This is a genomic window from Rugamonas sp. (assembly GCF_025354735.1).
Lineage (GTDB): Bacteria > Pseudomonadota > Gammaproteobacteria > Burkholderiales > Burkholderiaceae_D > Rugamonas.
In genome coordinates this window covers 1-55,757 of the sequence record NZ_JANXMI010000312.1, presented here as the reverse complement: position 1 = coordinate 55,757, position 55,757 = coordinate 1, and the positions used below count along the sequence as shown (strand labels likewise).

55 protein-coding genes, 1 tRNA gene, 1 pseudogene and 1 riboswitch (1 of these 58 running past the window's edge) are annotated in these 55,757 nt (G+C 65.3%); of the genes and pseudogenes, 30 read left to right on the top strand and 27 right to left on the bottom strand.

Annotation, left to right across the window (positions count from 1 at the left end):
* The 8 genes from Q0S71_RS26040 to petA all read right to left on the bottom strand — a co-directional run.
* Positions 1–598, bottom strand: the 5' portion of a protein-coding gene (locus Q0S71_RS26040; RefSeq protein ID WP_296002233.1) for a hypothetical protein. It extends 278 nt beyond the left edge of the window; only the first 598 of its 876 coding nucleotides appear in the window; the start codon lies at positions 596–598; the stop codon falls past the left edge of the window.
* Positions 595–1,824 carry an integrase arm-type DNA-binding domain-containing protein gene (locus Q0S71_RS26035; RefSeq protein ID WP_296002231.1) on the bottom strand — a complete coding sequence of 410 codons (1,230 nt, stop codon included), beginning with the start codon at positions 1,822–1,824 and terminating at the stop codon, positions 595–597. The genes Q0S71_RS26040 and Q0S71_RS26035 overlap by 4 nt, the downstream gene beginning before the upstream one ends.
* Positions 1,825–2,000: 176 nt before the next feature.
* Positions 2,001–2,076: transfer RNA gene (locus Q0S71_RS26030), tRNA-Thr, on the bottom strand.
* 26 nt (positions 2,077–2,102) lie between these two features.
* Entirely contained in the window at positions 2,103–2,585 is a 483-nt protein-coding gene (locus Q0S71_RS26025) for a ClpXP protease specificity-enhancing factor (RefSeq protein ID WP_296002227.1), read from the bottom strand.
* Positions 2,586–2,661: 76 nt separating this feature from the next.
* Positions 2,662–3,273 carry a glutathione S-transferase N-terminal domain-containing protein gene (locus tag Q0S71_RS26020; RefSeq protein ID WP_017877976.1) on the bottom strand — a complete coding sequence of 204 codons (612 nt, stop codon included), beginning with the start codon at positions 3,271–3,273 and terminating at the stop codon, positions 2,662–2,664.
* Positions 3,274–3,387: 114 nt separating this feature from the next.
* Entirely contained in the window at positions 3,388–4,146 is a 759-nt protein-coding gene (locus tag Q0S71_RS26015; RefSeq protein WP_296002216.1) for a cytochrome c1, read from the bottom strand.
* Positions 4,147–4,179: 33 nt separating this feature from the next.
* Positions 4,180–5,592, bottom strand: a complete 1,413-nt coding sequence (locus tag Q0S71_RS26010) for a cytochrome bc complex cytochrome b subunit (protein WP_296002214.1) — start codon at positions 5,590–5,592, stop codon at positions 4,180–4,182.
* Positions 5,593–5,595: 3 nt separating this feature from the next.
* A complete protein-coding gene (petA, locus tag Q0S71_RS26005) occupies positions 5,596–6,210 on the bottom strand; it encodes a ubiquinol-cytochrome c reductase iron-sulfur subunit (RefSeq protein WP_296002211.1) in 615 nt (204 codons plus the stop codon).
* Between the two features lie 337 nt (positions 6,211–6,547).
* On the opposite strand from petA, the gene mscL reads away from it, so the two are divergent.
* The 3 genes from mscL (at position 6,548) to Q0S71_RS25990 (ending at position 8,946) form a co-directional block, all read left to right on the top strand.
* Positions 6,548–6,967, top strand: a complete 420-nt coding sequence (gene mscL / locus Q0S71_RS26000) for a large conductance mechanosensitive channel protein MscL (protein WP_296002209.1) — start codon at positions 6,548–6,550, stop codon at positions 6,965–6,967.
* Positions 6,968–7,046: 79 nt separating this feature from the next.
* Positions 7,047–8,213, top strand: coding sequence for a Do family serine endopeptidase (locus tag Q0S71_RS25995; RefSeq protein WP_296002206.1), 1,167 nt, complete (start codon positions 7,047–7,049; stop codon positions 8,211–8,213).
* Positions 8,214–8,253: 40 nt separating this feature from the next.
* On the top strand, positions 8,254–8,946 hold the full coding sequence (locus Q0S71_RS25990; RefSeq protein WP_296002203.1) for a DUF2461 domain-containing protein: 693 nt from the start codon (positions 8,254–8,256) through the stop codon (positions 8,944–8,946).
* A 53-nt stretch (positions 8,947–8,999) separates the two neighbouring features.
* On the opposite strand, the gene Q0S71_RS25985 is transcribed toward Q0S71_RS25990, so the two are convergent.
* The 5 genes from Q0S71_RS25985 to Q0S71_RS25965 all read right to left on the bottom strand — a co-directional run bounded on the left by Q0S71_RS25985 (position 9,000) and on the right by Q0S71_RS25965 (position 12,013).
* Positions 9,000–10,028, bottom strand: coding sequence for an NAD(P)H-dependent glycerol-3-phosphate dehydrogenase (locus Q0S71_RS25985; protein WP_296002201.1), 1,029 nt, complete (start codon positions 10,026–10,028; stop codon positions 9,000–9,002).
* Between the two features lie 3 nt (positions 10,029–10,031).
* Positions 10,032–10,475 (bottom strand): SH3 domain-containing protein, encoded by a 444-nt coding sequence (locus Q0S71_RS25980; protein ID WP_296002199.1) that lies wholly within the window; start codon positions 10,473–10,475, stop codon positions 10,032–10,034.
* A gap of 158 nt (positions 10,476–10,633) precedes the next feature.
* Positions 10,634–11,110, bottom strand: coding sequence for a protein-export chaperone SecB (gene secB, locus Q0S71_RS25975; protein ID WP_296002196.1), 477 nt, complete (start codon positions 11,108–11,110; stop codon positions 10,634–10,636).
* 170 nt (positions 11,111–11,280) lie between these two features.
* Entirely contained in the window at positions 11,281–11,541 is a 261-nt protein-coding gene (gene grxC / locus Q0S71_RS25970) for a glutaredoxin 3 (RefSeq protein ID WP_296002195.1), read from the bottom strand.
* Positions 11,542–11,608: 67 nt separating this feature from the next.
* Positions 11,609–12,013 carry a rhodanese-like domain-containing protein gene (locus tag Q0S71_RS25965; protein WP_296002193.1) on the bottom strand — a complete coding sequence of 135 codons (405 nt, stop codon included), beginning with the start codon at positions 12,011–12,013 and terminating at the stop codon, positions 11,609–11,611.
* A 128-nt stretch (positions 12,014–12,141) separates the two neighbouring features.
* Here Q0S71_RS25965 and gpmA point away from each other — a divergent pair, with 128 nt between their 5' ends.
* The 17 genes from gpmA to Q0S71_RS25880 all read left to right on the top strand — a co-directional run bounded on the left by gpmA (position 12,142) and on the right by Q0S71_RS25880 (position 30,578).
* Positions 12,142–12,888, top strand: coding sequence for a 2,3-diphosphoglycerate-dependent phosphoglycerate mutase (gpmA, locus tag Q0S71_RS25960; protein ID WP_296002191.1), 747 nt, complete (start codon positions 12,142–12,144; stop codon positions 12,886–12,888).
* 48 nt (positions 12,889–12,936) lie between these two features.
* Complete coding sequence (locus Q0S71_RS25955) at positions 12,937–14,493, top strand: peptidoglycan DD-metalloendopeptidase family protein (RefSeq protein ID WP_296002305.1); 1,557 nt, start codon at positions 12,937–12,939, stop codon at positions 14,491–14,493.
* A 15-nt stretch (positions 14,494–14,508) separates the two neighbouring features.
* Positions 14,509–16,023, top strand: a complete 1,515-nt coding sequence (locus Q0S71_RS25950; protein ID WP_296002189.1) for a S41 family peptidase — start codon at positions 14,509–14,511, stop codon at positions 16,021–16,023.
* A gap of 151 nt (positions 16,024–16,174) precedes the next feature.
* On the top strand, positions 16,175–16,927 hold the full coding sequence (locus Q0S71_RS25945) for a molybdopterin-synthase adenylyltransferase MoeB (RefSeq protein WP_296002186.1): 753 nt from the start codon (positions 16,175–16,177) through the stop codon (positions 16,925–16,927).
* An 88-nt stretch (positions 16,928–17,015) separates the two neighbouring features.
* Complete coding sequence (locus Q0S71_RS25940; protein ID WP_296002182.1) at positions 17,016–19,148, top strand: amidohydrolase family protein; 2,133 nt, start codon at positions 17,016–17,018, stop codon at positions 19,146–19,148.
* A 207-nt stretch (positions 19,149–19,355) separates the two neighbouring features.
* Positions 19,356–19,808, top strand: coding sequence for a type II secretion system major pseudopilin GspG (gspG, locus tag Q0S71_RS25935; RefSeq protein WP_296002180.1), 453 nt, complete (start codon positions 19,356–19,358; stop codon positions 19,806–19,808).
* A gap of 15 nt (positions 19,809–19,823) precedes the next feature.
* The gene (gene gspH, locus Q0S71_RS25930; protein ID WP_296002303.1) at positions 19,824–20,282 is read left to right on the top strand and encodes a type II secretion system minor pseudopilin GspH; all 459 of its coding nucleotides are present in this window, start codon (positions 19,824–19,826) and stop codon (positions 20,280–20,282) included.
* Between the two features lie 13 nt (positions 20,283–20,295).
* Positions 20,296–20,694: a type II secretion system minor pseudopilin GspI gene (gspI, locus tag Q0S71_RS25925; RefSeq protein ID WP_296002179.1), complete on the top strand. Its 399-nt coding sequence runs from the start codon at positions 20,296–20,298 to the stop codon at positions 20,692–20,694.
* A complete protein-coding gene (locus tag Q0S71_RS25920; RefSeq protein ID WP_296002176.1) occupies positions 20,691–21,356 on the top strand; it encodes a prepilin-type N-terminal cleavage/methylation domain-containing protein in 666 nt (221 codons plus the stop codon). Before gspI ends, Q0S71_RS25920 begins: the two co-directional genes overlap by 4 nt.
* A complete protein-coding gene (gene gspK / locus Q0S71_RS25915) occupies positions 21,353–22,345 on the top strand; it encodes a type II secretion system minor pseudopilin GspK (protein ID WP_296002173.1) in 993 nt (330 codons plus the stop codon). Before Q0S71_RS25920 ends, gspK begins: the two co-directional genes overlap by 4 nt.
* 27 nt (positions 22,346–22,372) lie before the next feature.
* Positions 22,373–23,626: a type II secretion system protein GspL gene (gspL, locus tag Q0S71_RS25910; protein ID WP_296002171.1), complete on the top strand. Its 1,254-nt coding sequence runs from the start codon at positions 22,373–22,375 to the stop codon at positions 23,624–23,626.
* The gene (gene gspM / locus Q0S71_RS25905) at positions 23,623–24,138 is read left to right on the top strand and encodes a type II secretion system protein M (RefSeq protein WP_296002169.1); all 516 of its coding nucleotides are present in this window, start codon (positions 23,623–23,625) and stop codon (positions 24,136–24,138) included. The genes gspL and gspM overlap by 4 nt, the downstream gene beginning before the upstream one ends.
* Positions 24,139–24,193: 55 nt before the next feature.
* Positions 24,194–24,967 carry a type II secretion system protein N gene (locus Q0S71_RS25900; RefSeq protein ID WP_296002166.1) on the top strand — a complete coding sequence of 258 codons (774 nt, stop codon included), beginning with the start codon at positions 24,194–24,196 and terminating at the stop codon, positions 24,965–24,967.
* Complete coding sequence (gene gspD, locus Q0S71_RS25895; protein WP_296002163.1) at positions 24,967–27,246, top strand: type II secretion system secretin GspD; 2,280 nt, start codon at positions 24,967–24,969, stop codon at positions 27,244–27,246. The genes Q0S71_RS25900 and gspD overlap by 1 nt, the downstream gene beginning before the upstream one ends.
* A 21-nt stretch (positions 27,247–27,267) precedes the next feature.
* Complete coding sequence (gene gspE / locus Q0S71_RS25890; RefSeq protein ID WP_296002161.1) at positions 27,268–28,692, top strand: type II secretion system ATPase GspE; 1,425 nt, start codon at positions 27,268–27,270, stop codon at positions 28,690–28,692.
* Between the two features lie 15 nt (positions 28,693–28,707).
* Complete coding sequence (gspF, locus tag Q0S71_RS25885) at positions 28,708–29,928, top strand: type II secretion system inner membrane protein GspF (protein ID WP_296002156.1); 1,221 nt, start codon at positions 28,708–28,710, stop codon at positions 29,926–29,928.
* Positions 29,929–29,963: 35 nt separating this feature from the next.
* A complete protein-coding gene (locus Q0S71_RS25880) occupies positions 29,964–30,578 on the top strand; it encodes a type II secretion system protein N (protein WP_296002154.1) in 615 nt (204 codons plus the stop codon).
* A gap of 15 nt (positions 30,579–30,593) precedes the next feature.
* Here the strand turns inward: Q0S71_RS25880 and hslU are convergent, their stop codons facing one another.
* The 11 genes from hslU to Q0S71_RS25825 form a co-directional block, all read right to left on the bottom strand.
* Positions 30,594–31,946: an ATP-dependent protease ATPase subunit HslU gene (gene hslU, locus Q0S71_RS25875; protein WP_296002151.1), complete on the bottom strand. Its 1,353-nt coding sequence runs from the start codon at positions 31,944–31,946 to the stop codon at positions 30,594–30,596.
* 5 nt (positions 31,947–31,951) lie between these two features.
* Complete coding sequence (gene hslV, locus Q0S71_RS25870; protein WP_296002148.1) at positions 31,952–32,497, bottom strand: ATP-dependent protease subunit HslV; 546 nt, start codon at positions 32,495–32,497, stop codon at positions 31,952–31,954.
* Between the two features lie 146 nt (positions 32,498–32,643).
* Complete coding sequence (locus Q0S71_RS25865; protein WP_296002145.1) at positions 32,644–34,041, bottom strand: STAS domain-containing protein; 1,398 nt, start codon at positions 34,039–34,041, stop codon at positions 32,644–32,646.
* A 172-nt stretch (positions 34,042–34,213) separates the two neighbouring features.
* Entirely contained in the window at positions 34,214–35,011 is a 798-nt protein-coding gene (gene dksA, locus Q0S71_RS25860) for an RNA polymerase-binding protein DksA (RefSeq protein WP_296002141.1), read from the bottom strand.
* A gap of 98 nt (positions 35,012–35,109) precedes the next feature.
* Complete coding sequence (locus Q0S71_RS25855) at positions 35,110–36,165, bottom strand: GTP-binding protein (protein ID WP_296002138.1); 1,056 nt, start codon at positions 36,163–36,165, stop codon at positions 35,110–35,112.
* Between the two features lie 158 nt (positions 36,166–36,323).
* Complete coding sequence (locus Q0S71_RS25850) at positions 36,324–37,271, bottom strand: tyrosine recombinase XerC (RefSeq protein ID WP_296002135.1); 948 nt, start codon at positions 37,269–37,271, stop codon at positions 36,324–36,326.
* A 7-nt stretch (positions 37,272–37,278) separates the two neighbouring features.
* On the bottom strand, positions 37,279–37,950 hold the full coding sequence (locus Q0S71_RS25845; protein ID WP_296002132.1) for a DUF484 family protein: 672 nt from the start codon (positions 37,948–37,950) through the stop codon (positions 37,279–37,281).
* 109 nt (positions 37,951–38,059) lie between these two features.
* Complete coding sequence (locus Q0S71_RS25840; RefSeq protein ID WP_296002128.1) at positions 38,060–39,100, bottom strand: porin; 1,041 nt, start codon at positions 39,098–39,100, stop codon at positions 38,060–38,062.
* Positions 39,101–39,510: 410 nt separating this feature from the next.
* On the bottom strand, positions 39,511–40,374 hold the full coding sequence (dapF, locus tag Q0S71_RS25835; protein ID WP_296002125.1) for a diaminopimelate epimerase: 864 nt from the start codon (positions 40,372–40,374) through the stop codon (positions 39,511–39,513).
* Between the two features lie 57 nt (positions 40,375–40,431).
* Entirely contained in the window at positions 40,432–41,310 is an 879-nt protein-coding gene (locus Q0S71_RS25830) for a lipid A biosynthesis acyltransferase (RefSeq protein WP_296002122.1), read from the bottom strand.
* Positions 41,307–42,161, bottom strand: coding sequence for a lysophospholipid acyltransferase family protein (locus Q0S71_RS25825; protein ID WP_296002119.1), 855 nt, complete (start codon positions 42,159–42,161; stop codon positions 41,307–41,309). Before Q0S71_RS25825 ends, Q0S71_RS25830 begins: the two co-directional genes overlap by 4 nt.
* A gap of 199 nt (positions 42,162–42,360) precedes the next feature.
* Here Q0S71_RS25825 and metK point away from each other — a divergent pair, with 199 nt between their 5' ends.
* A complete protein-coding gene (gene metK, locus Q0S71_RS25820) occupies positions 42,361–43,530 on the top strand; it encodes a methionine adenosyltransferase (RefSeq protein ID WP_296002115.1) in 1,170 nt (389 codons plus the stop codon).
* Positions 43,531–43,723: 193 nt separating this feature from the next.
* On the opposite strand, the gene Q0S71_RS25815 is transcribed toward metK, so the two are convergent.
* Entirely contained in the window at positions 43,724–44,233 is a 510-nt protein-coding gene (locus Q0S71_RS25815; protein WP_296002113.1) for a hypothetical protein, read from the bottom strand.
* A 180-nt stretch (positions 44,234–44,413) separates the two neighbouring features.
* Positions 44,414–44,482, top strand: a riboswitch (S-adenosyl-L-homocysteine riboswitch).
* Between the two features lie 26 nt (positions 44,483–44,508).
* Between Q0S71_RS25815 and ahcY the strand changes: the two genes are divergently transcribed.
* From ahcY to metF, 3 genes are all read left to right on the top strand, one after another.
* Positions 44,509–45,936, top strand: coding sequence for an adenosylhomocysteinase (gene ahcY / locus Q0S71_RS25810; protein WP_296002110.1), 1,428 nt, complete (start codon positions 44,509–44,511; stop codon positions 45,934–45,936).
* Positions 45,937–46,062: 126 nt separating this feature from the next.
* On the top strand, positions 46,063–46,419 hold the full coding sequence (locus Q0S71_RS25805) for a phage holin family protein (protein WP_296002107.1): 357 nt from the start codon (positions 46,063–46,065) through the stop codon (positions 46,417–46,419).
* Entirely contained in the window at positions 46,406–47,233 is an 828-nt protein-coding gene (gene metF / locus Q0S71_RS25800; protein WP_296002103.1) for a methylenetetrahydrofolate reductase [NAD(P)H], read from the top strand. The genes Q0S71_RS25805 and metF overlap by 14 nt, the downstream gene beginning before the upstream one ends.
* 156 nt (positions 47,234–47,389) lie before the next feature.
* Here metF and Q0S71_RS25795 read toward each other — a convergent pair whose 3' ends face one another.
* Positions 47,390–47,953, bottom strand: coding sequence for a 5-formyltetrahydrofolate cyclo-ligase (locus Q0S71_RS25795; RefSeq protein ID WP_296002100.1), 564 nt, complete (start codon positions 47,951–47,953; stop codon positions 47,390–47,392).
* A gap of 62 nt (positions 47,954–48,015) precedes the next feature.
* On the opposite strand from Q0S71_RS25795, the gene Q0S71_RS25790 reads away from it, so the two are divergent.
* The 4 genes from Q0S71_RS25790 to Q0S71_RS25775 all read left to right on the top strand — a co-directional run bounded on the left by Q0S71_RS25790 (position 48,016) and on the right by Q0S71_RS25775 (position 52,806).
* Positions 48,016–50,004 carry a lytic transglycosylase domain-containing protein gene (locus Q0S71_RS25790; protein ID WP_296002097.1) on the top strand — a complete coding sequence of 663 codons (1,989 nt, stop codon included), beginning with the start codon at positions 48,016–48,018 and terminating at the stop codon, positions 50,002–50,004.
* A 30-nt stretch (positions 50,005–50,034) separates the two neighbouring features.
* On the top strand, positions 50,035–50,751 hold the full coding sequence (locus Q0S71_RS25785) for a glutathione S-transferase family protein (protein ID WP_296002095.1): 717 nt from the start codon (positions 50,035–50,037) through the stop codon (positions 50,749–50,751).
* 20 nt (positions 50,752–50,771) lie between these two features.
* The gene (locus tag Q0S71_RS25780) at positions 50,772–52,043 is read left to right on the top strand and encodes a multifunctional CCA addition/repair protein (protein WP_296002094.1); all 1,272 of its coding nucleotides are present in this window, start codon (positions 50,772–50,774) and stop codon (positions 52,041–52,043) included.
* Between the two features lie 79 nt (positions 52,044–52,122).
* The gene (locus tag Q0S71_RS25775) at positions 52,123–52,806 is read left to right on the top strand and encodes a GNAT family N-acetyltransferase (RefSeq protein WP_296002091.1); all 684 of its coding nucleotides are present in this window, start codon (positions 52,123–52,125) and stop codon (positions 52,804–52,806) included.
* Between the two features lie 19 nt (positions 52,807–52,825).
* On the opposite strand, the gene Q0S71_RS25770 is transcribed toward Q0S71_RS25775, so the two are convergent.
* On the bottom strand, positions 52,826–53,347 hold the full coding sequence (locus tag Q0S71_RS25770) for an Lrp/AsnC family transcriptional regulator (protein ID WP_296002089.1): 522 nt from the start codon (positions 53,345–53,347) through the stop codon (positions 52,826–52,828).
* A gap of 127 nt (positions 53,348–53,474) precedes the next feature.
* On the opposite strand from Q0S71_RS25770, the gene hppD reads away from it, so the two are divergent.
* Both hppD and Q0S71_RS25760 read left to right on the top strand, forming a co-directional pair.
* Complete coding sequence (gene hppD, locus Q0S71_RS25765) at positions 53,475–54,608, top strand: 4-hydroxyphenylpyruvate dioxygenase (RefSeq protein ID WP_296002088.1); 1,134 nt, start codon at positions 53,475–53,477, stop codon at positions 54,606–54,608.
* 193 nt (positions 54,609–54,801) lie between these two features.
* A pseudogene (locus Q0S71_RS25760) lies at positions 54,802–55,757 on the top strand (indolepyruvate ferredoxin oxidoreductase family protein); the annotation flags it as partial.

Genomic DNA, 55,757 nt, shown 5'->3' with positions numbered 1-55,757 from the left:
CTGTCGTCCGCGATTTTTCGAAGCTTACTTTTTTTGCAAAATCCAGCGTATTAAATATTTGTTCTTCTTGTGAGATGTTTGATTCATATTTCAATGAATGATTGTTTTCAGAAAAGTTCGTGAATAACGGGTCGTCTACGAGGTCGTCTTGGCCGATGAATTCGGCTATTTGGGAGTAATCAATCGTCGCGCGGCCTGTCGCGATATTGTGAGAAATCTCTATACCTTCAGTGGAACAAATACGTTCGACGTCATCCAGTCTTACTAGGAAAACATCCGATTCATGTTCGGGTGTATACTCGTCCACACGCATACGTGTGTCGCGGAGGTAGACCGCGAGCCGGCCCTGATCAATTAGTGATGCAACCTTATATGTTAGTGAGTCGATAGCCGTTGGAGAAATCCGCTGGTACCGCACCCTATCTTCCGCAGTCTTTATGTTATAAATGATGGAAAACAGAAGCTCAGGTAAGTCTGCAGCTAAGATCAAGGCAGGTACGCTGTTCTCATCCTCATCAGGATTTCTGAAATGGAATACGTTCTGAGTGACTAAGGGAATATATTGCCAGATCGATCCGCGCCGGGTGTGTGGAGTCATTGTTCACCCCATGCTCGCAACCGGATTATTTCGCCACCAATACGTAATTTGTCCAAGTAATCGGCCCAGCGTTGCATCATCTCGCGCCGTGCGGGAAGGTGTGCCGTACGATTGTATGCGCGGCCATTCACATCTTTAACGGCATGTGCAAGCTGGTGTTCAATCAGGTCGATACGCTCTTCCAGCACTTCATCCATGATAGTGCGAGCCATTGCTCGGAAGCCGTGGCCGGTCATTACACCTTTGGCGTAACCCATGCCTCGTAATGCTGCGTTGATCGTGTTTTCGCTCATACACGTCTTGCTGCGCAGGCTAGGGAAGACATACTTGCCATGTCCGGTTACGGGGTATAGCGTACGCAGTATCTCGACCGCTTGCACTGACAACGGTACCATGTGTTCAACCTTCATTTTCATCTTGCTGGCAGGTATGCGCCACTCTGCCGCATCAAGATCGATTTCGCTCCATTCGGCAGTGCGGAGTTCACCCGGGCGCACGAACACCAGCGGGGCCATTTTGAGCGCGGCGACCGCCGCCGGGAAACCGTTGTAGTCAAAGATGGCGCGCATCAGTTCGCCGGCTTGCTTGGGTTCCGTGATTGCGGCAAAATGTGATCTGGGGACTGCTGACAGTGCCCCTTTGAGATCTGTTGTCACATCGCGCTCAGCCAATCCAGCGGCTACTGCATACCGGAATACCTGCCCACATATTTGTTTGACCCGGTGAGCTGTGTCGATAGCACCTCGTGCCTCCATTTTTTGAACTGTTGCCAGTACGTCTAATGGCTTGATTGTGGATATGGCGGTCTTGCCCAAGAAAGGGAACACATTGTTTTCCAAAGCAGAGGTAACTTTTTCTTGGGTATTGGCGCCTCTGTCTGCCGCTGTCTTGGCAAGCCACTGACGCGCCACCACTTCAAAGGTTTGTTCCGCTGCAGTGGTCCTGGCCAGTTTTTCTTCGCGTTTGGCTTGGCTTGGGTCGATAGGGGGGATCGACGCTAGCAGCTTGCGGGCTTCCTCGCGACGGGCTCTTGCTTGGGCTAGCGATACGGCAGGGTATATTCCCAGCGCTAGAGTCTTCTGCTTGCCGTTAAATCTGTAATTCATACGCCAGCATTTTGCTGTCGGCGTTACTAGCAAATACATCCCGCCGCCGTCGCTAAGCTTGTCGCCGGCAGGCGCACCGCTGTGCTTTACCTGTCTTATGCCTGTGTCTGTCAGTGCCATTGCCTCGCCCCCTGTTGGTATCCGGTTTTTTGCGATCTGTTGATACCAACAAAAAAACCATATTTTTGGTGGTATCCCATGCTATTGCATAACTTGGCGTGAGACAACAAAAAACCCGCTTCACCTATGAGGCGAGCGGGCTTTGATACTGCGTAATACAGGGTGATGCATGTTGCTGGTGCCGACTGCCGGTTTCGAACTGGCCACCTGATGATTACAAATCAACTGCTCTACCAAATGAGCTAAGTCGGCGTAACTTGTACGCGGCGAATTATACGCTATTTAATTCGCGTCAGAGTGGGGCGGCCACCCTTTTTCGGCGGTTCGTTGTTGTCGTCCGACGTGCTGGCGGGGGCGGTTTTCTGCTCGCTGGCGCTGGCCGGTACGGCCGACAGCACCGGCGCCGGCGCGCTCTCGGCTATCTCGGACGGGGCCGCCGCGTTGCCGCCCGCTTGCGGCTCGAAGGCCATGCCCTGGCCGTTTTCGTTGGCGTAGATGGCCATCACGTTGTTGACCGGCACGTAGATTTCGCGCGACACGCCGCCGAAGCGGGCGTTGAATCGGATGCTGTCGTTGTCCATCTTCAGGCCCGAGGTGGCGCCGAAGCTGATGTTGAGGACGATTTCGCCCTTCTTCACATATTCCATCGGCACCGTGGTCGAGGCGTCGACCTTGACGGCGAGGTAGGGCGTGTAGCCGCTGTCGGTACACCATTCGTAGATGGCGCGCAGCATATAGGGCTTGGTAGAGATGTCAGGCATGATTTGGCAGACTGTAAAACCCGGCGCGCCCGCGGACGGACGCGCCGATACTTCAAGTGAGGCGGTCGGCGCCCGATTAACGGCGCATGACCTTTTCCGACGGGGTCAGCGCTTCGATGTAGGCCGGGCGCGAGAAGATGCGTTCGGCGTACTTCATCAGCGGCGCGGCGGTCTTCGACAGTTCGATGCCGTAGTGGTCGAGGCGCCACAGCAGCGGCGCGACGGCCACGTCGAGCATCGAGAATTCATCGCCCAGCATGTACTTGTTCTTCAGGAACAGCGGCGCGAGCGTCGTCAGGCGGTCGCGGATTTCGGCGCGGGCCTTGTCGTGGCTCTTGTCGTTGCCCTTGGCGCGTTCGCTTTCGAGCACGTGCACGTGGACGAACAGTTCTTTCTCGAAATTGAACAGCATCAAACGGGCGCGCGCGCGCATCAGCGGATCGGCCGGCATCAGCTGCGGGTGCGGGAAGCGCTCGTCGATGTATTCGTTGATGATGTTCGACTCGTACAAAATCAGTTCGCGCTCGACCAGGATGGGCACCTGGCCGTAGGGGTTCATGGTCGAGATGTCTTCCGGCTTGTTGAACAGGTCGACGTCGCGCACTTCGAAGTCCATGCCTTTTTCAAACAGGACCAGGCGGCAGCGTTGGGAAAAGGGGCAGGTCGTACCCGAATAGAGAACCATCATGTTTATAGTTCCTTAGAAACAAAGGGGGTGAAGCCGCGAACGGATCACCCCGGAACGATCACCCGCCATTGCGGGCAACAAAAAACAGGCACCGGCCAACGGCCGGCACCCTACTTATTTGACTTCTTTCCAGAACGACGCGTTCAAGCGCCACGCCAGGAAAGCGAACAGGGTCAGCACCAGCAACACCCACACGCCAAGTTGCTTGCGCGCTTGTGCGGTCGGTTCCGCCATCCATTCCATGTAGCCGACCAGGTCGGCCACCGTAGTGTCGAACTCCAGCTTCGTCATCGTGCCGGGCGTGACTTGCTCGAAGCCGACCAGTTTGCTGACCAGCTTGCCGTCCTCGCCCATCTCGTCCGCCATCTTCGCGGCCTGCACGCCCTGCAACTGCCACAACACGTGCGGCATGGCCGCGTTCTTCAGGATGGCGTTGTTCCAGCCGGTGGGCCGGGTGTCATCCTTGTAGAACGTGCGCAGATAAGTATACAGGTAGTCGGCGCCGCTGCCCGCTTCCGACGATTTGGCGCGGGCGATCACCGATAAATCCGGCGGCACCGTGCCGAACCACGCTTTCGCGTCCTTGGGATTCATGGCCGTGACCATCATGTCGCCCACTTTATCACTGGTGAACAAGAGATTGCCCTTGATCTGGTCTTCGCTCAAGCCCAGGTCGCGCAGACGGTTGTAACGCATCGAGGACGCATTATGACAGTTCAGGCAGTAATTGACGAATAGCTTGGCGCCGTTTTGCATGGCGGCCATGTTGTGCGAGCGGTCAGGCGCCTTGTCTAGCAGATAGCCTTCGTCGGCGGCCAGTGCCAGGCCCGGCAGCAGGGCCAGGATGCAGAGCAGTTTTTTATGCAAATTCATGTGGTGTCCTTTATGAGCTTATCGTGGCGGCGGTCAGTGCGCGTGGAACACGACACGGTCCGGCACCGTCTTGAAGGTGCCCATGGCGCTCCACCACGGCATCAACAGGAAGAAGCTGAAGTAGAACAGCGTGCACACTTGCGACACCAGCGTGCGGGTCTCGGTCGGCGGCAGCGTGCCCAGGTAGCCCAGCGTCACGAACGACAGGAAGAACAGCGCGTACACATATTTGTGCCAGTCGGGACGATAGCGTATCGATTTCACCTTGGAGTGATCGAGCCACGGCAGGAAGGCCAGGATCACGACCGAGCCGCCGAAGAAGACCACGCCCCAGAATTTCGCGTCCAGCACCGAGGGCAGCATGCCGATGATGGCCAGCAGCGCGATCACGGCGATGGCCGCTTTGATGGCCAGCGACAGGCGCGACTTGAGCCAGATGAAGACGACATAGGCGGCCACGCCGAACATCAGCACCCACATGAAGTCGGCCGTGGTGGCGCGCAGCACCGAGTAGAAGGCGGTGAAGTACCAGGTCGGGGCGATGTGCAACGGGGTCTTGAGCGAGTCGCCGGGCAGGAAGTTGTTGTACTCCAGGAAGAAGCCGCCCATTTCCGGCGCGAAGAACACGACGGCGCTGAAGATCACGAGGAACACCGACACGCCGAACAGATCGTGCACGGTGTAATACGGGTGGGATGGGATGGAATCGACCGGGTGGCCGTCCGGGCCCAGGTTTTCCTTCACTTCGATGCCGTCCGGATTGCTGGAGCCGACTTCATGGAGCGCGATCAAGTGGGCGGCGACCAGGCCCAGCAGCACCAGCGGGATGGCGATCACGTGGAAGGCGAAGAAGCGGTTCAGCGTGGCGTCGGAGACGACGTAGTCGCCCCGTATCCACAGCGACAGGTCGGGGCCGATGAAGGGAATGGCGCCGAACAGGTTGACGATTACCTGCGCGCCCCAGTAGGACATCTGGCCCCACGGCAGCAGGTAGCCGAAGAAGGCTTCCGCCATCAGGCACAGGAAAATCGCGAAGCCGAACAGCCAGATCAGTTCACGCGGCTTGCGGTAGGAGCCGTACAGCAGGCCGCGCGTCATGTGCAGGTAGACGATGATGAAGAAGGCCGATGCGCCGGTCGAGTGCATATAGCGCACCAGCCAGCCCCACGGCACTTCGCGCATGATGTATTCGACGGAACCGAAGGCCAGCGTGGCGTCCGGCTTGTAGTGCATGGTCAGGAAGATGCCGGTGACGATTTGCAGCACCAGCACCAGCATGGCCAGCGAACCGAAGATGTACCAGAAATTGAAGTTTTTCGGGGCGTAGTATTTGCCCCATTGATCGTTCCACAGCTTGGTCAGGGGAAAGCGGTCGTCGACCCAGCCCAGGGCTTTTTCAGCGACCGGCGCATGGTCGGGAAACTTTGTCTCTTTGAAAGCCGCCATGATTTATGCCTCGCCTTTCTCGTCTTTGCCGATGACCAGCTTGGTATTTTCCGCGTTGAGGAACATATAGCGCGGCACTTGCAGATTGTCCGGCGCCGGCTTGTTTTTGAAGACGCGGCCGGCCAGGTCGAAAGTGGAGCCGTGGCAAGGGCACAGGAAGCCGCCGACCCAGTCGTCCGGCAGCGAGGGCTGCGGGCCGGCCGTGAATTTGGACGAGGGCGAGCAGCCCAGGTGGGTGCAGATGCCGACCGCGACCAGCAGGTCGGGATGGCGCGAGCGCCATTCGTTGCGGGCGTAGGTGGGCGTGAATTCGTCGGGGTTGCGTTTGGAGTCGGCGTCGGCCACCTTGCCGTCGGTGTGCTTGAGCGACGCCACCATTTCGGGCGTGCGCTTCAGGATCCAGACCGGCTTGCCGCGCCATTCGACGGTCCTCATCTCGCCCGGAGCGAGCGTCGAGATGTCGACTTCGACCGGAGCGCCGGCCGCCTTGGCGCGTTCGGACGGCTGGAAGGTGCTGACCAGCGCGGTGGCGGTGGCCAGGCCGACGCCGCCGCCGACCACGGCGGTGGCGACCAGCAGGCCACGCCGGCCGGAATCGAGTTGCTTTTCGTTACTCATACAAACCCCAATCAGTCAATAATGCGAACAAAAACGCGAAACCTACACAGAGCCCGAATATAGCTTATAGCAACCTTAAATTATAGGTGAACCGAGTAACGAATTAAAGCAAAAACGTTGCAAGGATCATTATTGAGGCTTTTTATATCTCGCTTTTAATCTGGGATCGGCGCGGCCGCTCCTCGTCAGGGCCGCGTGCGGCCCGGTTGACGCCGCTCAAGCGCGCGGCGTGAAAGTTGTGCTTGCGCAAGCGGCAACGGTGTTTGGATTCTAATTGAAAAAATAGTATGATCGAAGGCAGTCTGTTCACAATTGACCACACAGTGAGGATATAAACATGGCAATGATGCAGGAATTTAAACAATTCGCCATGAAAGGCAATGTGGTCGACCTGGCGGTGGGCGTCATCATCGGCGGCGCCTTCGGCAAGATCGTCGATTCGCTGGTGCAGGACATCATCATGCCGCCGATCAGCAAGCTGTTCGGCGGCCTCGATTTCGCCAATTACTATTTGCCGCTGAACGGGCAAAACTCCTCGCTGAGCCTGCTCGAAGCGAAAAAACTGGGCGCCGTCTTCGCCTACGGCAATTTCGCCACGATTTTGCTCAACTTCATCATCCTGGCCTTCGTAATCTTCCAGATGGTGCGCATCATGAACAAGGCGCGCAGGGTGGAGGCGGCGCCGGAAGCGGTGGCGCCGGCGACGCCGGAAGATATCGTGCTGCTGCGTGAAATCCGCGACGCCCTGAAGAAATAAGTGTGAGAATAATTGAAAGACCGGGCGGCCGCCGGGACTGGCCGCCCGCCGCCCCCGCCGATACCCCTAGCAGGACGCTATGCGACGACTCTGGTTATTGTTCGCGCAAACGGTGACCATCGTGTTGGCGCTGTATTGCGTCTACACGGCGGTGCGGCCGGACGGCGCGCTGCGCGTGGCCAGCCGCGTCGAACAGATAGGCCGCGCCGCCTCCAGCCCCGTGCTGACCCAGGCCACCGGCGGCGCGCCGGCGCCCGGCTCTTACCGGGCCGCGGCCGGGCGCGCCATGCCGGCCGTCGTCAACATCCTGGCCAGCAAGACGCGGCTGCGCCACCACCACCGGCTGCTGCGCGATCCCTTCTTCCAGAAATTCTTCGGCGAGCGCGAGCGCGACGGCGACCAGGACGACGATGAAACCAGCCTCGGCTCCGGCGTCATCGTCAGCGCCGACGGCTACATCCTGACCAACAACCACGTCGTCGACGCCGCCGACGATATCGAAGTGGTGCTGGCCGACGGCCGCAAGGCCGCCGCCAAGGTGGTCGGCACCGATCCGGAAACCGACCTCGCCGTCATCAAGGTCGCGCTCGCGAAGCTGCCCGTGATCGTGCTGGGCCAGGCCGAGCAGGCGCGCGTCGGCGACGTCGTGCTGGCCATCGGCAATCCCTTCGGCGTGGGCCAGACCGTGACCATGGGCATCATCTCCGCCCTGGGCCGCAACAATCTGCACATCAACCACTTCGAGAACTTTATCCAGACCGACGCCGCCATCAATTTCGGCAACTCGGGCGGCGCGCTGATCGACACCAATGGCAACTTGCTGGGCATTAATTCGGCGATTTACTCGCAGAGCGGCGGCTCGGTCGGCATCGGCTTCGCCATCCCCGTGTCGACGGCCAAGGCGGTGATGGAGGAAATCATCCAGACCGGCCACGTGGTGCGCGGCTGGATCGGCGTCGAATCGCAGGAAATCACGCCGGAGCTGGCGCAAAGCTTTGGCTTGAGCAAGCAGAGCGGCGCCATCATCGCCGGCATCGTGCGCAACGGCCCGGCCGACCGCGCCGGCCTGCGGCCCGGCGACATCTTGCTGTCGGTCGAAGGCAAGCCGGTGGCCGACACCAATGCCATGCTCAACCTGATCGCCCAACTGCCGCCCGGCGGAAAAGCTAAAATGACGGTGCTGCGCAAAAACGGCGAGTCGACCTTCGACGTCACCGTCGGCAAGCGGCCGGCCTCCGCCAAATAGGGCACGGCCCGGCAGCCCGATCAACTTTTCTGGACCATCCATGCATCTGCGCGACCTGACTCAATTCCTCAAAGAACTGGCGGACAATAACAACCGCCCATGGTTCATCATGAACAAGCCGCGTTACGACATCCTGCGCGAAGAATTCCTGCAAGTGGTGACGGACGTGATCGCCGAAATCGGCAAGTTCGACCCGGCCGTCAAATTCTGCAATCCGAAAAAGGCCATGTTCCGCATCAACCGCGACGTGCGCTTCGCCAACGACAAGAGCCCGTACAAGACGCGTTTTTCGGCCGCCATCGCGCCCAACGACCTGCGCCGGCCGAGCAAGGCCGGCGGCCCGACCTATTATGTGCAGATCGACGGCCAGGGCCGTTTGCTGTTCGGCGCCGGCGAATACATGCCGCCGGCCGGCCGCCTGCGCGCGCTGCGCCAGCACATGGTCGACGACGCGGCCGGCTTCACCAAGGTGCTGAAGAATAAAAAGCTGCGCGCGACCTATGGCGATATCCAGAACGAAGGCAAGTTGCAGCGGCCGCCCAAAGGCTTCGACCCGGAAGCCGAGCACATCGAGTACATCAAGCTGAAAAGTTTTTTCATGTGGACGGAAGCGCAGCTGAAGCTGAACCAGCCGGAATTGCTGGTGCCGGAAATCGTGAGCGGCTGGAAAGATGCCTTGCCGCTGGTGACGTGGATGCGCGAGGCGCGGGAAGAGGACGTGGTCGAAGGGTAGGCGGGGAAGCGGGCGGCGCCCGGTCCGGACCCCGCCGCGCCGCCGTCCGGCCTTCAGGCCGCCACGCCGCCATTCATTTTTTCATCGCGCGGATCGCGCGCCAGCAAACGCCGCACCAGATCCTGCGGCTGGTCGCCGTCGAACAGCACGCCGGCCACCGCGTTGGTGATCGGCATCTCGATGCCCAGCCGGGCCGCCAGTTCGCGCACGGCCTTGGCGCAGGGCACGCCTTCGGCCACATGGCCCAGCTCGCTCACGATGACGTCCAGCGGCTTGCCCTGCGCCAGCCCGAGGCCGACGCGGCGGTTGCGCGACAGGTCGCCGGTGCAGGTCAGTATCAAGTCGCCCATGCCGGTCAGGCCCATGAAGGTTTCGATCTGGCCGCCCAGCGCCGTGCCCAGGCGCGTGATTTCCGACAGGCCGCGTGTGATGAGCGCGGCGCGCGCGTTGAGGCCCAGGCCGAGGCCGTCGGCCACGCCGGTCGCGATCGCCAGCACGTTCTTGACCGCGCCGCCCACTTCCACGCCGACCAGGTCGGTGCTCGAATAGACCCGGATGTTGCCGCCATGGACGGCGGCGACGACGCAGTCGCGCAGCGCGGCCGAGTCCGACGCGATGGTCAGCGCGCACGGCAGGCCGCGCGCCACTTCCTGCGCGAACGACGGCCCGGACAGCGCGCCGCCGGCCACCGCCTCGCCCAGCACCTGCTTGACGATCTGGTGCGGCAGCAAGCCGGTGCCGTATTCAAAACCCTTGCACAGCCAGACGATGTTGGGAATGGCGCGGCCCTTGAGCTGCTCCAGCAGCGGGCGCAGGCCGGCCACCGGGCAGGCCGCGATCAGCAGGCCGTGCTCGCCGGCCACATGGGCCAGCGCGGCGTCGAATTCGGTGTGGACGGTCAAGCCCTCGGGGAAGGGGAAGCCGGGCAGATAGGCGAGGTTGTCGCGGGCCTCGGCCATGTCGCGCATGACGGCGCTATTGCGGCCCCACAGCGCCACGTCGTGCCGGGTCGCCAGCGCCAGCGCGACGGCGGTGCCCCAGGCGCCGGCGCCGAGGACGGAAATCTTGCGGACTGCTTGCATGGCTCAATCGCCCCAGACGTCGCCGTTTTTCACGTAGCCGGCCAGGCCGTCCTTGTGACGCACCTTGAGCCAGCCGCTGTTGGCCGGTTCGGCCAGTTCCAGCAGCACGCCCTTGTCGGCGGTGAACACCGGCGTAGCGGCCTCGTCCGGCGTGGCGCGCACTTTCAGGCCGGGCGTGCGGACGATGACGCCGCGCTTGCCCGTCAAACCCTTGGCCTCGGTCCAGGCCAGATCGCCGCTGACGTCGCGCACTTTGACCCATTCGCCGTAGCTGAGCACCACTTCCAGCGGCGCGCCGCGCGGCACGATGAACAGCTTGCCGCCCTTGGTCGAAGGGGCGTCGTAGAGGATGACGGGATTCGGTCCCACTGTTTTATAGTCGAAGGCCAGACTGGCCGTCGTCGCCAGCATCAACATGGCGCCTGCGATCAAACGAGGGATGGTCATGGCTGGCCTTGACGAGAAGTAAATAAGAACCTGTTTCAAAATGAGCATGGCCGGGTGCTGCCACAACGCCATGGTCATTTTGAAGCGGGTACTAAGGCTCGAAGGCCGCAGGGGCCTCCGAGCATGGCAGCGCGCGACGCGCGGCGTGCCGGTGTCGCTTAGTGCGTGGCGGCGCCGTCGGCGGGCGCTGCGGCGGCGGCATCGGCCACCGCTTGCAGGCGCTGCTGATAAAACACTTCGAAGTTGATCTCGGCCAGGTGCACGGGCGGGAAGCCGGCGCGGGTGATCATGTCGGCGATGTTGGCGCGCAGGTAAGGGTAGACGATGTTCGGGCAACCGATGCCCAGCAGCGGATCCATCTGGTCGGCGGGAATGTTGCGCGCCTCGAAGATGCCGGCTTGCTTGCCTTCGGCCAGGAACGCGACCTTGTCCTTGATTTTGGCGGTGACGGTGATGGTCACGGTCGATTCGTAGATGCCTTCGGCCAGCGCCTCGGCGCCCACGTCCAGCGCCACTTCGATGGTCGGCGCTTCTTGTTCCAGGAAGATACCTGGGGAATTCGGCTGTTCCAGCGACATGTCTTTCAGGTAGACGCGTTGGATTTGGAATACGGGTTGCAGAGTTTCGTCAGACATGGAACGCTTTCGTGATAGAGGAAACGAGCGGCACGCGCCGCTCAGAGAGTGTACTTGCAACCGCTGCGCGCCGGGCGTGCTGCGCGGCTACGGTGCAACGCGGGGCCAATTGTATCAAAACCAATTTAGATTCAAACTATTTCTGCTGCCGCGTTGCTATTTGGAGTCTCTTAACCGTTTAACAAGGGGTCGAGGCCGCCGGCCTGGTCCAGCGCGTACAAATCGTCGAAACCGCCGACGTGGGTGTCGCCGATGTAAATTTGCGGCACCGTGCGGCGGCCGGTCTTTTTCATCATCAGCGCGCGCTGTTCCGGATCGAGGTCGATGCGGACTTTTTCGATCGCGGTCACGCCCTTCGCTTCCAACAGGCGCTCGGCGCGCACGCAATAAGGGCAAACGGCGGTGCTATAGAGTAATACGTGGGCAGTCATCATCATTTCCTTCACTATTTTTGCTGACTTGCTAGCTTGATGCCACCAAGAGTAAACTATTTTTCGGTTACTTGTTGACCAGTGGTAAGCCGGCGGCCTTCCATGCCGTCACGCCGCCGTCGAGGTTGACGACGTCCGTGAAGCCGGCTTTTTGCAGCAGGCCGGCCGCCGTGGCCGCGCGCGCGCCGCTCTGGCACACGACGATCACGCTTTTCGCCTTGAATTTCTCCAGCTCGCCGACGCGGCCGCCCAGCTCGGCCAGCGCGATATTTTTAGCGTCCGTCACATGTCCGGCCGCGAATTCGGCCGCGTCCCGCACGTCCAGGATCAGGGCCTTGCCGCGGTTGATGAGCTGCGTGGCCTCCAGCGGAGAGACGCGTTTGCCACGTTGCGTCAGTACCGGCCAGAGCAGGGCGCCGCCCGAAACGAGGACGATGGCGAGGATAAAAATATTGTCAATGAAGAATTTCACGGTGTCCCAATGGTTTAAGTCAATCCGCGCATTATAAAATAGAAGCTGGAAGAGTTCTGTAAGCTGCGTCTTTTATGTGCATGTCCACATATTAGGTGTGCATTTAACCTTTTTGTGAAAATGGCATTATGTATAAAATCGTATTCATGCGTCACGGCGAATCCACCTGGAATCTGTCGAACCGTTTCACCGGCTGGACCGACGTCGACCTGACCGACAAGGGCGTCAGCGAAGCGCGCGTCGCCGGCGAAGTGCTCAAGGCGGCTGGTTTCAGCTTCGACCTGGCCTACACCTCGGTGCTCAAGCGCGCGATCCGCACGCTGTGGCTGTCGCTGGACGCGATGGACATGATGTATCTGCCGATCAAGCACGACTGGCGCCTCAACGAGCGCCACTACGGCGCCCTGCAAGGCCTGGACAAGGGCGAGACCGCCGCCAAGTACGGCGACGAGCAAGTGCTGGTCTGGCGCCGCAGCTACGACACGCCGCCGCCGCCGCTGGAGCAGGACGACGAGCGCGCCTCCTTCAACGACCCGCGCTACGCCGGCCTGCCGCACGCCAGCATCCCGCTGACCGAATGCCTGAAGGACACCGTGGCCCGCGTCATGCCGGTCTGGGACGAGGACATCGCCCCGGCCATCCGCGCCGGCAAGAAGATCATCATCTCGGCCCACGGCAACAGCCTGCGCGCGCTGATCAAGATGCTCGACGGCATCAGCGACGACGACATCGTCGGCCTCAACATTCCCAACGGCCAGCCCCTGGTCTACGAGCTCGACGCCGACCTGAAGCCGATACGCCATTACTACCTGGGCGACCCGGCGGCGATCGCGGCGGCGCAGGCGGCCGTGGCCAATCAAGGTAAGGCCAAGTAAGTTTTGTCGTCTCCTTCCACCGGTTTGACGGCCCGCCGCGCGGCGGTCTTGCTGTGCCTGGCGCTGGCCTGCGGGGCCGCCCACGCCGGCGCCAAGGTCACCGAGCGCAGCAAGCAGAAAGCGGCGGCCGAGGCCGAGCGCGCCGGCTTGCAGCAAAAGCTCAGCGCCCTGAAACGCGACATCGGCCAGACCGAAAGCGCCAAGGACGACGCCGCCGACACGCTCGCCGCCTCGGAGGAGGCGATCTCGAACGCCAACCGCGCGTTGCACGACCTGGCCGCCGAGCAGGGCGTCACGAACGCCAAGCTCAAGCAGCTCGGCGAGCAGCACGACAAGCTGGCCGCGACCGTCGAGTCGCAGAAAAAGCAGCTGGCCCAGCTGGTGCGCCAGCAATACGTGGCCGGCAATGAAGACCGCATCAAGCTGCTGCTGTCGGGCGACAATCCCAACCGCATCAACCGCGACTTGCAGATGATGGTCTATGTGTCGCAGGCTCAGGCGCGGCTGCTCGACTCGCTGCGCGCCAACCTCAAGCAAGTCGAAACCATCCAGGCCGAGGCGCAGGACGCCAAGGACGACCTGGAAGAAATCGCCGAGGAACAAATCCAGCAGAAAGCCGCGCTGGAACAGGAAAAATCGCGCCACGCCGCGCTGCTGGCGACGCTGTCGCAGCGCCTCGTGGCCCAGCGCAAGGAAGCCGGCAACGTCGAGCGCGACGAAGTGCGCATGGCCGGCCTGGTCGACAAGCTCGGCAAGCTCATCGAGCAGCAGGCCGAGGCCGCCGCCGCCGAGAAGCGCCGCCTGGAACAGGTGGCCGCCGTCAAGGCCGCCAAGGCCAGGGCCGACGCCGAGGAGCGGGCCGAAGCGAAGGCGCGCGCGCTGGCCGTGGCCAAGGCCCGTGCCGAGGCCGAGCGCGAACGGCTGGCGCTGTTGAAGGCCAAGCCCGGCATCAAGCTGCCGCCGCTGCCGGCCGCGCCCGCGAAGCCCTTGCCGGCCGCCGACGACGCCGCGCTGGCGCAGCAAAAGCCGTCCGACAAGGCGGCCGCCCAGGCCGCGGACAAGGTCGCCGATAAATCAGCCGACAAGCCCGCCGATAAAGCCGCCGACAAACCGGTCGACAAATGGGCCGACCTCAAGGAGCAGCAGGCCAGACCCGCCGCGCCGGCGGCCGCGCCGTCCGACATCGCGCTGGCGCCGGCCGCGCCCGAAGGCGCTTTCGCCAGCCTGCGCGGCGAACTGCGCGCGCCGGTGGCCGGCAAGGTCGCCGCCAAATTCGGTTCCAAGCGCGGCGACGGCCCCAGCTGGAAAGGCGTGTTCATCCGTGCCAGCGAGGGCAGCGACGTCCACGCCGTCGCCGCCGGCCGCGTCGTGTTCGCCGAGTGGTTGCGCGGCTTCGGCAACCTCATCATCGTCGACCACGGCGGCCAGTACATGAGCATCTACGGCAACAATCAAGCGCTGCTCAAACGGGCCGGCGACATCGTCAAGGGCGGCGAGACCATCGCCAACGCGGGAAACAGCGGCGGCAACGAAGAATCGGGTTTATACTTTGAGCTTCGCCACCAGGGCCGGGCGTTCGATCCGGCCACGTGGGTCAAGTTCTAGGGTCGCGGATAAAACATGGGCAACAAAGTCAAGAGTTTCGGCCTGATCGGTCTGGGCATGGTGGCCGGCGTCACGGTGTCGTTGCAGTTTTCCGCCATCGCGCAAAAGGTGACCGGCTCGCCGGCCCCGCTGCCCCTGCAGGAATTGCGCGAGCTGACCGACGTTTTCGGCATCATCAAGAGCGATTACGTCGAACCGGCCGACGATAAAAAACTGCTGACCGAAGCCATTTCCGGCATGGTCGCCTCGCTCGACCCGCACTCGCTCTACCTCGATCAAAAAGCCTTCCGCGAAATGCGCGAAACCGTGTCCGGCAAATTCGTCGGCATCGGCATCGAAGTGGGCACCGAGGACGGCTACATCAAGGTCGTCTCGCCGATCGAGGATTCGCCCGCCTTCAAGGCCGGCATCAAGACCGGCGACCTCATTACGCGCATCAACGGCTCGCCCATCAAGGGCCAGTCGCTCGACGAGGCGATCAAGAAAATGCGCGGTGAGCCGCACTCCAAGGTCGAGCTGACCATCAATCGCAAGGGCGAAGACAAGCCGCTGCTGTTCCACGTGGCGCGCGAAGAAATCCGCGTCCAGAGCGTCAAGGCGAAGATGATCGAACCCGGTTACGCGTGGCTGCGCATCGCGCAGTTCCAGGAGCCGACCGTCGAAGACATGGCCAAAAAACTGGCGGCCCTGTATGCGCAAGACCCGCACATCAAAGGCCTGGTGCTCGACCTGCGCAACGATCCGGGCGGCGTGGTGCCGGGCGCCGTCGGCGTCTCCGCCGCCTTCCTGCCGAAGGACGCGGTGATCGTCACCACCAATGGCCAGCTGATGGAATCGAAGCAGACCTTCTACGGCCGTCCCGAATTCTACGCCGGCCGTGGTCCCGGCGATCCGCTGGCCAAGCTGCCGGCGGCGCTCAAGGACGTGCCGATGGTGGTGCTGGTGAACACCGGCTCGGCCTCCGCGTCCGAGATCGTCGCCGGCGCGCTGCAAGACTACAAGCGCGCCATCATCATGGGCTCGCAAACCTTCGGCAAAGGCTCGGTGCAAACCCTGCGCCAGCTGACCGCCGACACCGCCGTCAAGCTCACCACCGCGCGCTACTACACGCCGCACGGCCGCTCGATCCAGGCGCGCGGCATCGTGCCCGATCTGCTGGTCGACGAAACGGCCGACGGCGACGGCTTGAACAGCCTGCGCGTGCGCGAAGCGGATCTGCAAAAACACCTGGGCAACGAGGACGAGCAGGCCGACCCGGTCAAAGCGCCCCGGCACGACGGCCTGGAAGAGGAGCAGCGCCTGCTGGCGCTGGCCAAGAAGCAGAAGCCGGTCGAATTCGGATCGAAGGACGACTTCCAGCTGGCGCAGGCCCTGAACCATTTCAAGGGATTGCCGGTGCGGCTGGCGAAAGCCGATGTCGCCGCCGCCACCGACGCCGTGGCCGACAAGACCGAAGTCAAGTCCGACGCCAAGCCGGACCTGAAAACCGACGTCAAGCCGGACGACAAAAAAGCGCCGGCCAAAAAATAAGCGCGATGGGTTTGGCTCCGGCGGCGGAGCCGGGATCAGCGTTGCCCGTGAACGGGGTCTGACCCCGGTGTCCGCGCCGCTGACCGATCCCGATCTCGGCGCCGCTGCCAGTCCACCCGCGCGCACCTCAATATGGAACCCGTCGCACCCGATGAACGACAACCAACTGCTGCGCTACTCGCGCCACATCCTGCTCAATGAAGTCGGCATCGAGGGCCAGCAAAAGCTGCTGGCCGCGCACGCGCTGGTGATCGGCGCCGGCGGCCTCGGTTCGCCGGCCGCGCTGTACCTGGCGTCGGCCGGCGTCGGCCACATCACGCTGGTCGACGACGACGTCGTCGACCTCACCAACCTGCAGCGCCAGATCGCCCACAGCACCGCGCGCGTGGGCCAGCCGAAAGCCGAATCGGCGCGCCTCGCGCTCGAACAAATCAATCCCGACATCGCCATCACCGCGCTGACCGAACGCGCCGACGACGCTCGCCTGGCCGCGCTGGTGGCAGCGTCCGACGTGGTCCTCGATTGCAGCGACAACTTCGCCACCCGCCACGCCATCAACCGCGCCTGCGTCGCCGCGCGCAAGCCGCTGGTGTCGGGCGCCGCGATCCGTTTCGACGGCCAGGTCAGCGTGTTCGATACGCGCAGCGCGGCGGCGCCATGCTACGCCTGCCTGTTCCCACCGGACCAGCCGTTCGAGGACGTGGCCTGTTCCACCATGGGCGTGTTCGCGCCGCTGGTCGGCGTGGTCGGCGCGATGCAGGCGGCCGAGGCGCTCAAGCTGCTGATGGGCGTCGGCCAGTCGCTGGCCGGCCGCCTGCTGATGCTCGACGGCCTGCACATGGAATGGACCAGCATCCGCATCGAGCGCAACGCCGCCTGCCCGGTATGCGGCGGCGGTCATTGATACATGTGCTGATACAGCTACATGTGCTGATACACTCATAACAAATACACAACCGCAGCCCAACCAGTCCGATTCGGAGATTAAAACGATGATGCGCAGCCTACCCGCCTTGCCCCTGGTCCTCGCCCTTGCCGTCGCCGCCGCGTTCAGCGCGCCGGCGCAGGCGGCCAGCCACACCAAATATCTGATCGTGGCCGAAAACGGCAAACAGATCGGCGAGCAGGAAGTCGAGCGCGGGGACGATGGCCTGACCAAGGTCCGCTTCATCTACAAGGACAACGGCCGCGGCCCGGAACTGACGGAGCAATTCCGCATGGGCGCCGACGGCGTCATGACCGAATACACGGTGAAAGGCAATTCGACCTTCGGCGCCGTCGTCGACGAGCACTTCGAGCGCAAGGACGGCCAGGCGCTGTGGAAGTCGACCTCCGAGCACGGCGCCACCGCCGTCACCGGCCCCGCCATGTATTTACCGCTGAACAGCTCCTTCGAGATCGCGTCGGCCTCGATCACCGCGCTGGCCGCCGCGCCGGACCACAAGCTGGCGCTGCTGCCATCCGGTACGCTGGCCCAGCGCACGCTCGACACGGTGGACGTCAGCGCCAACGGCAAGACCGAGAAAGTGCAGCTGCTGGCGCAGACCGGCGTCGGCCTGTCGCCGTCGTTCTACTGGGCCACCACGGGCGAGCATCCGCGCATGTTCGGCCTCGTCATCCCCGGCTTCGCGTCGATGCTGGAGGAGGGCTGGCAGGGCGTGGCGCCGCTGCTGGCCGAACATCAGAAAGCGGCCGAAAGCAAACTGCTGTCCGACGACGCGGCCCAGCTCCAGCACCCGCTGACCGGCCTGACCGTGATCCGCAACGCGCGCGTGTTCGACAGCGAGAAGGCCACCGTCGGCGCGCTGTCCGACGTCTACGTGCTGCGCGGCCGCATCACCGAAGTGGTGCCGGCCGGCGCGCCGTCGCGCGGCGCCGTCAACGAAATCGACGCCAACGGCCGCATCATGCTGCCCGGCCTGTTCGACATGCACGCCCACGTCGACCGCTGGTCCGACGCGCTGCACGTGGCCGCCGGCGTCACCAGCGCGCGCGACATGGGCAACGACAACGCCCAGCTGCAAATGGAGCTCGACGAAACCATCGCCGGCAAGCTGCTCGCGCCGCAGGTGGTGCCGGCCGGTTTCCTCGAGGGCGAGAGCCCGTTCTCGTCGAACGGCGGCTTCGTCATCTCGACGCTGCCGCAGGCCAAGAACGCCATCGACTGGTACGCCGAACATGGTTATCCGCAGCTGAAGATTTATAACTCCTTCCCGAAAGCGATCCTGAAGGAGACCGTGGCCTATGCGCACAGCCGCGGCATGCGCGTGTCCGGCCACATCCCGGCCGGCCTGCGCGCGCAGCAGGCGCTCGACGCCGGCTACGACGAAATCCAGCACATCAACCAGGTCATGCTGAACTTCGTCATGCAGCCCGACACCGACACCCGCACGCTGCAACGCTTCATCCTGCCGGCTGAAAAAGTGGCCGACCTCGATTTCAATTCCAAGCCGGTCAAGGCCTTCGTCGCCGAACTGGCGAAGAAGCAGATCTCGATCGACTCCACGCTGGCCACCTTCGCCTTCCTCAAGCAGAAGGACGGCGACATGAACGAACCCTTCGCCGCCATCGCCGACCACATGCCGCCGGACGTCAAGCGCGGCTTCTCGGTCGGCACCATGAAGATCGACGACGACGCCACCCTCAAGCGCTATGAAAAATCCTACGCCAAGATGGTGCAGTTCGTCGGCATCATGTACCGCGCCGGCGTGCCGCTGGTGGCCGGCACCGACGAACTGGCCGGCTTCACCTTGCAGGCCGAGTTGGAAATGCTGGTCAAGGCCGGGCTGACGCCATCGCAGGCGCTGCAAGTGGCGACCCGCAATGGCGCGCGCTATACCCGCACCAGCAATGACCGCGGCAGCGTTTCGGTCGGCAAGCTGGCCGACCTGGTGCTGGTCGACGGCGACCCGACCAAACATATCGGCGACATCCGCAAGGTGGCGGCGGTCATCACGCGCGGCTACCTGATTTACCCGAGCGAGATCGACGTCGCCTACGGCATCGCGCCGTTCGTCAGCGACGTGCCGGCGCTGAAAGCGCTCGAGCCGGTGTCGACCAACCACGCCGGCAGCAACGACGGCGCCTTGTCGCGCGTGTCGGCGCTGGCCCGCAAGCGCGATTGAAATGGATGAGGGCCGTCGGCGTGGGGCCGCCGTGGGTCGCCGCCCCCGGCCTTGACCCCGATTTCAGCGCGTGGGCACCGGCCGGCTCGCTAAGCCTGGCCTAAGTCTGTTTATTTACGCTGAATTAGCGTCTTTCGGGGCGCGCCGTTTTTGCTGGGGCGCCGATTCGGCCTTATACTCTGCACTCTTATTCTTTTACGTCTTCTTATGCAAACAGCATCGCACCGTTCGATCCGCCGCCACCTGGCGCGCGGCTTCACCCTCATCGAGATCATGGTGGTGGTCGTCATCATGGGCGTGCTGGCCGCGCTGGTGGTGCCGAAACTGATAGGCCGCACGGGCGAAGCCAAAGTGGCCGCCGCCAAAGTGGACATCGCCACCGTGATGCAGTCGCTGAAACTGTACAAGCTCGATAACCAGCGCTACCCGACCACCGAGCAGGGCTTGCAGGCGCTGTTGACCCAGCCGACCACCGGCCCCGAAGCCAAGGGCTGGAAGGCCGGCGGCTACCTCGACAAGCTGCCCAAGGACCCTTGGGGCAATCCCTACCAGTATCTGTCGCCCGGCATCCACGGCGAAGTCGACGTCTTCTCGCTGGGCGCCGACAACCAGCCCGGCGGCAGCGGCGACGATGCCGACATCGGCTCCTGGGATAACTAGGCCGGCGTGACGGCCATGCGCAACGCCGGCTTCACGCTGCTCGAATTGCTGGTGGTGCTGGTCATCGTCGGCGTCGTGCTGGGCACCGTCACGCTCAACGCGCTGCCGAACCAGCAGCAATCGATGCAGCAGGAAGCGCAGCGCATCGCGCTGCTGCTGCAACTGGCGCGCGACGAGGCCATCGTGCGCAACCGGCCGATCGCGTTCGAGGCGCAGCCGGAAGGCTATCATTTCATGGTCCGCAACGAACAGCAGTGGCAACCGGTGACCGGCGACGACCTGCTGCGCGAACGGCCGTTCAAGAACGCGCCACTGACCTTGCTGCTCGATCCGCAGCCCAGCGTGCAAAACGGCGGCCTGCGCATCGTCTTCGGCCGCGAACCGGTCGACAAGCCCTTCGTGCTGACGTTGACGGGCGGCGGCGGCAGCGTCGCCGTCCATGCCGACGGCATCGGCCACTTCACGGTCGACTGAGGCTGAACCGACGATGCGCTCCTCCTCTTCCTTTCCGATGCATCGCCCGGCGCGCGCGCGCGGCTTCACGCTGCTCGAAGTGCTGGTGGCGCTGTTCATCGTGCTGATCGCGCTCGGCGCGGCGCTGCGCGCGGTCGGCAGCCTGACCCAGAACAGCGCCGGCTTGCGCAGCGCGATGATGGCGTCGTGGTCGGCCGAAAACCGGCTGGTGCAAATCCGCCTGGCCAAGGAATTCCCGGCCGTCGGCAAGCAATCGTTCGACTGTCCGCAGGGCGAGCTGCAACTGACGTGCGAACAGGAAGTCATCGCCAGCCCGAACCCGCGCCTGCGCCGGGTCGAGGTCAGCGTCTACGATCAGGCGCAACCCCAGCGCCGCATCATCAAGCTGGTGCAACTGGTGCTGAACCAATGACGCGCCGCCACGCCAAACGCCACCCCGCACCGCCACGCCGCCGGCGCGGCTTCACGCTGATCGAGCTGCTGGTGGCGATCAGCATCCTGGCCATCGTCGCGGTGCTGGGCTGGCGCGGGCTCGATGGCATCATCCGCTCGCGCGCCGCGCTGACGGCGCAGATGGAACAGACCCGCGGCCTGCAACTGGCGTTCGCGCAGATGCAGAACGATCTCGAACAGTTGGCGACGACGGCCCAGCTGCACGGCCGCGTCAACCTGCAGGCGCTGGACGGCCGCATCACGCTGGTGCGCACCTCGCTGGCGGAGAACGAGCCTTCGCGCCTGCAGGTGGTGTCCTACCGCCTGCGCGACGGCGTGCTGGTGCGGCGCGAGTCGGCCGCCACGCGCGACCTGGTGCAGCTGAGCGCACTGTGGCAGGCGGCGCTGGGCGACGCCGATCCGGCCGCCAGCGTGGCGCTGCAATCGGGCGTCGACTCGCTGACGATGCGGATCTGGCAGAACAACGGCTGGCAGTCCGCCGCCAACGCCAACCAGTCGGCGCCGCCGCCGTCGCCGCTGCTGACCTCCATCGTGACCGGGCCGACCGGCCTGGAAGTGTCGCTGCGGCTGGCCGGCCAGAACGCCAGCCTGATAAAAGTCTTTTTACTGGGCGCGGTATGAAATCGTCCGCCCCGGCGCGCCGCCGCCCCTTCCCCCAAAGCCAGCGCGGCGTCGCCATCATCACGGCGCTGCTGCTGACGACACTGGCCGTGACCATCGTCACCAGCCTGTTCTGGCAGCAGCAGGTGCAGGTGCGCTCGATGGAAAACCAGCGCCTGCATTTGCAGACCGAGTGGATCGTGCGCGGCGCCCTCGATTGGGCCGGCCTGATACTGGCCCAGGATGGCCGCGATACCGCTTACACGGCCGCCAACGGCATCTGGGCCACGCCGCTGGCCGAGACGCGGCTCGACGATTACGTCGAACGCGAACGGGTCGAAGGCGAAAAATTCGATGCGACGCTGTCGGGCCAGATTACCGATGCCCAGGCGCGTTACAATCTCGCCGATCTGGCCGACGGCAAGAGCACCAGCGCCCCGCAGGTGCAGGTGTTCGGCCGCCTGCTGGAAAATATCCATCTCGATCCGTCGCTGGCGCAGAAGGTGGCGGACGAAGTGGCGCGCAGCCAGCTGGCGTCGGCGCAGACGGATGGCGGAGCACAGCTCAAGCCCCCCGCAGGCAGCGGTGGCGGCGACGGCGCCGAGCCGATGGCGATGCTGCGGGTGGAGGATTTGCTGACGGTGGCCGGCTTCACGCCGCAGGCCATCGAGCAGCTGCGCGATTTCGTCATCGTGCTGCCGGAGCGCCTGCCGGTGAATGTGAACACGGCGCCGGCCGAACTGCTGGCGGCGCTGGTGCCCGGTTATTCGCTGTCCGACGGCACCACGCTGGTCAACAACCGCAAGCGGATACCCTACCGTGATGCGAGCAACTTCACGGCGCAACTGGGGCAGGGCAAGACGCCGATCGTGGGCGTGGTGACCAAGACGAATTATTTTCTGGTGTTCAGCCGCGTGCGGCTGGACCGCGCCGCGCTCGATTCGCAGGCGCTGATAAAACGTGATCCGCTGACCTTTAAAACCAGCTTGGTCTGGATACGCGAAAATTAGCATGGCTATCAACGAAAGCGAGAACCTTTGACGACTCTTTACATTCGCTACCCGGCCCGCGCGGGCGCCATCGGCGGCGCCGCGCCGGCGTGTCCCTACGCGCTGGCCGGCGATGGCGGCCAGCTGTTGCAGCAGGGCGTGTCCGCGCTCGGCAACCTGGGCGACCTGATCGCGTCGGCGCGCCGCGTGGTGCTGTTGCTGGCCGCTTCCGACGTCACGCTGCTACGGGTGAAGGTGCCGCCGCTGTCGGCGGCGCGCCTGAAGGCCGCGCTGCCCAACCTGGTGGAAGACCAGATCCTGGGCGACATCGCCGACAGCGTGATGGCGGCCGCGCCGGCGCCGGGCGCCGACGGCATGCGTAGCGTCGCCGTGGTGCAGCGCGCGTGGCTGGAAGTGCTGGTCAAGGCGCTGCTGGCGCAGGGCGCGCACGGCGTGTCCGCGCTGCCGGCGCAATTGTGCCTGCCGTTCCAGCCGGGCAGCGTGTCGGCCGCGCTCAGCGCCGGCGACCACGGCCTGGAACTGGCGCTGCGCCAGTCGCAGTACGAGGGTCTCGGCCTGGCGCTGTCGGCCCAGCCGGAAGCGGCGCTGCACACGCTGCGCGCAATGACCGGCGCCGGCGAGGCGCCGGTCAGCCTCTACCTGCCGGCCGCGCAGATGCCGCAGTACGCGGCGCTGGTCGCCGCCGATGCCGGCCTGTCCGCCATCACCCTGGTCGAGGATCACTGGGCGCACTGGATCTCGGCGTCGAAATCGACTGCGCTCGACCTGGTGCCGGCGCTCGGCGCCAGCGGCGCCGGCGCGCGCCAGTGGCAGCGCTGGCGCTGGCCGGTGCGGATCGCGGCGCTGGCGCTGCTGGTCAATATCGTCGGCATCAACGCCGAGTGGCTGCACCTGAAGCACGAAGCGGCCGATGTGCGCGCGGCGATGAAGCAGACCTTCAAGGCCGCCTATCCGAATGAAACCGTGATCCTCGATCCGGCCGCGCAGATGCGCAAGAATATCGCCGTGGCCCGCGTCAGCGGCGGCCAGGTCGGCCCCGACGAATTCACGTCGCTGAGCGCCGCGCTGGGCGAGGCGCTCAGCGTCCTGCCGCGCAAGGACGTCATCGCCACGCTCGAATACCGCGAGCGCGCGCTGGTGGTGAAGATCAAACCGAATATGGTCGATGCGGCCGCGATGGGCCGGATCAAGGCGGCGCTGGCGGCCCGCCATCTGGACCTGGGCGAGGCGACGCCGGGCACCTGGCGCATCACGCTGGCCGCGACCGGGAGCAAATCATGAGTCAATTTTCCACGATGCGACAGCAGCTGCGCGACAACGGCGCCGCCTTCTGGCAGGCGCGCACGGAGCAGGAGCGCCGCTTCCTCGGCGTCGGCGGCGCGCTGCTCGGCGTGCTGCTGGCCTATGGTGTGTTGATCGCGCCGGCGCTCGACGGCCGCGAGCAGCTGCGCAAGGATCTGCCGACGCTGCGCCAGCAGGCCGCCGAATTGCAGGCGCTGGCCTTGCAGGCCGGCGCGCTGAAAGCCCAGCCGGCCGTCACGCCGCCGCCGATGACGCACGACAGCGTCGCCGACAGCCTGAAAGCGAGCGGCCTGACCGCGCAATCGCTGGCCATGACGGGCGAATACGCCAAGCTGCAATTGAAGGGCGTGCCGTTCTCCGGCCTGATCGCCTGGCTCGACGCGCAGCGCCGCGACAGCCATGTCGACGTGCTCGATGCCACCATCACCGCGCAGGACACGGCCGGCATGGTCGACGCCGCGCTGACGCTGCACCAGGGCGCGGCGCGATGAGCATGCGGGCCGCTGCGCCGCTGGCGCAAACCACGCCGCAGATAAAGGGCGGCCGGTGAAGCGCGCCATGCTATGGTTGCTGCTGATCGTCGCGGTGGTGGCGGCGACGCTGCTGGTGTGCGCGCCGGCCAGCTGGCTGGCGGCGCTGGTCGAGCAAAAGACGGGCGGCCGTTTGACGCTGGGCGACGCCCAAGGTACGCTGTGGCGCGGTTCGGCCTTCGTCGGCGGCGCGGCCAGCGGCGACGGTCCCGTCACGCCGCTGCTGCCGGGCCGTTTCGCGTGGCGGGTGTCGCCGCTGTCGCTGTTCGGCATGGTCGACCTGCGGCTGGAAAACCCGGACGCGCTGGCGCAGCCGGTGACCTTCCGCGGCAGCTGGAGCCAGTGGCAACTGAGTCCGTCGGCGCTGCTGCTGCCGGCCGAGGGCCTGGCCGGCCTGGGCGCACCCCTCAACACGGTGGCGCCGACCGGCGCCATGCGGCTGTCGTGGACCACGCTGGAGCTGGCGCTGGCCGACCGCACGGTCGCCGTCAACGGCCGCACCACGCTGGAGATGACGGACATGGCGTCGACCCTGTCGGCGGTGCGTCCGCTGGGCAGTTACGCGCTGGCGCTGGACTGGCATGGACAACAAGCGCAACTGAATTTGAGTTCGCAAAAGGGGCCGCTGTTATTGAGCGGCACAGGGAGCTTGCAGCATGGCCGGGTCCAGTTTTCGGGACAGGCGCAGGCGGCAGAGGGATATGAAGAGACGTTGGCCAATCTATTGAATTTGCTGGGCCAGCGCCGTTCCGGTAGCGACAAAAACATCATCGCGTTAGAGTTCAGATAATGAAAAAACAGTTTATCAGCAAGCTTGATCTTCCCGCACTGCGCCGTGTGAGCGCGGGCGCCATGTTGTGCTGCGCGGTGGCCGGGCTGTCCGCGTCGGCGCCGCTGCTGGCCAAACCGGCCAGGGCCGACCGCGCCGACGCCGCCGACACCGGCGACCAGGCCGCGCTGAACTTCGTCGGCGCCGACATCGAGTCCGTCATCAAGGCGGTCGGCCACTACACCAACATCACCTTCGTCATCGACCCGCGCGTCAAGGGCACGCTGACGCTGGTGTCGGAAAAATCGATCAGCAAGTCGCAGGCCTTCCAGCTGCTGACGTCCGCGCTGCGCTTGCAGGGCTTCGCCGTCGTCAGCGCCGACGGCTACACCAAGGTGGTGCCGGAAGCGGAGGCGAAGCTGCAATCGGGCCCGATCCAGGTCGGCTCCGCGCCCACCGGCATCAAGGGCGACCAGGTGGTCAGCCAGGTGTTCCACCTGAACTTCGAGGCGGCCGCCAACGTCGTGACGGTATTGCGGCCGCTGATTTCGCCCAACAATACCATCAACGCCAACCCCGGCAACAACACCGTCGTCATCACCGACTACGCCGATAACCTGAACCGCCTGGCCAAGATCATCGCCGCCCTCGACGCGCCGGCCGCCAGCGACGTCGACGTGATCCCGGTGCGCTACGCCATCGCCAGCGACCTGGCCTCGCTGGTCAACAAGCTGCTCGAACCGGGTGGCGGCGCCGGCGCCGCCGGGGTCGGCGCCGACCGCCTCAGCGTGATGGCCGATCCGCGCACCAACGCGCTGCTGCTGCGCGCGCCGTCGCTGGCGCGCGCCAACCTGGCCAAGTCGCTGATCGCCAAGCTCGATCAGCCGACCGCGCAGCCGGGCAATGTGCACGTGGTCTATCTGAAAAACGCCGAAGCGGTCAAGCTGGCGCAGACGCTGCGCGCCGTCGTCTCGAACGACGCCTCGGCCAACAGCCAGCAGGGCGGCGGCGGCACCGGCAACAACAGCGGCGGCGCCAACGGCCTCGGTTCCAGCAACGGCGGCAACGGCCAGTCGGGCGCCAACGGCGGCGGCGCGCAAAGCGGCACCGGCATCGGCGGCGGCGCCACCAATCCGCTGCTCAACGCGTCCTCCAGCGGCCAGCAGAACAGCGCCGGCGGCAGCGGCTCGGCCGGTTTCATCCAGGCCGACGCGTCGACCAACTCGCTCATCATCACGGCGCCGGAATCGGTCTACCGCAATCTGCGCGTGGTCATCGACCAGCTCGACCAGCGCCGCGCCGAAGTCTATATCGAAGCGCTGATCGTCGAAGTCACGTCCGACAAGGCCTCCGAATTCGGCGTGCAGTGGCTGGGCGCCAGCGGCAGCAGCAGCAGCAATTACCGCATCGGCACCCTGCAGTCGTTTTCCACCGGCGGCACCAACAACAGCCTGACGGCGCTGGCCACCGGCAAGGGCGCCGTGCTGCCCGGCGACGGCTTGTCGATCGGCGTGTTCAACAAGATCGGCCTGGGCGCGATCGCCCACTCGCTCGAATCGGACGGCAACACCAACATCCTGTCGACGCCGAATCTCATCACGCTCGACAACGAAGTGGCGACCATCCGCGTCGGCCAGAACGTGCCTATCCTGACCGGCCAGTTCACCAGCACCGCCGGCACCGCGACCAATCCCTTCCAGACCATCGACCGCAAGGACGTCGGCCTGACGCTGAAGGTGCGGCCGCAAATTTCCGAGGGCGGCACCATCAAGATGGCGATCTATCACGAGACGTCGACGGTGGACCAGTCGACGCTGAACGCGACCGCCGGCATCACCCTGAACAGCCGCGTCATCGAGAACAATGTGGTGGCCGACGACGGCCAGATCATCGTGCTCGGTGGCCTGATCCAGGACAGCACCGGCGACAACGTCGACAAGGTGCGCGGCCTGGCCGACCTGCCCATCATCGGCGGCTTGTTCAAGTATCAGAAACGCTCGCGCAGCAAAACCAATCTGATGGTGTTCCTGCGGCCCGTGATCGTGCGCACCAAGGAGCAGAGCACCAGCCTGTCGGCCGACCGCTACGACTATATGCGCGGCATGCAGCAGGCGGACCAGCCCGAGAACAGCGCGCTGGTGACGAACTTCGGCCAGCCGCTGCTGCCGGCGCTGGCCAACGGCCAGCCGTTGGGCGCCACGGTGGCGCGCCCGCTGCCGCCGGCGCCGCAGCCCTTGCCGTCGCAGGCGCCGGGCGAGGCCCTGCCGTCGACGCCGACGCCGTCGGCCATCGAACACTGATGACGGAGCCGCGTAACCGCCATGAGTAACCTTTTACCTTACGCCTTCGCGCGCGACTTCGTCGTGCTGGCGCAGCCCAGCGACAGCGCCGAGAACACGGTCGACATCCTGGTCTCGAGCGCCACGGCGCCGGCCGCGATCGCCGAAGTGTCGCGCCGCTTCGGCCGCATCCAGCTCAAGTCCATGCCGCGCGCCGAGCTGGAGGCGGCCATCGCCGCCGCCTACGCCGGCGCCGGCGGCAACGCCTCGATGGTGGCCGACGAATTCGACGCCAACCTCGATCTGACCAAGCTGCTGCAGGACGTGCCGGCCATCGAGGACTTGCTCGAATCGAGCGACGACGCGCCGGTGATCCGCATGATCAACGCGCTGCTGACGCAGGCGCTGCGCGACAGCGCGTCCGACATCCACATCGAGCCCTTCGAGCAGACCTCGGTGGTGCGCTTCCGCATCGACGGCAGCCTGCGCGACATCGTCCGGCCGCGCAAGGCCATCCACGGTTCGCTGATCTCGCGCATCAAGATCATGGCGCAGCTCGACATCGCCGAAAAGCGCCTGCCGCAGGATGGCCGCATCACGCTGCGCATCGGCGGCAAGCCGGTGGACGTGCGCGTGTCGACGCTGCCGACCGGCCACGGCGAACGCGCGGTCTTGCGTTTGCTCGACAAGGAGGCCGGCCGCCTCGACTTGCAGCACCTGGGCATGAGCGAGCAGATGCTGCCGCGCTTCGACGCGCTGATCAACCAGCCGCACGGCATCGTGCTGGTGACCGGTCCGACCGGCTCCGGCAAGACCACCACGCTGTACGCCGCGCTGTCGCTGCTCAACGCCACCACCACCAACATCCTGACGGTGGAAGACCCGATCGAATACGACCTGGCCGGCGTCGGCCAGACCCAGGTCAACGCGCGCATCGACATGACGTTCGCGAAAGCGCTGCGGGCCATCTTGCGGCAGGACCCGGACGTCATCATGATAGGCGAGATCCGCGACCTGGAAACGGCGCAGATCGCGGTGCAGGCCTCGCTGACCGGCCACCTGGTGCTGGCGACCCTGCACACCAACGACGCCGCCGCCGCCGTCACGCGCCTGCTCGACATGGGCATCGAACCGTTCCTGCTGTCGTCGTCGCTGCTCGGCGTGCTGGCGCAGCGGCTGGTGCGCAAATTGTGCGGCAACTGCAAGCGCTACGACGGCGCGCTGTGGCACGCGGTCGGCTGCGAGCATTGCGGCCAGACCGGCTACCAGGGCCGGGTCGGCGTCTACGAACTGTTGACGACGACGGAGCAGATCCGCGCCCAGATCCACAACCGCGCCTCCGAGGCGGACGTCAAGGCGGCGGCGCTCAAGAGCGGTATGCAGACCATGCGCGAGGACGGCGAACGCTGGCTGCGCGAGGGCGTGACCACCCAGGCCGAGCTGCTGCGCGTGACCAAAGAAGACTAGGGAAGACGCCAGACCATGCCAGCATTCCGCTACGAAGCCGTCGACGCCGGCGGCGCCACCCGCAAGGGCGTCCTCAATGCCGACAACGCCCGCTCGGCGCGCTCGGACCTGCGCACCCAGGGCTTGACGCCGCTGAAGGTCGACGCCATCGCCGCCCAGCTCGACGCGGCCGGCGTGGCCCGCAGCCGCGCCTTCGGCGACAAGCTGTCGACCACCGAGCTGGCGCTGTTCACGCGCCAGCTGGCCAGCTTGTTGGAGGCCGGCCTGCCGCTGGAGCAGGCCTTCACCGCGCTGCTGGAACAGGCCGAGCGCGTGTACGTGCGCGACCTGATCGCGTCGATCCGCTCGGAAGTCATCGGCGGCGCCGCGCTGTCGGACGCGCTGTCGCGCCACCCGCGCGACTTCGCCGACATCTACCGCGCGCTGGTGGCGTCGGGTGAGCAGATCGGCCATCTGTCGCGCGTGCTGTCACGGCTGGCCGACTACATCGAGCGCCGCAACGCGCTGGTGCAAAAGGTCAAGCTGGCGTTCACCTATCCGGCCATCGTCACGGTGGTGGCCTTCGCGATCGTGATTTTCCTGCTCACCTACGTGGTGCCGCAGATCGTCTCCGTGTTCGCGACCACCAAGCAAAAGCTGCCGCTGCTGACGACGGTGATGCTGGCGGTGTCCGACTTCGTGCGCGCCGACGGCATCTACGCCGCCATCCTGATCGCCGGCGCCTGGTATCTGTGGCGGCGCGCGCTGCAAGGTCCGGCGCTCAAGCGGCGCTGGCACGCCTGGCTGCTGACGGCCCCCATCTACGGCAAATTCGAGCGCAGCCTGAACACGGCGCGCTTCGCCAGCACGCTGGCCATCACCACCGGTTCGGGCGTGCCGATTTTGCGCGCGCTGCAAACGAGCCGCGACACGCTGTCGAACGTGGCGATGCAGGAGCTGGTCGACGAGGCCAGCGACAGTGTGCGCGAGGGCGTCAGCCTGGCGCGGGCGCTGTCGGCGCAACAGCATTTTCCGCCCATGCTGATCCACATGATACGGGCCGGCGAAATCACCGGCGAGCTGCCGGCCATGCTCGACCGCGCCGCCGCCGCCCAGGAATCGGACCTGGAACGGCGCACGCTGACCATCGCCGGCCTGCTCGAACCGGCGCTGATCCTGGCCATGGGCGTGGTGGTGCTGCTGATCGTGCTGGCGGTGCTGATGCCTATTATCGAAATCAATCAGCTGGTGCGCTGAGCGCGCCGCCGGCAAGTCAGTCAAACAAGGACACCATGAAGCGTTTGCCATTCCTCTTCACCATCGTCGCCGTCGCGGCGCTGGCCGCCTCGCTGGCTTACTGGGCGCTGCAAATGTTCAAGCCGGCGCAGCGGCCGATCGCGCCGCTGGCCATCGTCGCCGCGCCGGAGCCGGGCGTGGCGGCGGCCCAGGGCTTGTTCGGCGGCCAGGTCGTGACGGCCGCCGTCAGCAATTATCAGCTGCGCGGCGTGATCGTCGCCGGCGTGGGACGCGACAGCGCGGCCATCATCGGCGTCGACGGCAAGCCGGCGCTGGCGCTGGCGGTCGGCCGCGAAGTGGCGTCCGGCGTGACGGTGCAGGAAATCCATCCCAGGTATGTGATGTTGTCGGAGGGCGGCGTGAGCAAGCGCGTCGACCTGGCCAGCGATGGCGCCGCGCCCGGCGCGATGGCGGCGCCGGGCGCGATGCCGCAGCCCATGCCGCAGGCGCAGTTGCAACCGCAAATGCCGTCGCCGTCGCCATCGCCGCCGCCGGGCACCGTCGGCCAGCCGCAGCCCTATACGGGGCCGGTCAATTCGACGATGACCATGGGCGCGCAACTGCCGCGCACCGATGGCGTGGCGCCGCCGCAGGGCCCGGACCGGCGCTGAGCGCCGGCCGGCCCCCTACAACACGTAGCGCGACAGGTCTTCGTTGACGGCCAGCGCATCGAGCTTGGCGTTGACGTAGGCGGCGTCGATGGCGATGGTCTGGCCGCCCGTTTCGCTGGCAGTGAACGACACTTCTTCCAGCAGCTTTTCCATCACCGTGTAGAGCCGGCGCGCGCCGATGTTTTCGGTGCGCTCGTTGACCGAGAACGCGATTTCGGCGAGGCGGTGGATGCCGTCGGGCGCGAAGGCGATGGTCACGTTCTCGGTCGCCAGCAGCGCCTCGTACTGCTTGGTGAGGCAGGCGTCGGTGCTGGTGAGGATGCGCTCGAAGTCGGCGATCGCCAGCGATTCGAGTTCGACCCGGATCGGGAAGCGGCCCTGCAGTTCCGGGATCAGGTCCGAGGGCTTGGCCAGGTGGAAGGCGCCGGACGCGATGAACAGGATGTGGTCGGTGCGTATCATGCCGTATTTGGTGTTGACGGTCGTGCCCTCGACCAGCGGCAGCAGGTCGCGCTGCACGCCGGCGCGCGAGACGTCGGCGCCGCCGGTTTCCGAGCGCGAGGCGATCTTGTCGATCTCGTCGAGGAAGACGATGCCGTTCTGCTCGACGTTCTGGATGGCTTTCTGCTTCATCTCGTCTTCGTTGATGAGCTTGGCCGCCTCTTCGTCGACCAGCAGTTTCATCGCCTCCTTGATCTTGACCTTGCGCGCCTTTTTGCGCGCGCCGCCGATGCCGGAGAACATGGACTTGATCTGCTCCGTCATTTCCTCCATGCCGGGCGGGGCCATGATTTCCATTTGCGGGCCGGCGTCGGCCAGCTCGATCTCGATTTCCTTGTCGTCCAGCTCGCCCTGCCGCAGGCGCTTGCGGAAGGTTTGGCGGGTGCTGTCGCCGGGCTGGGCGCCGCCGTCGGCGGCGGCCCCGGCGGACGGCGGGTGGAAGCCGAAGTCGCGCGCCGGCGGCACCAGGATGTCGATGACGCGGTCTTCGGCCGCGTCCTCGGCGCGGGCGCGCACCTTGGCCATCTCGGCCGAGCGCGTCTGCTTGACGCCGATGTCGATCAAGTCGCGGATGATGGTGTCGACGTCGCGGCCGACGTAGCCCACTTCGGTGAACTTGGTGGCCTCGATCTTGATGAAGGGCGCGCCGGCCAGCTTGGCCAGGCGGCGCGCGATCTCGGTCTTGCCGACGCCGGTGGGGCCTATCATCAAGATGTTTTTCGGCGTGATTTCATGGCGCAGCGGTTCCTCCACCTGCTGCCGGCGCCAGCGGTTGCGCAAGGCGATGGCGACGGCGCGCTTGGCCTTAGCCTGGCCGACGACGTGTTTGTCGAGTTCTCCGACGATTTCCTGGGGGGTCATATTCATGGCGGTCATCCGGCTTGATCCAGCGTTTCGATGATGTGCGACATATTGGTGTAGATGCACAGTTCGGCGGCGATCGTCAGCGATTTCTTGACGATTTCAGCCGGCGTCAGTTCCGTGTTTTCCTGCAAGGCCTTGGCCGCCGACTGGGCGTAGGTGCCGCCGGAGCCGATGGCGCCGATGCCGTCTTCCGGTTCGAGCACGTCGCCGTTGCCGGTGATGACCAGGGTCGACTCGCTGTCGGCCACCAGCAGCATCGCCTCCAGGCGGCGCAGCACGCGGTCGGTCCGCCAGTCCTTGGCCAGCTCGACCGAGGCGCGCAGCAGATTGCCCTGGTGTTTCTCGAGCTTGCCCTCGAAGCGGTCGAGCAGGGTGAAGGCGTCGGCCGTGCCGCCGGCGAAGCCGACCAGGACCTTGCCCTGGTACAGCTTGCGCACCTTGCGGGCCGTGCCTTTCATGACGATATTGCCGAGTGTGACCTGGCCGTCGCCGCCCAGCGCGACTTGCTTGCCGCGCCGCACGCACAGGATGGTGGTGCCGTGAAATTGTTCCATGATGAGCTCTCGTGGTGAGGATGCGGCGGGTGCAAGATCAAATAGTGGGGCTGGGACGGGCGATTACAAGATGCTGGAAGGCGTGCCGCGTGCCGCGTGCCGCGTGCCGCGCGACGTCGGGGTCGGCTGCGTATCGACCTGCGCGCTTAATACTTGTGCGGATAAATCCTGGCCAGTTCCGCGTAGCCCAGCAGCCGCAGCAGCGCCGTCACCAGGTGGTTGACGTCGCGGAACTCCAGCCTGCGGCCGGCCGCCAGCGTTTGCAGTTGGGCCAGCAGCTGGTTGGCGGCGCCCAATTCCAGCCGGCTCAGGCGCGAACAGTCGAACACCATGGCGGGATATTGTGCGGCATAGTCGCCGATGGCGGCCAGTAAAGTGTCGAGATTGCCTTCTATCACGGGCGGCAGCATGAAGCGGTCGGGCGAGGCCGACACGTGCTGCCTGGCGGCCATGGCGACTTTTTGCGGCGCGACGAAGGACGGCGGCGACACTTCGAAGGTGACGCAGTAATCCATGCCGCTTTCCTCGAAATCTTTTTCGCGGTTCAGCAATTGCAGCAGTTCCAGCAACAGCAGCCAGGGCGCGGCGCCCTCGTCGCGGCGGCCGACGGCGATGATGGGGCGGATCAGCTCGACCAGCTCGGCGGCGGCCACCACGATCAGCTCGCGCTGCTGCCGTTGCAGGCTTTGCAGCGCGGCCAGCAGCAGGGCGCAGCCGTCCGGCTCGACGCTGGTGATGCGGTTGAATTCCAGCCGCAGCACCGGACTGCCGGCGGCCAGTTGCCGCAGGCGCTCCAGCTGCGGCGCGATGGCGCCGTCGAGCACGCCGGCGAAGGCTTCGGTCGGCGCCACGCCGCTGTAGCTGTCGGCCGGCGCTTCGGCGGCGGCCACCGCGTTCCAGGCCGGCGGCGACGTCTCGAAGCAGCTGGCGTAGTCGATCGACAGGTTGTCGAAGGCGTCCTGGCGGCCGCCGATCTGGTACAGGTCGAACAACATCCACCAGATGGTGCGGTCCTGTCCGCCGCAGGCCGGCAGGTTGGCCACCAGCATCTGCTCGGCGACGGCCTGCTGGCCGCTGGCGTAGAGGACGGCGATTTCCTCGACCACGGAGGCGCTTTCGGCCATGACCGTGCTCAGTGGCAAGTCTTCCTCGTCCAGCAGTTCGGTGGTCGCTTCATCGATCAGCGGCAGCGTGGCCGGATCGTCGGCGTCGGCATTGCCGTCGTCGTCGGCCGCCGCGACCGTGTCGGGCGGCGCCTCGGCGGATTCGTCGGTGGCGGCCGGGGCCGATTCGGCCGGCTTGGCCGGGCGCGGCGGGCGGCTGCCCCAGGCCGGCTCCGGCGTGTTGAAGATGTCGAAGGCCATGGCCGATTCGATGGCGTCGATTTTCATGGCCGTGGCGCGCGCGATGTCGCGCTGCAAGGCTTGCGTGTTCAGGCGCGCCAGTTCGCTGTTGGCGTCCAGGCGCGCGCTCTCTTCGGGGGGCGTGGGGACGGGCTCCGTCGGTGTAGCGCCGGTTTTCTTGAAAATGGAAAACAATCCCACCGTGGCCTCGTTATGCGCCGGAACGCGATGCGGCGCGCTGCGATGGCGCCGGACTGATAGTGTAGCCGATGGGCAAACCGTTGCCGTCCGCTGTCACGTGTTGAAACAAAAAAAAGGTCGAAAAAAAACACGCGAGGGCATCGCGTGTCTTTCATGTCGGGGGAGGGGGAAATCAGTCGCCGTACAGTTTTTGCTTCAGTTCGCGGCGCTGCTGGGCTTCCAGCGACAGCGTGGCGGTCGGGCGGGCGATCAAACGGGGCACGCCGATGGGCTCGCCCGTTTCTTCGCACCAGCCATAGTCGCCGCCATCGATGGCGACGATGGACTGCTGCACCTTCTTGAGCAGCTTGCGTTCGCGGTCGCGGGTGCGCAGTTCCAGCGCATGCTCTTCCTCGATGGTGGCGCGGTCGGCCGGGTCCGGCACCAGCACGGTTTCGCGCAGGTGCTCGGTGGTCTCGCCGGCGTTTTTCAACAGCTCTTTTTCAAGCGCCTGCAATTTGGCCTTGAAAAACGCCAGTTGCGCCGCGTTCATGTAGTCCTTTTCATCCATCTTCAGAATTTCTTCATCGGTCAGGATGCGGTCGCTGGCGGCGGGGGTCGATTTATTAGTTTTAGTCATCACTTCGCTTACCTTCGATACGACAGAGTTTTCAAATTGATCAGCTGGTGCGGCAACTGCGCCGTCAACTGGTCCGGTATCCGTTTCGGCCCGTATGAGCTGGCCGGAGAGTCCTGCGCTTGCTTTCTTGGCGCCTTGTTCCCGTTTCGTACTCGCCTGCGCTAGCGGCGCGTTGTTTATGCCTGAGGTGGAAGCGCCGGGCTGGGCGGACCGGACCGGTACGGCCGGCGTACCGCACAGTTTGGCTGCCAGCGCCGTCGCCACCGCCTTCAGGGCGGACAGATCAGGTGCGTCGTGCGCCGCCGGGGCGGACCGTATAGTTCGGGCTGATTTTGGCACGCTTTGCTTCATATTGCCATCCCGATTTGTTGCAGCGTTGGAAAGACGCGTTCACATCGTCGCCGATACCGCGGGGCCGACCGGGGCCGCCCCCGTAAAACCCGGATAGTTTATACCAAACATTGTTCCAATCCGCTAATAAAGATATCTTTCGGTAGATTTTTACCAATAAACACCATTTTGCTGCCACGGACGTCGTTTTCGCCCCAAAGGGCGCCGACGTCGCTGCCCATAATCTGGTGCACGCCCTGGAACACGACCTTGCGCGCGCCGCCCTCCATCCACAAGACGCCTTTGTAGCGCAACATGCGCGGGCCGTAGACTTGAATCAAACCGTTGAGGAATTCCTCCAGCCGCGCCGCATCGAAGGGGCGGGCGCTTTTGAAGACGAAGGCGGCGATGTCGTCGGCGTGGCGGCTGTGGTGGTGGTCGCGGCTGTGATCGTGGCTGGGGTGGTCGCAATGATCGGCGTGTTCATGGTCGTGCTCGTGGTGCGCGTGCGCCTCCTCGGTGGCGAGGAAGTCCGGGTCCAGCTCCAGTTTCTCGTTCAGGTTGAAGCCGCGGATGTCGAGCACCTCGGTCAGCGGCGTGCGGCCGAAGTCGGCCGTGACGATGGGCGCGCGCGGGTTGATGCGCTTCAGGCGCGGCAGCAGCAGCGCCAGCTGGTCCGGCGTGGTCAGGTCGGTTTTCGACAGCAGCAGCTTGTCGGCGAAACCGACCTGGCGCTGGGCTTCCTCGTGTTCGTCGAGCTGGGCCATCGCGTGGCGCGCATCGACGACGGTGACGATGGCGTCGAGCATATAGTAAGTGCCCACTTCCTCGTCGACGAAGAAGGTCTGCGCCACCGGGCCGGGATTGGCCAGCCCGGTGGTCTCGATGACGACGCGGTCGAAATGCAACAGGCCGGCTTCGCGCTTTTGCGCCAGCGACGTCAGCGCCACGATCAGGTCGCCGCGCACGGTGCAGCAGATGCAGCCGTTGTTCATTTCCACGATGTGTTCGCTGCTGCCCTGGACCAGGATTTCGTTGTCGATATTTTCCTGGCCAAACTCGTTTTCGATCACGGCGATGCGCTGGCCGTGGTCTTCCTGCAAGATGCGGTTGAGCAGCGTCGTTTTGCCGGCGCCGAGGAAGCCGGTCAGGATGGTGGTGGGTATAAGTGCCATGATTGCTAGCCGATACGTAGTATGGAAAATGCGCCGATCGTGGATCAGCGGCCGATTATGCCGGAATTCTGGAAAACCTTGCAAACGCCACGGTGGCTACGGCGCGCGCTGTTGCCGACCGTTGCCCGTCGCGCAAGGTGGCGGGTCGCTTGCGCGCCTTATTTGATCTTGGCGCGCGGGTGCGCCTTGTCGTAGACCAGGGCCAGGTGCTGGAAATCGAGCGCGGTGTAGACCTGGGTCGAGGTGATGCTGGCATGGCCCAGCATCTCTTGCACGGCGCGCAAGTCGCCCGACGATTGCAACACGTGCGAGGCGAAGGAGTGGCGCAGCATGTGCGGGTGGACGCTGACCGGCGTGCCGGCTTTTTGGCCATGGGCTTTGAGCCGCAGCTGCACCACGCGCGGCGTCATGCGGCCGCCGCGCGCGCTCAGGAACAGGGCATGGCTGCCGTCGGCGGGCGCCGGCCGCACCGCCAGCCAGGCCGCCAGCGCCGTCAGCGCGGGGCCGCCGACGGGCACTTTGCGCATCTTGCCGCCCTTGCCGGTGACGATGACCTCGCCGGCCTCGGCGTCTATCCAGCCCGGCGACGCGGGGCCGTTGGCGTCGGCCTTGCGGTAGGCGACGTCGAGGCCGGTCAATTCGGAGACCCGCAGGCCGCTCGAATACAGCAGCTCGAACATGGCGGTGTTGCACAGTTCGACGGGCTCGGGCGCGCGGCCGGCGTGCGCGGCCGGCGCGACCAGGTGGACGGCGTCGTCCACCGACAGCGCGCGCGGCAGCGTTTTGGCGCGTTTCGGCGCGCGCACGCCGTCGACCGGATTGGCGGCCAGCGCCGTTTGTCCGCCCAGCCAGTTGAAAAAGCCGCGCCAGCTCGACAGCTTGCGCGCGATCGAGCGCGGCTCCAGGCCCCGGCTGTGCAGCGTGAAGGTCAGGCGCCGCACGTCCGCGTGGCGCAGTTGCGTCCACTCGGCGACGCCGCTCAGGACCAGCAGCTCATGCAGGTCGCGCGCGTAGGCGGCGCAGGTGTGCGGCGACAGTTGGCGCTGCGTCTTCAGCTGTGCCAGATAAGCATCTATCCAGTTCAGAGCGGCGGGCGCGGCGTCCATCGCGGCCTCAGGCGAGCAGCGGCGCCAGCGCGGTGCTGGCGGTCTCGCCGATGTGGACCAGGAAGTCGGTCGCCATCAGCGCGGTGAAGCGTTCGGTGTCGGGCGAGCCGAGGATCAGCAGGCCGAAGGCGCCGCCCTTGCTGCCGGGCCGGCGCAGCGGGATGATGACGGTCGAGCGCACGGCGGCGGCGTCGTCGAGCCAGCGCACGGCCTCGAAGTCGTTGTTGGCGCCGCAATAGGGCGCGGCCAGGCCGGCGCCGAACAGGCGGGCGTCGTCGGACACGCCGTCGACAAACCAGGCGCCGGCGTAGTCGGGCGCCGTGTTCCACAGGCGCAACGTCACCTGCGGCACGTCGAAGCTGGTCTTGATGCCGTCGGCCACGGCACGCGGCAGCGCGGCCACGTCGTCCGCCTGCAGCAGGGTCTGGGTCCAGCGGTGGAATTTGTTGGCGATGGCCTCGTTCTCGGCGGCCAGGCGCATCAGCTCGGACATGCGCAGTTCCAGCGCCTTGTACTTGTCGCGCATCACTTCCATTTGCCGTTCCTGCAAGGACACGGCGCGGCCGGTCAGCGGGCTGGACAATTTAATCTCGCCCAACAAGGCGGCATGTTCTTCGAAAAAGTCGGGATGCTCGTGCAGGTATTGGGCGACGAGATGGGATTCCAGGATGGCGGTCATTGAGCTTGGGGTCGGTGAGGGAGCAGATCGCATTTTACCCGACGCCGGCCCCGGCGCCATGGGCCGCGCGCGACAAAAAAACGGACATGGCCGCCATGTCCGTCCGCGCTCAGAAATTGTGGTGGATGCCCAGGCTGTAGTAATTGACGTGGTTGTCGGCGTGGCGGGTCGAAATGTCGGAGTACAGATAGGTGCGCACCGACAGATTGTATTCGTAGCCGAGCGAATACTGGCGCGTCATGGTCACGCCGTCGGGCGACTTGCGGCCGAAGCCGGCCAGCACCTTGCCGGGGCCGACCAGGTAGTTGGCGCCTATCACCCAGGCCCGCGTGGCCGGATTGAAGGGCAGCGTGTAATCCTGGTTCTGGCGCTGGTAGGTGACCATCAGCTTGAGCGGGTTGATCGGCTTGTAGGAGGCGCCCACCGACCAGATGTCGGTCTCGACGCCGTTCTTTTCGTAGGCCGCCATCAAGCCCAGCGGGCCGCTGAGGATGGTGCCCGACACCGAATACGGCGCCTCGGCGGGCGGCGAATTGGCCGGAAACTGCGGCGCCAGCGCCGTGCCGCGGCCGATGATGGCGGGATTGCCGTTGGCTTCCTTCGTGCCATAGGTGACGTTGATCTGGCCGACGCCGAAGAACAGCGGGCTGTTGTAGAACACCGCGTTCGAGAAGCGGTTGCGCGAATTGCCGGCCGCGCTCAGCGGGTCGCTGGTGTAGCCGGCCACTTGCAGGTCGGTCATGAAGCCGGCCGGCGTCGGCATGCCGGACCACGGCTCGAAGGTGATCGAGGTTTCCTGGTAGGCGCTCAGGCCGCGGCCGAAGCGCAGCGTGCCGAAGCCGCCTTGCAGGCCGACCCGGCTCTGGCCCTGGAACAGCGGGCGGTAGGTGGTGGTGGTGGTGTTTTCGACGGCGCCGGTGTCGGGCTCGAAGCGGATTTCGAGCTGGAACAGCGCGCTCAGGCCGCCGCCCAGGTCTTCCACGCCTTTGAAGCCGAGCTTGTTGTTGTCGCGCTTGCCGACCGCCAGGGTGGTGCCGGTGGCCTTGTTGATGCCCGAATCGATGGTGCCGTAGATGGCCACGTTCGATTGCGCTTGCGCCGTGGCGGCGGAAGCGGCCAGCAGTGCCAGGATCACTAAAGATTTTTTCATGGGTTGTTCCCTTGAGAGTGAACGACGACTTTTCAAGCGCCTTGCAGGGCCGGTGCCGTGCCTGGCCTTGCTTGTCTTTGCGCCGACAGGAACCCCAGCGTACACGGCAAGGCATGGGCTAATATTTGCGTCTCATCAAGGTCTGGACGCTTAGCGGGCTGGGGTGCGGCGTGCGCGCCACAAGTCGGGCCGGCAGGGGGTGCCAAGGCGGCCGAGACCGCCAGGGGGCGGCGGCAAGGGACGAGCGCAAGCCGCCGTCGGCATGCCATGAAGGCCGGCCGCCAGGCACGGCACGCCGCGACGCCGCTCGAGCGCGGCGCGCAGGGTGGTGGCGATGGGGGAAGGGCGCGGCGGGGCGCGCGCCGGTGCCGCCGATGGCGGCGGGAAGCGCAGGACCGGAACGCGGCGCCTTAGATGTCGATTTCGCCTTCGAACACGGTCACGGCCGGGCCGCTGAGCAAGACCGGCAGGCCGTCGCCGGCCCAGGCGATCGACAGCTGGCCGCCGCGCGCGTCGACGCGCACCGGCGAGTCGAGCAGGCCGCGCCGGATGCCGGCCACGACGGCGGCGCAGGCGCCGGTGCCGCAGGCCAGCGTTTCGCCGGCGCCGCGCTCGAACACGCGCAGCCGGATGTGGCCGCGGTCGACGATCTGCATGAAGCCGGCGTTGACGCGGGCCGGGAAGCGCGGGTGGTGCTCGATCAGCGGGCCGCTCAGTTCGACGGGCGCGGTGTCGACGTCGGCCACCACCTGCACCGCGTGCGGATTGCCCATCGACACGGCCGATACCAGTACCGTTTCCTTGACGCCGCCCAGCTCCAGCACCAGCGGCCACAGCGTGTCGCGGCCCTGGGACTCGCCGACCAGGCCGTCGGCGTCGAAGGGCACGGCGGCCGCGTCGAGCACGGGCGCGCCCATGTCGACGGTGATGTTGCCGTCCGCTTCCAGGCGCGGCGCGATGACACCGGCCAGCGTTTCAACGGTGATGCTGCGGCGCTCCGTCAAGCCCTGCTCGGCGACGAATTTGACGAAGGCGCGGGCGCCGTTGCCGCATTGCTCGACTTCGCCGCCGTCGGCGTTGTAGATGCGGTAGCGGAAGTCGCAGCCCGGCAGCGCCGACGTCTGCACCACCAGGATCTGGTCGGCGCCGATGCCGAAGCGGCGGTCGGCCAGCCGGCGCCACTGGTCGGCCGTGAAATCGATGTGCTGGTTGATGGCGTCGATGACGATGAAGTCGTTGCCGGCGCCGTGCATCTTGGTGAATTTGAGTTTCATCGTGTCGTCAGTGGTGGGCTAGGTGATGGCCGAGTGTGCGGCCCGGGGACCGCGTGCTCAGTCGGCGGCCAGGTACAGCGACGGTTCGCCGTTCGGCCGTGTCTTGAAGCGCTTATGGGTCCAGAAATATTCGGCCGGCGCTTCGCGCACGCGCTCCTCGATGAACTGGTTCATGCGCAGCGTGGCGGCGGCCATGTCGGGGCCGGGGTAATTGTCCCACACCGGATAGAATTTGACGCGCCAGCCACGATAATTGGGCAGGAAGGTGGCGATCACCGGCATCACCTGGGCCCCGGTGGCCGAGGCGATGCGGGCGGTGGCCGTCAGCGTCGCGGCCGGCACGCCGAAGAAGGGGACGAACTCTGCATCCTTCTCGCCGAAGTCCATGTCCGGCAGCATGAAGTAGGGCAGGTGGTCGCGCAGCGCGCGCAGAATCGGCTTGATGCCGTCCTGGCGCGTGAACAGCTTGACCGGCTTGAAGCGGGCGCGGCCTTTGCGCAACACCTGGTCGAAGGTGGCGTTCTTTTGCTGCACATACATCGACGAGGCGCTGGCCACCATCGCGATCGAGGCGCCGGCCACGTCGAGGCAGACGAAGTGCGGGCACAGCAGGATGGTCGGCCGGGACGTCATGGCGGCCACCGGCACCGGGCCCGGCTCGACCTGGATCAGGCGCCGCAGCCGCGCTTCCGAGGCCCACCACAAAATGCCGCGTTCCCACACGCTGCGCGAATAGGCCTGGAAATGGCGGCGCGCGATGGCGACGCGCTCGGCCTCGCTCAGCTCGGGCAGGCAGAGGCGCAAATTGGTCAGCGCGATGTGGCGCCGCGGCCGCATGACGAGGAACAGCAGGCTGCCGACGGCGTCGCCGAAGCGGCCCAGCAGCGGCAGCGGCAGCCAATGCAGCAGCCACACGAAACCGAGCAGTAGCTTCATGCGGCCTCCCGGGCGGCGTCCGGCGCGGCGATGCCGTGCGGCACCTTGTAGCGGTTGTAGCTCCAGTAGTATTGCGCCGGGCTGCGCGCGATCAGGCTTTCCATGGCGGCGTTGATGGCGCGCGCCTGCTCGGCCGGCGTGCCGTCCAGCGTGCCTTCGAAGGGCACGAAGCGGATCAGATAGCCTTTGCCGCGCGGCAGGCGCTCGGCGTAGGTGACGATGACGGTGGCGTCGCCCAGCTGGGCCAGCTTGGCCGGCAGCGTCATCGTGTAAGCCTGGCGCCCGAAGAACGCGGCCCACACGCCTTCGCCCTCCTGCGGCACCTGGTCCGGCAGCAGGCCGATGGGCTTGCCTTTTTTCAGCGTCTTGGCCAGCATGCGCACGCCCGCCATGGTGGCCGGCGCCAGCAGCAGATTCTTGCGCGCGCGCGCGCCTTCGATCAGCGGCTTTAAAGTTTCTTGCTTGGGCGGCCGATACATGACCATCAGCTCGGTGCGCAGGGCGATTTCCTGGGCCACGATTTCAAAGCAGCCGAGGTGGGGCGTGAGGAAGACGATGCCGCGACCGGCGTCGAGCTCGGTTTGCACGATGTCCCAGTTGACATCGTTGGCGCGGCGCGACACGCGTTCCGGCGCGGCGCACCAGATGAAGGGCAGTTCGAGTATGCTTTTACCGGCTTCGGCGATGGCGGCCGGCAGATGTTGCGAAAAGCCGGCCTGGGCCAGGTTGTTGCGCATGCGCCGCCGGTAGGACGGCGAAGCGAGGTAGACCAGCCAGCCCAGCGCGGCGCCCAGGGCGTGCAGCAGGGGCAGGGGAAACAGGGAGAGGAAACGAAAGATGGGAACGAGCATGAGTGGATCAGTTTTGTTGATGGTTGCCGACAGACTGTATTTTGCTTAGGCAAAAATTTTTTAAGAAGCGTAAAATACCACGTATGAGTCACCGCTGAGTTAATAGACAACTTGCGAAGCGGAATATAAATATCGCTAAAGCGTCGCAAGCCGTCATTGGTTGGCGACATTTGTTCAAAACCAGTTTCAGGAGCTTGCAATGTCTTCCAACGATTATCTTTTCACTTCCGAATCCGTGTCCGAAGGTCACCCGGACAAGGTCGCCGACCAAATTTCCGACGCCATCCTCGACGCCATCCTGGCCCAGGATCCGAAGGCGCGCGTCGCCGCCGAAACCCTGTGCAACACGGGTCTGGTGGTGCTGGCCGGTGAAATCACCACCCACGCCAACGTCGATTATATTCAAGTGGCGCGCGAAACCATCAAGCGCATCGGCTACGACAACACCGACTACGGCATCGACTACCGCGGCTGCGCCGTGCTGGTCGGCTACGACAAGCAGTCGCCCGACATCGCCCAGGGCGTCGACGAAGGCGCCGGTATCGACCTCGACCAGGGCGCCGGCGACCAGGGCCTGATGTTCGGCTACGCCTGCGATGAAACGGCCGAGCTGATGCCGGCCGCCATCCACTACGCCCACCGCCTCGTCGAGCGCCAGTCGCAGCTGCGCAAGGACGGCCGCCTGCCGTGGCTGCGTCCGGACGCCAAGTCGCAGGTCACGCTGCGCTACATCAACGGCCGCCCGGTCGCCGTCGACACGGTCGTGCTGTCGACCCAGCACGCGCCGGACGTCAGCCACAAGCAGATCGAAGAAGCGGTGATCGAAGAGATCATCAAGCAGGTGCTGCCGCGCGAGTGGCTCAAGGAAACCCGCTACCTGGTCAATCCGACCGGCCGCTTCGTCATCGGCGGCCCGCAGGGCGATTGCGGCCTGACCGGCCGCAAGATCATCGTCGACACCTACGGCGGCGCCAGCCCGCACGGCGGCGGCGCGTTCTCGGGCAAGGATCCGTCCAAGGTCGACCGCTCGGCCGCCTACGCGGCCCGCTACGTGGCCAAGAACGTGGTCGCCGCCGGCCTGGCGCGCCAGTGCCAGGTGCAGGTCAGCTACGCCATCGGCGTGGCCAAGCCGATCAACATCACCGTCTACACCGAAGGCACGGGCGTGATTTCGGACGACAAGATCGCCGAACTGGTGATGGAACATTTCGACCTGCGTCCGAAAGGCATCGTGCTGATGCTGGACCTGCTGCGCCCGATCTACCAAAAGACCGCCGCCTACGGCCACTTCGGCCGCGAAGAGCCGGAATTCACGTGGGAGCGCACCGACAAGGCCGCCATCCTGCGCGAGGCCGCCGGCCTGAAGTAAGCAAGTAAACTGCTGCTGAGCCGCTCAGCGGCTAAGCAGGCTCTGCCATAGAGCCGCAAAGCAAAACGCCCCGGCATCTCGCGATCCGGGGCGTTTTGCATGGGCCGTTTATTTGGGGCGCGCCGGTAGTGGCGGCGGCGGATTGGGGGGCAGGTATTTGCGTCGGAAATCATCGTTGTTCATTTGAGTTCTCCTAATGCCAGTCAGCGACCTGGGTATCGATTTTTTGTTGCGCCCGAGCGCGCACTCTCTCTGTGAGTAGTAAATCGTATTTTAGTTCACTGTAAATGAAACGGTACTTATCCATGCGGACCATTAATTTTTTTGTGTAGTCGGCAATGGGGAATTCCGCATTGATACGCATGCGTACCATGAGGCTATCGATATCGACTGCCAATGATGCCAGCTCTGCGGCGCAGGTGGCGTGCTGCGTCACCTTGTCCGTGACGGATAGCTGCTTCGATACGATAGCGAGCAGGGTACTGGCCGATGTAAACAACGGCCATAGAAAAGTATAGTTTGGATTTTTCCAAAATACGAGGCCGGCCAGCGCGGCGCTGGCTGATGAGATCGCCACGGCTATCTTGGTAATGCTATCCATCCAGGTCCAGCGTGCCAGCAATGCCTGTTCGATTTTTTCCGCATAGTTGACGTTGTAGAGCAGCTTGGTCGTCCCGTCCCAGATGGCGTCGCGTGGGTCCATGATAGAGGCTCATTTGCGGATAAAAAATCACTATAGGCTTACGTGTAGTCCCTGAGCGGCAGTCCGGCGGCGATCTGATTCCGCTCAAGGCCGGCGCCGAGGCGTGCAACTTCTGCCGCGCGTCCGGCGATTTTTTTGCCCCACCGCGTCGTCAGCCGTTTCCAACGGTGCTAGAATGCACCTTCCGAGGAGCGTTGCGACGAATCACCGATTCGCCAGGCTCGGAATCTGCAACCGCGCTCACGTTACTTTTTTCTAACTGAAAGGAGGGCGTGATGAACGCCGTACTCAAATCCGCAACAGATTACCTCATCGCCGATATGACCCTGGCCGCATGGGGCAACAAAGAAATCAAGATCGCTGAAACCGAAATGCCGGGCCTGATGGCGATCCGCGAGGAATTCGCCGCCGCCCAGCCGCTCAAGGGCGCGCGCATCACCGGTTCGCTGCACATGACGATCCAGACCGCCGTGCTGATCCAGACGCTCGAAGCGCTGGGCGCCGTCGTGCGCTGGGCCTCCTGCAACATCTACTCGACCCAGGACCACGCCGCCGCCGCCATCGCCGCCGCCGGCACGCCGGTGTTCGCCGTCAAGGGCGAAACGCTGGACGAATACTGGGACTACACCCACCGCATCTTCGACTGGCCGGCAGACGCCTCCGGCGCCCCGGTCTACTCGAACATGATCCTCGACGACGGCGGCGACGCCACCTTGCTGCTGCACCTGGGCACCCGCGCCGAGACCGACATGTCGGTGCTGGCCAACCCCGGTTCGGAAGAAGAGATCTGCCTGTTCAACGCCATCAAGACCCATCTGGCCATCGACGCCCACTGGTACTCCAAGCGTCTGCCGCAGGTGATGGGCGTGACCGAGGAAACCACCACCGGCGTGCACCGCCTGTACCAGATGCACAAGGAGGGCAAGCTGGCCTTCCCGGCCATCAACGTCAACGATTCCGTCACCAAGTCGAAATTCGACAACCTGTACGGCTGCCGCGAATCGCTGGTCGACGGCATCAAGCGCGCCACCGACGTCATGATCGCCGGTAAAGTGGCCGTCATCGCCGGCTACGGCGACGTCGGCAAGGGCTCGGCCCAGGCCATGCGCGCGCTGTCGGCCCAGGTGTGGGTCACGGAAATCGATCCGATCTGCGCCCTGCAGGCGGCGATGGAAGGCTACCGCGTCGTCACCATGGATTACGCGGCCGAACACGGCGACATCTTCGTCACCTGCACCGGCAACTATCACATCCTGACCGAGCAGCACATGCTGGCCATGAAAGACCAGGCCATCGTCTGCAACATCGGCCACTTCGACAACGAGATCGACGTCGCCGCGCTGAAGAAATACGAGTGGGACAACATCAAGCCGCAGGTCGACCACGTGATCTTCCCGTCGGGCAAGCGCATCATCTTGCTGGCCGAAGGCCGCCTGGTGAACCTGGGCTGCGGCACGGGCCACCCGTCGTACGTGATGAGCTCCTCGTTCGCCAACCAGACCATCGCCCAGATCGAGCTGTTCACGCACATCGAAAAGTATCCGGTCGGCGTCTACGTGCTGCCGAAACACCTGGACGAAAAAGTCGCGCGCCTGCAACTGAAAAAACTCAACGCGCAACTGACCGTGCTGACCGAGGAACAGGCCGGCTACATCGGCGTGTCGCAAGCCGGTCCGTACAAGCCGGAGCACTACCGCTATTAATATGGCGTGACACCCCGCGGGCTAGCCACCTGCCATGAAGCGGGGCCGGCCACATCGCCGGCCCTGTTTTCATCGGCGCCCGTTTGCGACACCCCCCGAATTCGAGCCACTATCTTCGAGCCACTTATGCGTTTGGTCCTTACCTGGTTAATCAATGCGGTGGCCCTGATGGCGCTGCCTTACCTGATGCATTCCATCGATGTCACGAGCATCGGTGCGGCCCTGGTCGCGGCCCTGATCCTCGGCCTGGTCAACACGCTGATCCGCCCCGCGCTGCTGGTGCTGACGCTGCCCGTGACGATGCTGTCGCTGGGCCTGTTCATCTTCGTCATCAACGGCTTCATGTTCTGGCTGACCGCGCAACTGGTCGACGGCTTCCACGTCGACAGCTTCTGGTCCGCCATCGCCGGCGCCCTGCTGTACAGCGTGATTTCCTGGGCCTTGTCCACCATCCTCTTAAGCAAATCCCATGGACGCTCCTAACTTCAGCATCGAATTCTTCCCGCCCAAGACGGCGGAAAGCGCGGAGAAACTGCGCGCCACGCGCGCCCAGCTCTCCGAACTGCACCCGCGCTATTTTTCCGTCACCTTCGGCGCCGGCGGCAGCACACAGCAAGGCACGCTCGACACCGTGCGCGACATCATGGCCGCCGGCGAACAGGCCGCGCCGCATCTGTCCTGCGTCGGCGGCACGCGCGAGTCGATCCGCGCCGTGCTCGACGAATACAAGTCGCACGGCATCAAGCGCGTGGTGGCGCTGCGCGGCGACCTGCCCAGCGGCTACGGCGCCAGCGGCCAGTTCCGCTACGCCAACGAGCTGGTCGAATTCATCCGCGCCGAAACGGGCGACTGGTTCCACATCGAAGTGGCGGCCTATCCCGAAGTGCACCCGCAGGCCCGGTCGCCGCAAGACGATTTGCTGGCCTTCGAGCGCAAGGTCAAGGCCGGCGCGGACGCCGCCATCACCCAGTATTTTTACAACGCCGACGCCTATTTCCAGTTCGTCGAGCAGACCGCCAGGCTCGGTATCGACGTGCCCATCGTCGCCGGCATCATGCCGATCACGAACTACACGCAGCTGATGCGCTTTTCCGACATGTGCGGCGCCGAGATCCCGCGCTGGGTGCGGCTGAAACTGGCCAGCTTCGGCGACGACAGTGCCTCCATCAAGGCCTTCGGGCTCGACGTGGTGACGGCGCTGTGCGAACGCCTGCTGGCCGGCGGCGCGCCGGGCCTGCACTTCTACAGCATGAACCAGGCCGCCGCGACGACGGCGCTGTGGCAGCGGCTGGTGTAAGCAGCGCTGACGATACCTCGCGCAGCCGGCCTGTAACGACAGGATGCAGCGACGGGGCGTAGCGACGGGGTCAGACCACGGTTTCGAGAGATTCATTCGAAACCGTGGTCTGACCCCGTTTTCCGAAACCGTGGCCTACCGCATTTTCGGCTGCGCCTAGCGCGCCTCGGTCAACACCAAATCCAGCGCGACATCGTGCGCGTCGTTGTCGAAGTCCGCCTCCAGGCACGCGTACGCCACCCCCACCGTCTTCGGCCTGGGTTGGCGCGCCAGCGTGCGGTCGTAGAAACCGCCGCCATAGCCGAGCCGGTAGCGCCCGCGGTTAAAGCCGAGGCAGGGCACCAGCAAGGCCGGCGGCGCCGCCTCCATCCGCAACTGCGCCGGCACCGCCACGCCCATCTGGTCCCTGACCATGGCCTCGCCGATTTGCCACTGCGCGAACTCCAGCGCCGCGTGCCGTTCCACCACCACCGGCAGCAGCAGGCGCACGCCCAACCGCGCCAGTTCCGCATAGGCCGCGTGCAGATCGGGCTCATCGCGCAGCGGCCAATACACGCCCAGCGCCGCGACATTCTGCTCACGCGCCCACGCCAGCACCCGCGCCGCGATGGCGCGGTCCCACACGGCCTTGGTGGCCGCGTCGACGCCGCGCCGCGCCGCCAGCAAGCGGGCCCGCAATTGCGCCTTGGCGAGGGCCGCCGGGGCTGGTGGATCGGTCATGGCGCGTGGTATTCTAGGGTCGCTGGTCATATTCTGGCTTCAAGACTAAAGAGAGTTGCACATTGATTTACGCTTCGAAATGGATAGCCGGCGCCGCCGTCGTATTGGCCAGCGTCGCCACCGGTCTGGCCCACGCCGACGACAGCGCAATCGACGCCCGCAAGGACGATGACGCCTTCCTGCTGCTGCGCGACGCCGTGCGCCAGGACGATGCCGTCAAGGCCGACTTTTACGCGGCCAAACTGGGCGCGTATTCCATCCCGTCCTATGTCGACTATTATCGGCTCAAATCCCACTTCCGTGACGTCAGCTACGCCGACCTGCGCGATTTCCTGAACCGCTACGCCGGCAGCGCCATCGCCGACCGCCTGCGCAACGACTGGCTGCTGGACCTGGGCCGGCGCCGCGACTGGGCCACCTTCGACGAGCAGCTGCCGCTGTTCGCGCTCAACGACGACATCCAGGTCAAATGCTACGCGCTGCAATCGCGCGCGCTCAAGGGCCAGAAGGTGGCCGACGAGGCGCGCGCGCTGCTGGTCAATCCGCCCCTCTACGGCGACGGCTGCTCCGGCCTGATCGCCACGCTGGCGCTGGCCGGCCAGTTCGACAACAACGACCTGTGGACGCAGGTGCGCCTGGCCGGCGAATTCGACGCCACGGGGCCGGCCCGGCGCGCCATGGCGCTGCTGGGCGGCTCCGAGAAAAAAATCGCGCAGGCGATCGACTTGCCGGCCATCGCGCTGGCCAAGGGCATGGGCGGCGGCCAGGCCGAACACGAAATTTACCTGGTCGCCATCGGCCGCATGGCCAAGACCAGCGTCAAGCTGGCGGTGCTGGCGCTGAACAAGGCGGCGCCGCGCCTGAGCGCGCAGGAACAGGCCCAGGGCTGGGCCAACATCGCGCTGCAATCGTCGTACACGCTGGCGCCGGAAACGCGCGGCTACTGGCGCAAGTCCAGCGGCGCGCCGCTGTCGAACGACGCCCTGCAATGGAAGACGCGCTACGCGCTGCGCGACGGCGACTGGCAGGAAGTGAAGGCCGACATCCGCGCCATGCCGCCCGCGCTGCGCGCCGATCCGGCGTGGACCTACTGGCTGGGCCGCGCGCTGATGGCCGACGGCGCCACCGGCCCGACCGGCGCCGCCAGCGGCGAGGCGCTGCAGCTGTTCCGCGGCATCGCCGAGCAGTCGAATTTCTACGGCCAGCTGGCGCTGGAGGAAACCGGCCGCCTCATCACGATCCCGCCGGCCGGCGCGCCCATCTCGGCGGCCGAAATCGCGCCCATCGCCGCCAATCCCGGCTTCCAGCGCGCGCTCAAATTCTTCGGCATGCGGCTGCGCTTCGAGGGCACGCGCGAGTGGAACTGGTCGCTGCGCGGCCTGAGCGAACGCGAACACCTGGCCGCCGCCGAATTCGCGCGCCAGAACAATATCCTGGACCGCATGGTCAGCACCTCGGAGCGCACCCGCATCCAGGTCGACTACACGCAGCGCTTCCCGGCGCCGCACAACGACATCATGCGCAGCACCACGCAGACGCTGGGCCTGGACCAGGCCTGGGTCTATGGCTTGATCCGGCAAGAGTCGCGCTTCATCATGGACGCGCAATCGAGCGTCGGCGCCTCGGGCCTGATGCAGGTGATGCCGTCGACCGGGCGCTGGGTCGCGAAAAAAATCGGCCTGGCCGACTTCGTGCAGGACATGCTGAGCGACGTCCACACCAACATCCTGCTCGGCGCCAGCTATATGAACATCGTGCTGGGGAATATGGACGGCTCCGAAGTGCTGGCCACGGCCGCCTACAACGCCGGCCCCGGACGGCTGCGCACCTGGCGCTCGACGCTGACCGGGCCGATGGAAAGCGCCATCTTCATCGAGTCCATCCCCTACGTCGAAACCCGCGCCTATGTGCGCAACGTGATGTCGAACACGGCCTACTACGCGGCCTTGTTCGAAGGCCGGCCGCAGTCGCTCAAGGCGCGCCTGGGCAGCGTCGCGCCGAAAGGCTACAGCGCGCAGGAAGAACAGGAAACGAGCTTCGGCGGCCGCTGAAGACCCCCTATAAAAACCACGGACGACACCATGCAAACCACCGAACTCGATCCCACCCTGTCGCAAGCACTGGCCGCCGCGCGCGAGCCGGGCCTGACGCTCATCATCGGCAACAAGAATTATTCGTCCTGGTCGATGCGGCCGTGGGTGGCGATGACGGCCTTCGGCATCCCCTTCCAGGAAGTGCGCGTGCTGCTCGACTGCGACGACACGGCCGCCAAGATCGCCTCGTATTCGGCCTGCGGCCGGGTGCCGGTGCTGCTGGCCGGCGAGATGACGATCTGGGACAGCCTGGCCATCTGCGAATATCTGGCCGAGCAGTTCCAGGAGCTGGGCCTGTGGCCGCAGGACGTGGCCGCGCGCGCGATGGCGCGCTCGATCTGCGCCGAGATGCACGCCGGCTTCGCCGACCTGCGCAACGCCATGTCGATGAATATCAAGGCCCGCTGTCCGGGCAAGGGCCGCACCAACGGCGCCCAGGCCGACATCGGCCGCATCAGCGAAATCTGGGAGGATTGCCTGTCGCGCTTCGGCGGCCAGCACCAGTTCCTGTTCGGCGAGTTCTCCATCGCCGACGCCTATTACGCGCCGGTGGTGGCGCGCTTCCGCACCTACGGCGTGACGCTGGCGCCGGCGCTGAACGCCTATTGCGAGCGGGTGCTGGCCCATCCGGCCGTGGCGCGCTGGGTCGCCGAGGCGCTGGCCGAAACCGAAACGGCGCCCAAGCACGACGCCGAGATGCCCTGATCGCCAGCGCCATGCCCGAGATGAAAATATATACGGTCGGCGGCGCCGTGCGCGACGCGCTGCTGGGCCGCCCGGTCAAGGACCGCGACTACGTGGTCGTCGGCGCCACCCCGGAAGACATGCTGCGCCAGGGCTTCCGTCCCGTCGGCAAGGACTTCCCCGTGTTCCTGCACCCGCGCACGCAGGAGGAGTACGCGCTGGCCCGCACCGAAAGGAAGACCGCGCCCGGCTACCGCGGCTTCGTGTTCCACACCTCGCCCGACGTCACGCTGGAACAGGACCTGGTGCGGCGCGACCTCACCGTCAATGCCATCGCGCAGGCGCCGGACGGCACGCTGACCGACCCTTACGGCGGCCGCCGCGACATCGAGCAGCGCATCTTCCGCCACGTCTCCGAGGCCTTCGCCGAAGACCCGGTGCGCATTTTGCGGATCGCCCGCTTCGCCGCCCGTTATGCCGATTTCGTCATCGCCCCGGAAACCAATGCGCTGATGCGGCAGATGGTGGCGCAGGGCGAGGTCGACGCTTTGGTGCCCGAGCGCGTGTGGCAGGAACTGTCGCGCGGGCTGATGGAGGACCGGCCCTCGCGCATGCTGGAGGTGCTGCGCGACTGCGGCGCGCTGGCGCGCATCCTGCCGGAGCTCGACGCGCTGTGGGGCGTGCCGCAGCCGCCGCAGTACCACCCCGAGATCGACACCGGGGTCCACATGCTGCAGGTGCTCGACTGCGCCGCCGCGCGCGGCCTGGAGCTGCCGACGCGCTTCGCCTGCCTGATGCACGACCTGGGCAAGGGCGTGACGCCGGCCGACAAATGGCCGGCCCACCACGGCCACGAGGGCCTCGGCGTGCCGCTGGTGGAACAGGTCTGCAAGCGCCTGAAGGTGCCCACCGACTGCCGCGACCTGGCCGTGATGACGGCGCGCGAACACGGCAACGTCGGCCGCGCTCTGGTCCTGCGCGCCAACACCATCGTCACCCTGCTGGAGCGCTGCGACGCCTTCCGCAAGCCGGCCCGTTTCAGCCAGATGCTGCTGGCGACCGAATGCGATTCGCGCGGCCGCATCGGCGCCAGTGCGAGTTTTGCCGACCAGCCCTTCCCCCAACTGGCCTATCTGGAAAGCGCGATGGCGGCCGCGCGCGCCGTCAACGCCGGCGACATCGCCCAGGCCAGCGCCGACCAGCCGCAGCGCATCCCGGAGCGCATCCACCGGGCCCGCGTCGGCGCCGTCAAGCTGGCCATCGGCGCCATCGAAGACGACGACGCGGCGCCGCCGGCGGCCGCCGCCCTTTAAGCGCGCCGCCGGCAGCGAGGGCGGGCTTGCGATACAATGCCCGATGGTGCGCTGCACCATCGACGCCGGATGGAGTGCTATGAGTTCGATCGACCTGTTTCAAAATCCGCTGGGACGCTGGTTCAAGGGCGGCGCGGCGCGGCCGACGGTGCGCGTCAAGGAGCTCAAGGAGCGCGACCGCCGCCGCATGGTCAAGCACTTCCTGGCGCTGGAAAGCCGCGACCGCCTGCTGCGCTTCGGCGCCATCGTGCCCGACGAGCAGGTCGCCAAATACGTCAACGGCATCGACTTCGCGCGCGACATGGTGTTCGGCGTCTACAACCGCGTGTTCAAGCTGGTCGCCGTCGGCCACCTGGCGTTCGCGCCGCGGGACGCGTCGCCGCGCAAAAGCGCCGCCACCGACAAGGAGCGCGTGGCCGAATTCGGCGTCTCGGTGGCGCACTCCATGCGCGGCATGGGCGTCGGCAGCAAGTTGTTCGAACGGGCCGCCATCCACTGCCGCAACAACGATATCGACACGCTGTACATGCACTGCCTGTCGTCCAACGCGACCATGATGCATATCGCGAAAAAAGCCGGCATGGCCATCCACCGCGACTATGGCGAGGCCGACGCCTACCTCAAGCTGCCGCCGCCCAATCCCGGCAGCGTCCTGCAGGAGGCGATGGAGGAACAGGTGGCCATGCTCGATTACGCCTACAAGGCCAACAAGCGCGCCGCCGTCAAGTGGCTGGACCGCCTGCCCGGCCGCAAGAGCGAGTGAGCCGGCCCGGCGCCGGCGCTCACACCAGCGGCAGCGCCGTCGTGTCCTTGATCCTTTGCAGCGCGAAGCTGGACTTCACGTCCAGCACCGCCGGATGGCGCAGCAGCGTCGCCATCATGAAGCGCGAAAAATGGTCCATGTCTTCCACGTGCACCCGCAGCAGATAATCCATCTCGCCCGTCATCGCGTAGCAGGCCACCACTTCCGGCCACTGTTCGACGGAGACCGCGAAGTCGGCGCGCGGCGAGGCCACCGGCGGCGCCGCGCCGAGCGCGCGCGCGTTGCTGTGGGCCGCCGCGTCGCTGTGCTTTTCCAGCCGTACGTTCACATACGCCAGCAGCCCGAGGCCGATCTTGTCGGGGTCGAGCAGCGCCACGTATTGGCGGATCACGCCCGCCTCCTCCAGCCGCTTGATGCGGCGCAGGCAGGGCGACGGCGACAGGTTGACCAGTTCGGCCACGTCCTGGTTGGACAGCCGGCCGTCGGCCTGCAAGATGGACAGAATTTTGCGGTCCGTTTTATCGAGCGCGATCTTGGTCATGAATTCCTCGTTTGGCGAATGTTCAGGCAATATTATTGCTTAAATTATCGGCGCGGGGGAATTGTTTGCAATTTAATGCCGCCCGGCCAGGACTATACTGTGCGCTATTCCAAGAAGGAGACCGCATATGAAATTCCAGCCGTGGGACAACCCGATGGGCACCGATGGTTTTGAGTTCGTCGAATACGCCGCGCCCGATCCCAAGGCGCTCGGCGCGCTGTTCGAGAGCATGGGCTTCACCCCCATCGCGCGCCACCGCCACAAGGACGTGACGCTGTACCGTCAGGGCGACATCAACTTCATCATCAACGCCGAGCAGGACTCGTTCGCGCAGCGCTTCGCGCGCCACCACGGCCCGTCCGTGTGTGCCATCGCGATCCGCGTCGACGACGCCGCGCACACCTACAAGCGCGCGCTGGAACTGGGCGCCTGGGGCTTCGACAACAAGACCGGCCCGATGGAACTGAACATCCCCGCCATCAAGGGCGTCGGCGATTCGCTGCTGTACTTCGTCGACCGCTGGCGCGGCAAGGGCGCCGACAAGCCGGGCGCCGCGGCGCCGGGCGGCATCGGCGACATCAGCATCTACGACGTCGACTTCGTCGCCATCGCCGGCGCCGTCGCCAACCCGGTCGGCAACGGCCTGACCTATATCGACCACCTGACCCACAATGTGCACCGTGGCCGCATGAAGGAATGGGCCGATTTCTACGAACGCCTGTTCAACTTCCGCGAAGTGCGCTACTTCGACATCGAGGGCAAGCTGACCGGTTTGAAGTCGAAGGCCATGACTTCGCCCTGCGGCAAAATCCGCATTCCGATCAACGAATCGTCGGACGACAAATCGCAGATCGCCGAATACCTGAACGAGTACCACGGCGAAGGCATCCAGCACATCGCCCTCGGCACCGACGACATCTACACGTCGATCGAGCAGATGAAGAATACCGGCATCGTGTTCCAGGACACCATCGAGACTTATTATGAGCTGGTGAACCGCCGCCTGCCGCACCACGGCGAGCGCCTGGAAGACCTGCGCCGCCTGCGCATCCTGATCGACGGCACCAGCACCGAGACGGAACGCGAGCTGCTGCTGCAGATCTTCACGCAGAACGTGATCGGTCCGATCTTCTTCGAGATCATCCAGCGCAAGGGCGACCAGGGCTTCGGCGAAGGTAATTTCCGCGCGCTGTTCGAGTCGATAGAACTCGACCAGATCAAGCGCGGCGTGCTGGAAGACACCCGCACGACGACCGCCTAAGAAAGTCCGGGACCGGATCGACGCCCCAGGTTTGAGGGACGGCAGCACCGCGCAGACGGGCGCCGCCCTGTGATACCCTGTAAAAAAATCATTTTTCCGTTCCGCGCGCGCCCACAAGGCGGGCCGGAATCGCGCGCAGCCCGGCCCACCCGGCCGGCTTGCGCAAAGCTTAGAGAATAATGGAGACTATGTAATGAACGCACCTCACAAGGGCTCGCAGCTGGAGCCAGGCATGAGCCCGAATTCGAACTCGAATCCGGACGACATCACCCTCGACGACAAGTGGACCCTCGACCGCGGCCGCGCCTTCATGACCGGCACCCAGGCCCTGATCCGCCTGCCGATGATGCAGCGCGAGCGCGACCTGAAGGCGGGCCTGAACACGGCCGGCTACATCACCGGTTATCGCGGCTCGCCCGTCACCAGCGTCGACATGACGGCCGTGAAGGCCAAAAAATACCTGTACGCGCACCACGTCAAATTCCATCCCGGGATGAACGAGGACCTGGCCGCCACCGCCGTCTGGGGCACGCAGCAAACCAATTTGTTCAAGGACGCCAAGTACGACGGCGTCTTTTCCATGTGGTATGGCAAAGGCCCCGGCGTCGACCGTTGCGGCGACGTCTTCAAGCACGCCAACAACGCCGGCTCGGCCAAGTTCGGCGGCGTGCTGGTGCTGGCCGGCGACGACCACGCCGCCAAATCCTCGTCCACCGCGCACCAGTCGGACCACATCCTGAACGCCTGCGGCATACCGGTGCTGTATCCGTCGTCGGTGCAGGAATATATCGACTACGGCCTGCACGCCTGGGCCATGAGCCGCTACACCGGCCTGTGGGTGTCGATGAAGTGCGTGACCGACATCATCGAGTCCGGCGCCGTCGTCGAATTCGACCCGGACCGCGTGCAGATCGTCACGCCGACCGATTTCGCGCTGCCCGAGGGCGGCCTCAATATCCGCTGGCCCGACACCGTGCTCGATATGGAAGTGCGGATGAACAGCTACAAGTGGTACGCCGCGCTGGCCTATGCGCGCGCCAATAAGCTGAACAAGATTATCTGGGACAGCCCGAAGCCGAAGATCGGCATCATCACCGCCGGCAAATCCTACCTCGACACGCGCCAGGCGCTGGCCGACCTGGGCATCGA

What these genes read in the sequence shown, in the direction of transcription:
- metK (WP_296002115.1), top strand. Translation starts at nt 42,361, where the DNA reads ATGTCTTCCAACGATTATCTTTTCACTTCCGAATCCGTGTCCGAAGGT.
- Q0S71_RS25785 (WP_296002095.1), top strand. Translation starts at nt 50,035, where the DNA reads ATGCAAACCACCGAACTCGATCCCACCCTGTCGCAAGCACTGGCCGCC.
- Q0S71_RS25825 (WP_296002119.1), bottom strand. Translation starts at nt 42,161, where the DNA reads ATGCTCGTTCCCATCTTTCGTTTCCTCTCCCTGTTTCCCCTGCCCCTG.
- gspM (WP_296002169.1), top strand. Translation starts at nt 23,623, where the DNA reads ATGAGTCAATTTTCCACGATGCGACAGCAGCTGCGCGACAACGGCGCC.
- metF (WP_296002103.1), top strand. Translation starts at nt 46,406, where the DNA reads ATGGACGCTCCTAACTTCAGCATCGAATTCTTCCCGCCCAAGACGGCG.
- Q0S71_RS25950 (WP_296002189.1), top strand. Translation starts at nt 14,509, where the DNA reads ATGGGCAACAAAGTCAAGAGTTTCGGCCTGATCGGTCTGGGCATGGTG.
- ahcY (WP_296002110.1), top strand. Translation starts at nt 44,509, where the DNA reads ATGAACGCCGTACTCAAATCCGCAACAGATTACCTCATCGCCGATATG.
- secB (WP_296002196.1), bottom strand. Translation starts at nt 11,110, where the DNA reads ATGTCTGACGAAACTCTGCAACCCGTATTCCAAATCCAACGCGTCTAC.
- Q0S71_RS25845 (WP_296002132.1), bottom strand. Translation starts at nt 37,950, where the DNA reads ATGACCGCCATCCTGGAATCCCATCTCGTCGCCCAATACCTGCACGAG.
- hppD (WP_296002088.1), top strand. Translation starts at nt 53,475, where the DNA reads ATGAAATTCCAGCCGTGGGACAACCCGATGGGCACCGATGGTTTTGAG.
- gpmA (WP_296002191.1), top strand. Translation starts at nt 12,142, where the DNA reads ATGTATAAAATCGTATTCATGCGTCACGGCGAATCCACCTGGAATCTG.
- Q0S71_RS25840 (WP_296002128.1), bottom strand. Translation starts at nt 39,100, where the DNA reads ATGAAAAAATCTTTAGTGATCCTGGCACTGCTGGCCGCTTCCGCCGCC.
- Q0S71_RS25770 (WP_296002089.1), bottom strand. Translation starts at nt 53,347, where the DNA reads ATGACCAAGATCGCGCTCGATAAAACGGACCGCAAAATTCTGTCCATC.
- gspK (WP_296002173.1), top strand. Translation starts at nt 21,353, where the DNA reads ATGAAATCGTCCGCCCCGGCGCGCCGCCGCCCCTTCCCCCAAAGCCAG.
- Q0S71_RS25850 (WP_296002135.1), bottom strand. Translation starts at nt 37,271, where the DNA reads ATGGACGCCGCGCCCGCCGCTCTGAACTGGATAGATGCTTATCTGGCA.
- Q0S71_RS25995 (WP_296002206.1), top strand. Translation starts at nt 7,047, where the DNA reads ATGCGACGACTCTGGTTATTGTTCGCGCAAACGGTGACCATCGTGTTG.
- petA (WP_296002211.1), bottom strand. Translation starts at nt 6,210, where the DNA reads ATGAGTAACGAAAAGCAACTCGATTCCGGCCGGCGTGGCCTGCTGGTC.
- Q0S71_RS26025 (WP_296002227.1), bottom strand. Translation starts at nt 2,585, where the DNA reads ATGCCTGACATCTCTACCAAGCCCTATATGCTGCGCGCCATCTACGAA.
- Q0S71_RS25780 (WP_296002094.1), top strand. Translation starts at nt 50,772, where the DNA reads ATGAAAATATATACGGTCGGCGGCGCCGTGCGCGACGCGCTGCTGGGC.
- gspI (WP_296002179.1), top strand. Translation starts at nt 20,296, where the DNA reads ATGCGCTCCTCCTCTTCCTTTCCGATGCATCGCCCGGCGCGCGCGCGC.
- gspE (WP_296002161.1), top strand. Translation starts at nt 27,268, where the DNA reads ATGAGTAACCTTTTACCTTACGCCTTCGCGCGCGACTTCGTCGTGCTG.
- gspF (WP_296002156.1), top strand. Translation starts at nt 28,708, where the DNA reads ATGCCAGCATTCCGCTACGAAGCCGTCGACGCCGGCGGCGCCACCCGC.
- Q0S71_RS25815 (WP_296002113.1), bottom strand. Translation starts at nt 44,233, where the DNA reads ATGGACCCACGCGACGCCATCTGGGACGGGACGACCAAGCTGCTCTAC.
- Q0S71_RS25980 (WP_296002199.1), bottom strand. Translation starts at nt 10,475, where the DNA reads ATGACCATCCCTCGTTTGATCGCAGGCGCCATGTTGATGCTGGCGACG.
- Q0S71_RS25775 (WP_296002091.1), top strand. Translation starts at nt 52,123, where the DNA reads ATGAGTTCGATCGACCTGTTTCAAAATCCGCTGGGACGCTGGTTCAAG.
- grxC (WP_296002195.1), bottom strand. Translation starts at nt 11,541, where the DNA reads ATGACTGCCCACGTATTACTCTATAGCACCGCCGTTTGCCCTTATTGC.
- Q0S71_RS25805 (WP_296002107.1), top strand. Translation starts at nt 46,063, where the DNA reads ATGCGTTTGGTCCTTACCTGGTTAATCAATGCGGTGGCCCTGATGGCG.
- hslU (WP_296002151.1), bottom strand. Translation starts at nt 31,946, where the DNA reads ATGAATATGACCCCCCAGGAAATCGTCGGAGAACTCGACAAACACGTC.
- Q0S71_RS25880 (WP_296002154.1), top strand. Translation starts at nt 29,964, where the DNA reads ATGAAGCGTTTGCCATTCCTCTTCACCATCGTCGCCGTCGCGGCGCTG.
- hslV (WP_296002148.1), bottom strand. Translation starts at nt 32,497, where the DNA reads ATGGAACAATTTCACGGCACCACCATCCTGTGCGTGCGGCGCGGCAAG.
- mscL (WP_296002209.1), top strand. Translation starts at nt 6,548, where the DNA reads ATGGCAATGATGCAGGAATTTAAACAATTCGCCATGAAAGGCAATGTG.
- Q0S71_RS25920 (WP_296002176.1), top strand. Translation starts at nt 20,691, where the DNA reads ATGACGCGCCGCCACGCCAAACGCCACCCCGCACCGCCACGCCGCCGG.
- Q0S71_RS25830 (WP_296002122.1), bottom strand. Translation starts at nt 41,310, where the DNA reads ATGAAGCTACTGCTCGGTTTCGTGTGGCTGCTGCATTGGCTGCCGCTG.
- Q0S71_RS25795 (WP_296002100.1), bottom strand. Translation starts at nt 47,953, where the DNA reads ATGACCGATCCACCAGCCCCGGCGGCCCTCGCCAAGGCGCAATTGCGG.
- gspG (WP_296002180.1), top strand. Translation starts at nt 19,356, where the DNA reads ATGCAAACAGCATCGCACCGTTCGATCCGCCGCCACCTGGCGCGCGGC.
- Q0S71_RS25945 (WP_296002186.1), top strand. Translation starts at nt 16,175, where the DNA reads ATGAACGACAACCAACTGCTGCGCTACTCGCGCCACATCCTGCTCAAT.
- Q0S71_RS25985 (WP_296002201.1), bottom strand. Translation starts at nt 10,028, where the DNA reads ATGCAAGCAGTCCGCAAGATTTCCGTCCTCGGCGCCGGCGCCTGGGGC.
- Q0S71_RS25855 (WP_296002138.1), bottom strand. Translation starts at nt 36,165, where the DNA reads ATGGCACTTATACCCACCACCATCCTGACCGGCTTCCTCGGCGCCGGC.
- Q0S71_RS26010 (WP_296002214.1), bottom strand. Translation starts at nt 5,592, where the DNA reads ATGGCGGCTTTCAAAGAGACAAAGTTTCCCGACCATGCGCCGGTCGCT.
- Q0S71_RS26035 (WP_296002231.1), bottom strand. Translation starts at nt 1,824, where the DNA reads ATGGCACTGACAGACACAGGCATAAGACAGGTAAAGCACAGCGGTGCG.
- Q0S71_RS26020 (WP_017877976.1), bottom strand. Translation starts at nt 3,273, where the DNA reads ATGATGGTTCTCTATTCGGGTACGACCTGCCCCTTTTCCCAACGCTGC.
- Q0S71_RS25990 (WP_296002203.1), top strand. Translation starts at nt 8,254, where the DNA reads ATGCATCTGCGCGACCTGACTCAATTCCTCAAAGAACTGGCGGACAAT.
- Q0S71_RS26015 (WP_296002216.1), bottom strand. Translation starts at nt 4,146, where the DNA reads ATGAATTTGCATAAAAAACTGCTCTGCATCCTGGCCCTGCTGCCGGGC.
- dksA (WP_296002141.1), bottom strand. Translation starts at nt 35,011, where the DNA reads ATGAAGCAAAGCGTGCCAAAATCAGCCCGAACTATACGGTCCGCCCCG.
- dapF (WP_296002125.1), bottom strand. Translation starts at nt 40,374, where the DNA reads ATGAAACTCAAATTCACCAAGATGCACGGCGCCGGCAACGACTTCATC.
- gspH (WP_296002303.1), top strand. Translation starts at nt 19,824, where the DNA reads ATGCGCAACGCCGGCTTCACGCTGCTCGAATTGCTGGTGGTGCTGGTC.
- Q0S71_RS25940 (WP_296002182.1), top strand. Translation starts at nt 17,016, where the DNA reads ATGATGCGCAGCCTACCCGCCTTGCCCCTGGTCCTCGCCCTTGCCGTC.
- gspD (WP_296002163.1), top strand. Translation starts at nt 24,967, where the DNA reads ATGAAAAAACAGTTTATCAGCAAGCTTGATCTTCCCGCACTGCGCCGT.